Origin of the sequence: Klenkia sesuvii, from assembly GCF_037083825.1 — a bacterium.
GTDB classification, from domain to species: Bacteria; Actinomycetota; Actinomycetes; order Mycobacteriales; family Geodermatophilaceae; genus Klenkia; species Klenkia sesuvii.
The window spans coordinates 1-53974 of the sequence record NZ_JBAPLU010000024.1; the positions used below are offsets into that span (position 1 = coordinate 1).

At 74.1% G+C, this 53974-nt stretch carries 57 protein-coding genes, 1 pseudogene and 1 riboswitch; of the genes and pseudogenes, 21 read left to right on the forward strand and 37 right to left on the reverse strand.

Annotated elements, in window-relative coordinates; all coding sequences use genetic code 11:
• Positions 1-148: 148 nt before the first annotated feature.
• From TEK04_RS18200 to TEK04_RS18225, 6 genes are all read right to left on the reverse strand, one after another.
• Positions 149-640: a DUF4411 family protein gene (locus TEK04_RS18200; protein ID WP_336405772.1), complete on the reverse strand. Its 492-nt coding sequence runs from the start codon at positions 638-640 to the stop codon at positions 149-151.
• Positions 637-1725 carry an ImmA/IrrE family metallo-endopeptidase gene (locus TEK04_RS18205; protein WP_336405773.1) on the reverse strand — a complete coding sequence of 363 codons (1089 nt, stop codon included), beginning with the start codon at positions 1723-1725 and terminating at the stop codon, positions 637-639. Before TEK04_RS18205 ends, TEK04_RS18200 begins: the two co-directional genes overlap by 4 nt.
• A 269-nt stretch (positions 1726-1994) precedes the next feature.
• Complete coding sequence (locus TEK04_RS18210) at positions 1995-2537, reverse strand: gamma carbonic anhydrase family protein (protein ID WP_336405774.1); 543 nt, start codon at positions 2535-2537, stop codon at positions 1995-1997.
• Between the two features lie 24 nt (positions 2538-2561).
• Positions 2562-2951, reverse strand: a complete 390-nt coding sequence (locus tag TEK04_RS18215) for an RNA polymerase-binding protein RbpA (RefSeq protein WP_336405775.1) — start codon at positions 2949-2951, stop codon at positions 2562-2564.
• Positions 2952-3033: 82 nt separating this feature from the next.
• Positions 3034-3312: a hypothetical protein gene (locus TEK04_RS18220; protein ID WP_336405776.1), complete on the reverse strand. Its 279-nt coding sequence runs from the start codon at positions 3310-3312 to the stop codon at positions 3034-3036.
• Between the two features lie 66 nt (positions 3313-3378).
• Positions 3379-4344, reverse strand: a complete 966-nt coding sequence (locus TEK04_RS18225; protein WP_336405777.1) for an EamA family transporter — start codon at positions 4342-4344, stop codon at positions 3379-3381.
• A gap of 80 nt (positions 4345-4424) precedes the next feature.
• Here TEK04_RS18225 and TEK04_RS18230 point away from each other — a divergent pair, with 80 nt between their 5' ends.
• Complete coding sequence (locus tag TEK04_RS18230) at positions 4425-4979, forward strand: CGNR zinc finger domain-containing protein (protein WP_336405778.1); 555 nt, start codon at positions 4425-4427, stop codon at positions 4977-4979.
• On the opposite strand, the gene TEK04_RS18235 is transcribed toward TEK04_RS18230, so the two are convergent.
• From TEK04_RS18235 to TEK04_RS18250, 4 genes are read right to left on the reverse strand one after another with little or no spacing between them, the layout of a single operon-like run.
• Entirely contained in the window at positions 4946-5314 is a 369-nt protein-coding gene (locus tag TEK04_RS18235) for an ArsR/SmtB family transcription factor (protein WP_336405779.1), read from the reverse strand. The two genes, TEK04_RS18230 and TEK04_RS18235, sit on opposite strands and share 34 nt — an antisense overlap.
• Positions 5315-5953 (reverse strand): SRPBCC family protein, encoded by a 639-nt coding sequence (locus TEK04_RS18240; protein WP_336405780.1) that lies wholly within the window; start codon positions 5951-5953, stop codon positions 5315-5317. It lies immediately after the preceding gene.
• A gap of 39 nt (positions 5954-5992) precedes the next feature.
• Entirely contained in the window at positions 5993-6865 is an 873-nt protein-coding gene (locus tag TEK04_RS18245) for an NAD(P)H-hydrate dehydratase (RefSeq protein WP_336405781.1), read from the reverse strand.
• The gene (locus TEK04_RS18250) at positions 6849-7577 is read right to left on the reverse strand and encodes a histidine phosphatase family protein (protein ID WP_336405782.1); all 729 of its coding nucleotides are present in this window, start codon (positions 7575-7577) and stop codon (positions 6849-6851) included. The genes TEK04_RS18245 and TEK04_RS18250 overlap by 17 nt, the downstream gene beginning before the upstream one ends.
• 46 nt (positions 7578-7623) lie before the next feature.
• On the opposite strand from TEK04_RS18250, the gene TEK04_RS18255 reads away from it, so the two are divergent.
• Together TEK04_RS18255 and TEK04_RS18260 are read left to right on the forward strand one after the other, a co-directional pair.
• Complete coding sequence (locus TEK04_RS18255; protein ID WP_336405783.1) at positions 7624-8193, forward strand: YdeI/OmpD-associated family protein; 570 nt, start codon at positions 7624-7626, stop codon at positions 8191-8193.
• A 96-nt stretch (positions 8194-8289) separates the two neighbouring features.
• Complete coding sequence (locus tag TEK04_RS18260) at positions 8290-9678, forward strand: aspartate aminotransferase family protein (RefSeq protein ID WP_336405784.1); 1389 nt, start codon at positions 8290-8292, stop codon at positions 9676-9678.
• A 104-nt stretch (positions 9679-9782) separates the two neighbouring features.
• On the opposite strand, the gene TEK04_RS18265 is transcribed toward TEK04_RS18260, so the two are convergent.
• Both TEK04_RS18265 and TEK04_RS18270 read right to left on the reverse strand, forming a co-directional pair.
• Positions 9783-10202, reverse strand: a complete 420-nt coding sequence (locus TEK04_RS18265; RefSeq protein WP_336405785.1) for a universal stress protein — start codon at positions 10200-10202, stop codon at positions 9783-9785.
• 28 nt (positions 10203-10230) lie between these two features.
• Entirely contained in the window at positions 10231-11748 is a 1518-nt protein-coding gene (locus TEK04_RS18270; protein WP_336405786.1) for an APC family permease, read from the reverse strand.
• A 156-nt stretch (positions 11749-11904) separates the two neighbouring features.
• Here TEK04_RS18270 and TEK04_RS18275 point away from each other — a divergent pair, with 156 nt between their 5' ends.
• Positions 11905-13116 (forward strand): saccharopine dehydrogenase family protein, encoded by a 1212-nt coding sequence (locus TEK04_RS18275; protein ID WP_336405787.1) that lies wholly within the window; start codon positions 11905-11907, stop codon positions 13114-13116.
• Between the two features lie 26 nt (positions 13117-13142).
• Here TEK04_RS18275 and TEK04_RS18280 read toward each other — a convergent pair whose 3' ends face one another.
• From TEK04_RS18280 to TEK04_RS18290, 3 genes are all read right to left on the reverse strand, one after another.
• Positions 13143-14189 (reverse strand): C40 family peptidase, encoded by a 1047-nt coding sequence (locus tag TEK04_RS18280; protein WP_336405788.1) that lies wholly within the window; start codon positions 14187-14189, stop codon positions 13143-13145.
• A 215-nt stretch (positions 14190-14404) separates the two neighbouring features.
• Positions 14405-14767, reverse strand: a complete 363-nt coding sequence (locus TEK04_RS18285) for a type II toxin-antitoxin system death-on-curing family toxin (protein WP_336405789.1) — start codon at positions 14765-14767, stop codon at positions 14405-14407.
• The gene (locus TEK04_RS18290) at positions 14755-14967 is read right to left on the reverse strand and encodes a hypothetical protein (protein ID WP_336405790.1); all 213 of its coding nucleotides are present in this window, start codon (positions 14965-14967) and stop codon (positions 14755-14757) included. The genes TEK04_RS18285 and TEK04_RS18290 overlap by 13 nt, the downstream gene beginning before the upstream one ends.
• A 202-nt stretch (positions 14968-15169) precedes the next feature.
• On the opposite strand from TEK04_RS18290, the gene TEK04_RS18295 reads away from it, so the two are divergent.
• The gene (locus tag TEK04_RS18295) at positions 15170-16330 is read left to right on the forward strand and encodes a hypothetical protein (protein ID WP_336405791.1); all 1161 of its coding nucleotides are present in this window, start codon (positions 15170-15172) and stop codon (positions 16328-16330) included.
• A gap of 261 nt (positions 16331-16591) precedes the next feature.
• Positions 16592-18136 (forward strand): hypothetical protein, encoded by a 1545-nt coding sequence (locus TEK04_RS18300; protein ID WP_336405792.1) that lies wholly within the window; start codon positions 16592-16594, stop codon positions 18134-18136.
• Between the two features lie 153 nt (positions 18137-18289).
• On the opposite strand, the gene TEK04_RS18305 is transcribed toward TEK04_RS18300, so the two are convergent.
• The 3 genes from TEK04_RS18305 to TEK04_RS18315 form a co-directional block, all read right to left on the reverse strand.
• Complete coding sequence (locus tag TEK04_RS18305; protein ID WP_336405793.1) at positions 18290-19714, reverse strand: glycine hydroxymethyltransferase; 1425 nt, start codon at positions 19712-19714, stop codon at positions 18290-18292.
• Between the two features lie 19 nt (positions 19715-19733).
• Positions 19734-19815, reverse strand: a riboswitch (ZMP/ZTP riboswitch).
• 68 nt (positions 19816-19883) lie between these two features.
• Entirely contained in the window at positions 19884-21296 is a 1413-nt protein-coding gene (locus TEK04_RS18310; RefSeq protein ID WP_336405794.1) for a metallopeptidase TldD-related protein, read from the reverse strand.
• Complete coding sequence (locus TEK04_RS18315) at positions 21293-22807, reverse strand: TldD/PmbA family protein (protein WP_336405795.1); 1515 nt, start codon at positions 22805-22807, stop codon at positions 21293-21295. Before TEK04_RS18315 ends, TEK04_RS18310 begins: the two co-directional genes overlap by 4 nt.
• 76 nt (positions 22808-22883) lie before the next feature.
• On the opposite strand from TEK04_RS18315, the gene TEK04_RS18320 reads away from it, so the two are divergent.
• Complete coding sequence (locus TEK04_RS18320; protein WP_336405796.1) at positions 22884-23021, forward strand: arsenate reductase/protein-tyrosine-phosphatase family protein; 138 nt, start codon at positions 22884-22886, stop codon at positions 23019-23021.
• A 327-nt stretch (positions 23022-23348) separates the two neighbouring features.
• Positions 23349-24146, forward strand: coding sequence for an MBL fold metallo-hydrolase (locus tag TEK04_RS18325; RefSeq protein ID WP_336405797.1), 798 nt, complete (start codon positions 23349-23351; stop codon positions 24144-24146).
• A 24-nt stretch (positions 24147-24170) separates the two neighbouring features.
• On the opposite strand, the gene rnhA is transcribed toward TEK04_RS18325, so the two are convergent.
• Entirely contained in the window at positions 24171-24635 is a 465-nt protein-coding gene (gene rnhA / locus TEK04_RS18330) for a ribonuclease HI (RefSeq protein WP_336405798.1), read from the reverse strand.
• Positions 24636-24662: 27 nt separating this feature from the next.
• Positions 24663-25958 (reverse strand): amidohydrolase family protein, encoded by a 1296-nt coding sequence (locus TEK04_RS18335; protein ID WP_336405799.1) that lies wholly within the window; start codon positions 25956-25958, stop codon positions 24663-24665.
• A 33-nt stretch (positions 25959-25991) separates the two neighbouring features.
• Between TEK04_RS18335 and TEK04_RS18340 the strand changes: the two genes are divergently transcribed.
• The 4 genes from TEK04_RS18340 (at position 25992) to TEK04_RS18355 (ending at position 30028) form a co-directional block, all read left to right on the forward strand.
• On the forward strand, positions 25992-26693 hold the full coding sequence (locus TEK04_RS18340) for a DedA family protein (RefSeq protein WP_336405800.1): 702 nt from the start codon (positions 25992-25994) through the stop codon (positions 26691-26693).
• Positions 26690-27364: an HAD family hydrolase gene (locus TEK04_RS18345; RefSeq protein ID WP_336405801.1), complete on the forward strand. Its 675-nt coding sequence runs from the start codon at positions 26690-26692 to the stop codon at positions 27362-27364. Before TEK04_RS18340 ends, TEK04_RS18345 begins: the two co-directional genes overlap by 4 nt.
• Positions 27365-27521: 157 nt before the next feature.
• A complete protein-coding gene (locus tag TEK04_RS18350; RefSeq protein ID WP_336405802.1) occupies positions 27522-29267 on the forward strand; it encodes a nucleotide-binding protein in 1746 nt (581 codons plus the stop codon).
• Positions 29264-30028, forward strand: a complete 765-nt coding sequence (locus tag TEK04_RS18355) for an alpha/beta hydrolase family protein (RefSeq protein ID WP_336405803.1) — start codon at positions 29264-29266, stop codon at positions 30026-30028. The genes TEK04_RS18350 and TEK04_RS18355 overlap by 4 nt, the downstream gene beginning before the upstream one ends.
• Here the strand turns inward: TEK04_RS18355 and TEK04_RS18360 are convergent.
• From TEK04_RS18360 to TEK04_RS18415, 12 genes are all read right to left on the reverse strand, one after another.
• Positions 29997-30887, reverse strand: coding sequence for an SRPBCC family protein (locus TEK04_RS18360; protein WP_336405804.1), 891 nt, complete (start codon positions 30885-30887; stop codon positions 29997-29999). The genes TEK04_RS18355 and TEK04_RS18360 overlap by 32 nt on opposite strands.
• A 99-nt stretch (positions 30888-30986) precedes the next feature.
• Entirely contained in the window at positions 30987-31847 is an 861-nt protein-coding gene (locus TEK04_RS18365; protein ID WP_336405805.1) for an FAD binding domain-containing protein, read from the reverse strand.
• A gap of 28 nt (positions 31848-31875) precedes the next feature.
• Positions 31876-34350: a xanthine dehydrogenase family protein molybdopterin-binding subunit gene (locus TEK04_RS18370; protein WP_336405806.1), complete on the reverse strand. Its 2475-nt coding sequence runs from the start codon at positions 34348-34350 to the stop codon at positions 31876-31878.
• Positions 34347-34832 carry a (2Fe-2S)-binding protein gene (locus TEK04_RS18375; RefSeq protein WP_336405807.1) on the reverse strand — a complete coding sequence of 162 codons (486 nt, stop codon included), beginning with the start codon at positions 34830-34832 and terminating at the stop codon, positions 34347-34349. Before TEK04_RS18375 ends, TEK04_RS18370 begins: the two co-directional genes overlap by 4 nt.
• Before the next feature lie 237 nt (positions 34833-35069).
• A complete protein-coding gene (locus TEK04_RS18380; RefSeq protein ID WP_336405808.1) occupies positions 35070-36275 on the reverse strand; it encodes an MFS transporter in 1206 nt (401 codons plus the stop codon).
• Positions 36276-36336: 61 nt separating this feature from the next.
• Positions 36337-37671 carry a phytochrome sensor protein gene (locus tag TEK04_RS18385; RefSeq protein WP_336405809.1) on the reverse strand — a complete coding sequence of 445 codons (1335 nt, stop codon included), beginning with the start codon at positions 37669-37671 and terminating at the stop codon, positions 36337-36339.
• 62 nt (positions 37672-37733) lie between these two features.
• A complete protein-coding gene (locus TEK04_RS18390; RefSeq protein WP_336405810.1) occupies positions 37734-38990 on the reverse strand; it encodes a multidrug effflux MFS transporter in 1257 nt (418 codons plus the stop codon).
• 125 nt (positions 38991-39115) lie between these two features.
• Positions 39116-40522, reverse strand: coding sequence for a mycofactocin biosynthesis glycosyltransferase MftF (gene mftF, locus TEK04_RS18395; protein WP_336405811.1), 1407 nt, complete (start codon positions 40520-40522; stop codon positions 39116-39118).
• On the reverse strand, positions 40519-40902 hold the full coding sequence (locus tag TEK04_RS18400; protein WP_336405812.1) for a type II toxin-antitoxin system VapC family toxin: 384 nt from the start codon (positions 40900-40902) through the stop codon (positions 40519-40521). Before TEK04_RS18400 ends, mftF begins: the two co-directional genes overlap by 4 nt.
• Complete coding sequence (locus tag TEK04_RS18405) at positions 40899-41147, reverse strand: type II toxin-antitoxin system Phd/YefM family antitoxin (protein WP_336405813.1); 249 nt, start codon at positions 41145-41147, stop codon at positions 40899-40901. Before TEK04_RS18405 ends, TEK04_RS18400 begins: the two co-directional genes overlap by 4 nt.
• Before the next feature lie 46 nt (positions 41148-41193).
• A complete protein-coding gene (mftE, locus tag TEK04_RS18410) occupies positions 41194-41889 on the reverse strand; it encodes a mycofactocin biosynthesis peptidyl-dipeptidase MftE (RefSeq protein WP_336405814.1) in 696 nt (231 codons plus the stop codon).
• On the reverse strand, positions 41883-43751 hold the full coding sequence (locus tag TEK04_RS18415) for an FAD-dependent oxidoreductase (protein ID WP_336405815.1): 1869 nt from the start codon (positions 43749-43751) through the stop codon (positions 41883-41885). Before TEK04_RS18415 ends, mftE begins: the two co-directional genes overlap by 7 nt.
• Positions 43752-43873: 122 nt before the next feature.
• Here TEK04_RS18415 and TEK04_RS18420 point away from each other — a divergent pair, with 122 nt between their 5' ends.
• Entirely contained in the window at positions 43874-44098 is a 225-nt protein-coding gene (locus TEK04_RS18420; protein ID WP_336405828.1) for an AbrB/MazE/SpoVT family DNA-binding domain-containing protein, read from the forward strand.
• A complete protein-coding gene (locus tag TEK04_RS18425) occupies positions 44095-44466 on the forward strand; it encodes a PIN domain-containing protein (RefSeq protein WP_336405816.1) in 372 nt (123 codons plus the stop codon). The genes TEK04_RS18420 and TEK04_RS18425 overlap by 4 nt, the downstream gene beginning before the upstream one ends.
• On the opposite strand, the gene TEK04_RS18430 is transcribed toward TEK04_RS18425, so the two are convergent.
• Positions 44467-45771: an alpha/beta fold hydrolase gene (locus TEK04_RS18430; RefSeq protein WP_336405817.1), complete on the reverse strand. Its 1305-nt coding sequence runs from the start codon at positions 45769-45771 to the stop codon at positions 44467-44469.
• A 168-nt stretch (positions 45772-45939) separates the two neighbouring features.
• Positions 45940-46227, reverse strand: a complete 288-nt coding sequence (locus TEK04_RS18435) for a hypothetical protein (protein ID WP_336405818.1) — start codon at positions 46225-46227, stop codon at positions 45940-45942.
• A gap of 111 nt (positions 46228-46338) precedes the next feature.
• Here TEK04_RS18435 and TEK04_RS18440 point away from each other — a divergent pair, with 111 nt between their 5' ends.
• Together TEK04_RS18440 and TEK04_RS18445 are read left to right on the forward strand one after the other, a co-directional pair.
• On the forward strand, positions 46339-46857 hold the full coding sequence (locus TEK04_RS18440; RefSeq protein WP_336405819.1) for a VanZ family protein: 519 nt from the start codon (positions 46339-46341) through the stop codon (positions 46855-46857).
• A gap of 68 nt (positions 46858-46925) precedes the next feature.
• Positions 46926-47636, forward strand: a complete 711-nt coding sequence (locus TEK04_RS18445) for a YoaK family protein (RefSeq protein ID WP_336405820.1) — start codon at positions 46926-46928, stop codon at positions 47634-47636.
• Here TEK04_RS18445 and TEK04_RS18450 read toward each other — a convergent pair.
• Positions 47615-47812 carry a hypothetical protein gene (locus TEK04_RS18450; RefSeq protein ID WP_336405821.1) on the reverse strand — a complete coding sequence of 66 codons (198 nt, stop codon included), beginning with the start codon at positions 47810-47812 and terminating at the stop codon, positions 47615-47617. The genes TEK04_RS18445 and TEK04_RS18450 overlap by 22 nt on opposite strands.
• A gap of 134 nt (positions 47813-47946) precedes the next feature.
• Here TEK04_RS18450 and TEK04_RS18455 point away from each other — a divergent pair, with 134 nt between their 5' ends.
• The 5 genes and pseudogenes from TEK04_RS18455 (at position 47947) to TEK04_RS18475 (ending at position 51986) form a co-directional block, all read left to right on the forward strand.
• On the forward strand, positions 47947-48261 hold the full coding sequence (locus tag TEK04_RS18455; protein ID WP_336405822.1) for a hypothetical protein: 315 nt from the start codon (positions 47947-47949) through the stop codon (positions 48259-48261).
• Between the two features lie 1167 nt (positions 48262-49428).
• Positions 49429-49776, forward strand: a pseudogene (locus tag TEK04_RS18460) (transposase); the annotation flags it as partial.
• Positions 49777-50560: 784 nt separating this feature from the next.
• On the forward strand, positions 50561-51103 hold the full coding sequence (locus TEK04_RS18465; protein WP_336405823.1) for an ArsR family transcriptional regulator: 543 nt from the start codon (positions 50561-50563) through the stop codon (positions 51101-51103).
• Positions 51100-51561 (forward strand): HEPN domain-containing protein, encoded by a 462-nt coding sequence (locus tag TEK04_RS18470; RefSeq protein ID WP_336405824.1) that lies wholly within the window; start codon positions 51100-51102, stop codon positions 51559-51561. The genes TEK04_RS18465 and TEK04_RS18470 overlap by 4 nt, the downstream gene beginning before the upstream one ends.
• A 227-nt stretch (positions 51562-51788) precedes the next feature.
• Positions 51789-51986: a hypothetical protein gene (locus TEK04_RS18475; RefSeq protein ID WP_336405825.1), complete on the forward strand. Its 198-nt coding sequence runs from the start codon at positions 51789-51791 to the stop codon at positions 51984-51986.
• A 4-nt stretch (positions 51987-51990) separates the two neighbouring features.
• Here TEK04_RS18475 and TEK04_RS18480 read toward each other — a convergent pair whose 3' ends face one another.
• Both TEK04_RS18480 and TEK04_RS18485 read right to left on the reverse strand, forming a co-directional pair.
• Positions 51991-52920: a VWA domain-containing protein gene (locus tag TEK04_RS18480; RefSeq protein ID WP_336405826.1), complete on the reverse strand. Its 930-nt coding sequence runs from the start codon at positions 52918-52920 to the stop codon at positions 51991-51993.
• 60 nt (positions 52921-52980) lie between these two features.
• The coding region (locus TEK04_RS18485) for an AAA family ATPase (RefSeq protein WP_336405827.1) at positions 52981-53974 on the reverse strand (994 nt) is incomplete at its 5' end.

The window sequence follows — 53974 nt, forward strand, 5'->3', positions numbered from 1 at the left end:
GTGGACCCGGCGCCCACCCGAACGACATCGGGCGAACCGTCACACCCCGATGCGATCCTCACGCCCACGCGGGGCCAGAACCCCGACGACAAACACACGGGACAAGATCACGAAAGTTCGAGGCTAGCCCATTGGGTCAAGGCTTCGCCTACGGCAGGACAAATCGAGCGTTGAGGACGCGGAGGAGCTGCCAGGGGGTCGTGTAACTCACCCCAAGGCCATTGCAAACGTCAGGGATCTTGATGCGCTTCTTGACGAAGGGGTCTGGGGTTTCCCGGGTGACGACGGTAAACCCATGAGCGTGCGCCTGCGCAACGAGGTACAGATCGCCGGAAGCCAGGAACTCCGCCTGAGCAGCAGAGGTGAAGCGCGGCTGCGCTTTCGCCCACTGGGCCGCCTGCTGCAAGCTCGGGAATGTGCTCGCGTCCACGTCCAAGAAGAAGCTTTCAGGCAAGGTCGCGGCCCACGCCGACAGCTCATCTTGGTGCACAGCGAGTTCGTCAGCGATCTTCGCAACCGAGTACACGACGCCTGCTTCATGCGATCGCTCAATCCATTGCCAGAAGCCTGGCGCAAAGTCCATGCCGTAGTGGGCGTTCTTCGCCTCGATGAAGATGTTGGCGTCGAGCAGGTAGGTCACGTGACGCCCAAGTGCTCGCCGAACTTCACGAACGTCTCATGCCTACGGATACCCAGCAGGCGGTAAGCGTCTCGGTAGAGAGTCCCACCCTCGAGCGTCTGCGAGATAACAGCCTGCGCAAAACGGCGGCTTACTCGATATGGCTGGGTGTAGTAGAAGTTGCCTCCACCCTCGTCCTCACGACGCTCAGCCCTCGCCAGGACACGCGCCAACTCCTCCCTGTAGTGCGCGCGATAAGTGCCCCAGTCTCCAGCAATGAGTCCACGATCGAATAGACGGCGTAGCACCACCAAGGTGCTGACCTTGTACCTACGAGCCAACCGGTCCAGATCGCCAGCCATAGTGGGCCCACTCAGATGGTCCGGGAGGGACTCGAGGGGAACGAGAAACTCGGCTGCGACCTCATTGCACCAGCGCTCGGATGGGTTGACAGCAGGCGCATCGAGTTCTGGGGTGGATACGGCGGACTGGCCAGCCCAGAGATGAGCTAGTTCGTGGGCGAGGGTGAAGATCTGAGCAGCCTTGGTGTCCGCCCCGTTCACGAAGACAAGCGGCGCCAAGGTGTCAGCCAGCGCAAAACCGCGAAACTCCTGAGGATCCAACTTTCTGTGAGTGTTGGAACCCACGATGCCCGTCACGACGACGAGCACTCCAACTCGCTCCGCAGCTTCGATAAGCCCTCGCAGGGCGTCGGTCCAGGTCGGAAAAGTTGCGCGTTGCTCGAGATCGAAGCCCAAGTGCTCTCGCATCTGCGAAGCAACCTTGCCTGGCGACGCTTGAAGACTTGCCGACCCGAGGAACGCCGGCGGGTTGACCTCGTTGACTGCCAAATAGTTCCGATACCAGTCTTGACGCTGCTCGGACTGGTAAATGGACTCAAGCAGGTCGGGACTCGGCCGACCTACGGCCTCATCGCGGATCGTGCGGAAGTCAGGTACCGGAAGCGGCTCGTCCGGCGGCTCCTGCAGGAAGAAGTATCCAATGGGCGTGTGGGTGCGAGAGGCAAAGCTCTCGAGCTGCTTGAACGTTGGCAGCTTGTCCCCGGCCTCCCAGTCCCCCAGTTTTGGGAACGCCTTCTCGAGCACGTCGGCATCCAGTCGAGACCGCTCTCGGGCCCAGGTGAGCATGGATGGGGCAACGTTGACGCGAGTACTCAACGGTCCCCCTCCCGAGCTGTCCAAGGCCAGGACGAGCAATCGCAGTCAGGCCGCATGTAGCTCCAGGCTAGTCAGTTCTCGGCAACAGGACTCTCACTGTTGAGCCGGCTCCAGCATCGAACGTGAGATGCTTACGAACATATGTTCGATTGACGTGGTTGGCAAGTCATCTCCGCATCGAGCGTGGTGACTGCTCGTCAGACACGCTCAGAATCGACCGAGCTGAGGGCGCGGTGCTGGTCGAGGCGGTCGGTGTAGCTGACGGCGTTGGCCCGGATGCGCTCGACCGCGGCGTCCCCGAGGTCCTTCACGACCTTCGCGGGCACCCCGGCGACCAGCGAGCCCGGTGGCACCACGGCGTTCTCGGTGACCACCGCGCCGGCGGCGACGATCGATCCCGACCCGATGTGCGCACCGTTCATCACCACCGCGCCCATGCCCACCAGGACGTCGTCGTCCACCCGGGCGCCGTGCAGCACCACGCGGTGGCCCACCGTGACCCGGTCACCGAGCACGAGTGGGAACCCGGGGTCGCTGTGCAGCGTCGAGCCGTCCTGCACGTTGGAGTCGGCGCCGATGGTGATGGACTCGGCGTCGGCACGCACCACCGCGCCGTACCAGACCGACGCCCGGGGCCCCAGGGTCACGTCGCCCACCACGACGGCGGACGGGGCCACGAAGGCGGCGGGGTCGACGGCGGGAACCCGGTCCCCGAGGGCGGCGATCAGCGGTGCAGTCATGCGCACCTGCCTACCGCACCACCGTCAGGCCCGGGTGCGGCGGGCCTTGAGCACCTCGAGCCGCTCGGCCAGCAGCTCGTCGAGGTCGGCGATCTCGCGCCGCTCCAGCAGCATCTCCCACGGGGTCTTGCTGACCCGGGGCGGGCCGGTCTTGCGGGTCCGGCCGCGCGGCGCGTCGCCCTCGTCGGCGGGCGGGGCGACCGGGGTGTCGGGGGTGACCACCAGGGCGGCCGGGCTGCCGTGCCGCGGGCAGGTCCAGGTGGCCGGCGGCACGGCGTCGGCGGCGAAGGTCACCGGGACGTCGTGGCCCTGCTCGCACACGTACACGTGCACGGCGGACTCGGCGAAGACCGCACCACGGACGGTCTCCAGGCTCGTGGCCCCCATCCGGGAACCACGCAGGTTGTCGGGCACGGTGGCCTCCTCGTCGGCGGTGACGTCGTCTGGTCTAGCCCTGCCCGACCAATGTTAAACGCCGCTTACGCACCCGGGGATGTCAGTGGAAGGGACTGGGCACGATGCGCGGGGTGCGCGGCGCGCGGTCGGCCTGGGCGGCCGCCCGGCGGGCGGACACCAGCTGAGACACCCGGTTGCGGGTCACGCCGGCCTCGCGCGCGACGGCGGAGGGGGCGTGCCCGGCCTCGACGGCGTCGACCAGGGCCGCCTCCCAGCGCCGCTGGGCCTCGCGGGCGGCGGACTGGGCGGCCTGACGCTCCGCGTCGGCCACCCGGATCGCCCGGACGGCTGCGTCGACGGTCTCGCGTTCAGCGGTCATCGCTCCACGATAGGCCCCCGACCAGCCCGAACGCGCCGCGAACCACCGAGCGGACCGGTCGGCCCCTCATCCGCGGGTCGGCGCCGGCGACGTGGGCACCGGCTCGACCGCGGCCGCCGGGACGGCGGCCTCCCCCAGTCGCACCAGCACGATGCCGGCCAGCACGACGGCACCGCCGACCAGCTGCACGGCGCCGGGCTGCTGGCCGAGCAGCAACCAGGCGAAGAGCACCGCGAAGAGCACCTCGGTGAGCCCGACGAACGAGCTGGTGCGCGACCCCAGTCGGCGGATCGCGGCGACCCCGCTGGCGTAGGCGAACGCGGCGGCCACGAGTGCGAGGCCCAGCACCGGCACCAGCCAGCCCACGCGCACGCCGGCGAGGTCGACGTCCGCGGCTGTGGTGCGCCACGGCACCACGCCCACCGCCGCGGCCACCCCGAGGGCCAGAGCGCCGGCGCCCAGGCCGCCCCAGGCGCTGACCAACGGCGGCAGGGCGCCGTCGGTGCGCCCGGAGACCACGAAGTACACGGCGAGCCCGACCGCGGCCAGCAGGCCCCAGCACACGCCCACCAGGTCGAGCTCGGCTCCGCTGAGCACGTCGAGCACCAGCACGAGGCCGACCACGGCCACCCCGACCCCGATCGTGGTCGTGCGGCCGGGGCGCTGGGCGTGCCGGACCCACATCCACAGCACCACCAGGACGACGCCGGAGTACTCCAGCAGCAGCGCGACGCCGACCGACAGCCGCCCGATGGCCAGGAAGTAGGCGAGCTGGCAGCCGGCGACGGCGAGCAGGCCGAAGGCCAGCACCGAGCCCACGTTGGCCCGCAGCAGCGACCACCGGCCGCGCAGCTGCAGCAGGGCCGGCACGGTGAGGACGACGGCGGCGAGCCCGACCCGCACCGTGACGGCGGCCGCGGCGCTCCAGCCGGCGTCCAGCAGGCTCGAGGCGAAGACGCCCGAGGTGCCGAAGGCGGCGGCGGAGGCCAGGGCGAGCAGCAGTCCGGTGAGCCCGGTCCGACGATCCAGCACGACGTCCTCCACGCATGAGGTCAGGACCGTTGAGTCGTATACTCCTGACGTGGTGGACCGTAGCAGGCGTCAGGAGCAACATGCACTTCGCCCATGACACCGAGGTCGGGCTGCAGGCCGCCGCCGCACTGGTCAACACCGCCAGCGGGTCGGGGACCGGCACCGAGCTGTTGCCCGACCCCGCCGCGCTCGCCGGGTTCCTCGACCGGTGGGGCTTCACGGGCGACCGCGCCGGCGACGCGGCCGAGCTCGCCGCCGTGCACCGGTTGCGCGCCCGGTTGGGCGAGATGTGGGACGACGACACCGACGCCGTGGTCGCGGTCGTGAACCGGTTGCTGCGCGACGGCGACGCCCAGCCCCAGCTGGTGCGGCACGACGACTGGGGGTGGCACGTGCACGCCACCGAGCCGCACGCGCCGCTGGCCCACCGCATGGCGGTCGAGGCCGCGATGGCGGTCGCCGACCTCGTGCGCGCTGAGGAGCTGGACCGGCTGGGGCGCTGCGAGGCCGAGGGGTGCGGCGCCGCACTGGTGGACCTCACCAAGAACCGCTCACGCCGGTTCTGCGACACCAGCTGCGCCAACCGCACCCACGCCGCCGCCTACCGCGCCCGCCGCGCCGCGTCGGGGGACTGAACCGAGGTACCCCGTGCCCGCGCCCGCCGGCCGCGCGCGACCTCCGTGGCGAGCGCGTCCAGCGGCTGGTCGAAGGGGTCGGTCAGCCGGGCGAGCCAGGCGCGGGCGGCCGCCACCGCCGCGTCGTCCACCGCGTGGAACCGCCGGGTGCCCTCGGCGCGCACCCGCACCAACCCGGCGTCCCGCAGCACGGCCAGGTGCTGGGAGACCGCGGGCTGGGAGATGCGCCCCAGCGCGGCGACCAGCTCCCCGACGGTGCGCTCGGTGCCGGCCAGCAGCTCCAGGATCCGCCGGCGGGTGGGGTCACCGAGGGCGTCGAAGGGGTCGGTCGTCACTCAGCCGGTGGTCGTGCCGGTGTAGAACGCCGTGGTCTGCGCGGCGGCGGCCCCGGCCGCGGCGGGGTCGTCGCCGTCCGCGGCCGCGGCGTCGGCCCACCCCTGCGCGCTGGCGCCGACGAAGGCGCGCCCCTCGGGGGTGGTGGCGAAGGCCAGGCCCTCCTCGGGGTCCACGGGTGAGCCGGTGTCGACGTGCAGCCCGAGCCCCATGAGCCCGAGGTCCCAGCCGACCCCGACCGCACCCGGGCCGTAGGTGTCCCACATCTGCGGGTCCAGCGGCGCCTCGTGCACCAGCTCGAGGTCAGTGCCGCCGTCGGCCTCGGCGAGGGAGACGGTCAGCCAGGAGACCATCGGGCCCATCTCCCAGGTGACGGCGAAGGACTCGGGGGCGCTGCAGCGCTCGACGACGCCGCCGGCGTTGCCCTGCAGCTGGTAGCGGCCACCCTCGCGCAGGTCGCCGGTGACCGGCAGGAACCACCGCGGGATGCGCTCCGGGTCGGTCACGGCCTGCCAGAGGTCGGCGCGGTCGGTGCGGTAGCGGCGCCGGGCGACGACCAGCCGGGTGGTGGCGCCGTCCCGGGAGCCGGTGCGCACCTCCCGGACCACGAGACCAGCGGTGGCGACGGGGTCAGCAATCATAAGCAGCAGCTTATGGAGTGACCACGACGGGCACAAGACCTACAGGTCCACCTCGCTGAGCACCCGGGGGAGCTCGGGCGGGAGCTCGCGGGCCAGGAAACCGAGTCGCCCGACCTGCGCGGCCAGCCGCTCCCCCGCGCGGCCGTGCAGGTGGGCAGCCCACACCGCGGCCTGGGCCGGCTCCGCCCCGCGGGCGAGCAGCCCGGCGACGACGCCGGCGCGCACGTCACCGGAGCCGGAGACCCCCAGGCCGGCACCGCCGCTCTCGTCGCGCCAGAGGCGGCCGTCGGGGGCGGCCACCCAGCTGGTCGCCCCGCCGAGGGCCACCACCGCCTGCGACCGGTCGGCCATCTCGAGCGCTCCGGCCGCGGCGTCCTCGACGTCGTCGACGTGCAGGCCGAACGCCAGCTCCGTCGGGTTGGGCGTCAGCACCACGCGCCCGTCCAGGTGGTGCAGGCAGGCGGGGTCGGCCGTGACGGCGGCCAGGCCGAGCGCGTCGAGGGCGAGCGGGCCGTGCAGCTCGGGCAGCAGGCGCTCCACCAGCTCGCGGGTCTGCGCCTCGTCGACCATGCCCGGGCCGACGAGCACGGCGGCCGCGCTCTGCGCCAGGTCGAGCACCCGGTCGGCCGCGTCGGCCCGCACCGCGCCCGCCTCGGTCTCGGCCAGGCCGCGGACCAGGGCCTCGGGCAGGGCGGACGAGGTCACCGGCGCCAGGCTCCGCGGGACGGCGACCTGCAGCTTGCCCGCCCCCGACCGCAGCGCGGCCTCCGCGGCGAGCAGCACCGCCCCCAGGGTCTCGGTGCTCCCGCCGACCACGAGCACCGACCCGCGGGCGTCCTTGCCGCCGGCGGGTTCGGGCAGGCGCCAGCCGCGGAGCAGCTGCGGGGTGACGAGGTCAGGGGTGCGCGACATCGGGCTCCTCGGTGACGGCGACGTCCGCCAGGTGCTCGACGGCGTTGAACTCCTGCAGCTCCCACCCCGCGCCGGCGGCGCGGTAGCGGGTGAGGGAGGCGTTGGCGACCTGCTCGCGGCGGTCGACCTCGAGCAGCTCCTGCTCGCCCAGCTCCTCGAGCACGTAGCGGAGGACCATGACCACGGCCTGGTGGCTGACCACGAGCAGCCGCTCGCCGTCGTGCCGCAGCGCCTCGGTGGCCAGCACGCTGCGCACCCGCAGGGCGACGTCGGCCCAGCTCTCCCCACCCGGCGGCCGGTACCAGAACTTGCCCAGCAGCTGACGCCGCTCGGCCTCCTCGGGGTAGCGCTCCCGGATGCCGTGTGCGGTCATGCCGTCGAACGCGCCGAAGTCGCGCTCGCGCAGCCGCTCGTCGAACCGCACCGGGAGGTCCAGGGGTGCCGCCGCGCGGCGGGCGGTGTCGGCGGCCCGGGTGTACGGCGAGGCCAGCACGGCGGTCGGCCGCTCCGGCAGGCCCGCCAGGTGGCGGCCCAGGGCGTCGGCCTGCCGCTCACCGGTGGTCGACAAGGGCACGTCGGGGTCGCGGACGTCGAGGTCGAGCCGTTCGACGCCGAGCTCGTGCGCGCGGGCGTCAGCCACGTTGCCCTGGCTCTCCCCGTGCCGCACCAGCCACAGTTGCTCCGGGCCAGGGGGTCGTCGCGTCACCCACACCCCCTGACCGCCCGAGGTGGTTCCGAAACGCTGGGAGGGTGTCGTGGTGGAACGGGAGTTCGAGGTGCGGTCCTTCGCCGACGGCGCGGAGCTCGACGCCTGGTTGGCCGAGCACGGCGCGACGGCACCGGGTCTCTACGTGCGGCTGGCCAAGAAGGGGGCCGGGTTCCCGTCGGTCACCTGGGAGCAGCTGGTCGAGGGGCTGCTCTGCCACGGCTGGATCGACGGCCGGGCCAACCGGCTCGACGACGAGAGCTACACCGTGCGGGTCACCCCCCGCCGGCCACGCAGCATCTGGTCGGCCAAGAACGTGGCCACCGTCGCCCGACTGGTCGCCGACGGCCGGATGCGCCCGGCCGGCCTGGCCCAGGTCGAGGCCGCGCAGGCCGACGGCCGGTGGGCGGCCGCCTACCCCGGGTCGGCGAGCATGCCGGTGCCCGAGGACCTGCTGGCGGCGTTGTCGGCCACCCCCACCGCCCGGGCGGCCTTCGACGCACTCGACGCGTCGGGCCGGTACGCCGTGCTGCACTGGGTGCACACCAAGCGCACGGCGACCGGGCGAGCGGCCGCCATCGCCGACCTGGTGCGGCGGCTCGCCGCCGGTGACCGTCGCTGACGCGACGGTCTCGCTTTCTGCTACGCCCTCTGGCTACGCTCCCCGATGTCGAACCGTCGCCGGACGACGGAATCCGCAGTCGCAGGGGGTACCGCCATGACCACCACCGAGCAGCCGGTCACCGAGCCCGGGCACTACGGCCCGGCCGACGTCGACAACCTCTGGCTGCACTTCTCCCGGATGGGCGGGTACGCCCAGCAGGCGCCGCCGGTCATCGTGAAGGGCGAAGGCTGCTACATCTGGGACGACCGCGGCCGCAGGTACCTCGACGGGCTGGCCGGGCTGTTCGTCGTCCAGGCCGGGCACGGCCGGCGCGAGCTCGCCCAGGCCGCGGCGAAGCAGGCCGAGCAGCTGGCGTTCTTCCCGATCTGGTCCTACGCCCACCCCTCGGCCATCGAGCTGTCGCAGCGGCTGGCCGCCGCGGCACCGGGCGACCTCAACCGGGTCTTCTTCACCACCGGCGGCGGCGAGGCCGTCGAGACCGCGTGGAAGGCGGCCAAGCAGTACTTCAAGCTGATCGGCAAGCCGGCCAAGCACAAGGTGATCAGCCGGGCCATCGCCTACCACGGCACCACCCAGGGGGCGCTGTCGATCACCGGGCTGCCGGCGCTCAAGCAGGACTTCGAGCCGCTGGTGCCCGGTGCGTTCCGCGCGCCCAACACCAACATCTACCGGGCGCCGTACTTCGGCGACGACCCGAAGGCCTTCGGCCAGTGGGCCGCCGACCAGATCGAGCAGGCCATCCTGTTCGAGGGCCCGGACACGGTGGCCGCGGTCTTCCTGGAGCCGGTGCAGAACGCCGGCGGCTGCTTCCCGCCCCCGCCCGGCTACTTCGACCGGGTGCGCGAGATCTGCGACCGGCACGACGTGCTGCTGGTGTCCGACGAGGTCATCTGCGCCTTCGGCCGGCTGGGCACCACGTTCGCCTGCGAGAAGTTCGGCTACGTGCCCGACATGATCACCTGCGCCAAGGGCATGACGTCGGGCTACTCACCCATCGGCGCGATGATCGCCAGCGACAAGGTGATGGAGCCCTTCCTGCGTCCCGGCGTCACCTTCCCGCACGGCTACACCTTCGGCGGGCACCCCGTGTCGGCCGCCGTCGGCCTGGCCAACCTGGACGTCTTCGAGCGCGAGGGCCTCAACCAGCACGTGCTGGATACCGAGCACGACTTCCGCCGCACCCTGGAGAAGCTGCACGACCTGCCCATCGTGGGTGACGTCCGTGGCGACGGGTTCTTCTACGGCATCGAGCTGGTCAAGGACAAGGCCACCAAGGAGACCTTCGACGACGTCGAGAGCGAGCGGCTGCTGCGCGGCTTCCTGTCCGGGGCCCTGTTCGACGCGGGGCTGTACTGCCGCGCCGACGACCGCGGCGACCCCGTCGTCCAGCTCGCCCCGCCGCTGACCGCCGGCCAGGCCGAGTTCGACCTCATCGAGCAGACCCTGCGCAGCGTCCTGACCGAGGCCTGGGCCCGCCTGTAGGGCCTCCTCCTCCACCGGGGTCCGTCCTCGGCCACCAGATCTCGTGGCGGAGGACGGATCTCGACCAGGGGCCCTGATCGATGCTGCGCGGGGGCGGCAGCGCGCTACTCCCGCTCCGCGGGGACGCAGAGCACCGGTCGGTCGGACAGGTGCAGCAGCTTGTGCGACACCGACCCGAGCACCGCGCCGCGCAGCGGGGTCTCCCCCCAGGTGCCCACCACGATGACCCGGGCGTCGTGCCGGGCGGCGGCGTCCAGCAGGGCGTCGACCGGCTTGGCGGGCAGCACCTCGACCACGGTGCGCACCCCGGCCGCGTCGGCCGCCTCCACGGCGTGGGCGACCGCCGTCCCGCCGATCTCGGCGAGGGCGCGGGCGTGGGCGCCGGACTCCTCGCCCACGGTCCCGGGCGGCGCGGCGCCGAACACGAGGACCAGCGGCTCGTCCAGCCGCCCGGCGAGGTCCACGGCCAGCGCGAGCGCCCGGCGGGCGCCGGGGGACTCGTCGTAGCCCAGCACGATGCTCATCGGTCGGTCCCTCCTGCGCGGGTCGGGGTCACGGGGCGGGGTCCTCGACGGCGCCGGCGGTGCGCCCGGCGTCGATGTCGGCCTGCAACCGGTCGGCCGTGGTGGCCTTCTCGGCCCAGAACCGGGCGTCGGTGAACCGCCACACCACCATGAAGACCACGCCGACCAGGAAGATGCCGATGCCGATGACCAGCGGCGGCCCGACCCCGAACCACGAGACGCCGCTGTAGGAGTTGGCCGGGTCGGCCAGGTCGCCGATGGACTCCACCAGCAGCCAGAGCAGCAGCAGCGACCCGATGACCGGCCCGACACCGATGAGCAGGAAGTCCTTGGCGCTGCGGGTGAGCTGGCGCCGGTGGAACACCGCGCAGGCGATGCCGGTGAGGGAGTAGTAGAAGGCGATCAGCAGCGACAGCGCCGTGAGGGAGTCGAACAGCGCGTTCTCGCTGATCGCGTTGACCACCAGGTACCAGGCGATGGCGATCACCGCGACCGTCCAGGTGGAGACGTCCGGCGTGCGGAACCGCGGGTGCACGCGGCCCAGCCCGGCCGGCATCGCGTGCCGCCGGGCCATGGACAGCCCGGTGCGGGAGGCCGGCAGGATGGTGGTCTGGGTGGAGGCGATCGCCGAGGTCGACACGGCGAGCAGGAGCACCCAGTCCCAGGGACCCATGACCTCGGTGGCGAGGGTGTAGAAGATCGTCTCCTCCTCGCCCGAGCGGTCGGCGAGGAAGGCCGGGCCGAAGAAGCTCAGGATGGCGAAGGTGCAGCCCAGGTAGGTGATGAGCAGCACCACCGTCGAGACGATCGCCGCCTTGCCGGGGGTGGACTCGGCGTCCTGGGTCTCCTCGGTGAGGTTGACCGCGGACTCCCAGCCCCAGTAGATGAAGACCCCCAGCAGCAGGCCGCCGGTGAGCGCCGCGCCACCGGCCCCGAAGGGGTTGAGCCAGGACAGCTCGGGGGTGAGGTTGCCGCCGTCGGCGCCGTTGCCCCGCAGCCCGGCCACCAGCGCGATGCCGGCGAACACCAGCAGCGCCCCGACCTGCGCGATGATCAGCGCGTTCTGCAGCTTGGCGCTGATCTCGGTGCCCAGCACGCAGATCGCCGTCATCGCGAGGATGAGCAGCACCGTCAGCGTGCGCACCGCGAACGTGTTCTCGGCGACCGCGTCCAGCTGCAGCGCGTACAGCCCGAACCGGACGCCGACGTCGGCCAGCGAGCCGATGACCAGGACGCCGGTCATGGCGATCGCCCAGCCACCGATCCACCCCATCCAGGGGCCCATGGCGCGGGTGACCCAGGAGAACGTCGTCCCGCAGTCCTGGTCGGCCTTGTTCAGGTAGTAGAAGGCCGAGGCGATGAGCAGCATGGGCACGAAGGAGGCCAGGAAGACCCCGGGGGCGTAGACGCCCACCAGGGCCACCACGGCGCCGACGACGGCGGCCAGCGAGTACGCCGGCGAGGTGGAGGCCAGCCCGATCACCAGGGCGTCGACGAAGCCGATCGCCCCCTGCTTGAGCTGTGGCTGCGCGGTCGACTCGCTCACGTCGCCTCTTCCAGGGCTGTCATGCCACGGTTATCGCAGGTCGGCGGGCCATCCACAAGGGTTTCGACGGTTAAGAGTTCGTACCGCGACGGATGCCGTCGCGGATCGGGCAGTCGTCCCCTAGGCTCCGGCCACCCTCACCGAGAGAAGGACAGCATGCGCATCCTCCTGGTCGGCGCCGGCGGCGTCGGCAGCGCGTTCGCCGCGATCGCCGCCCGCCGGTCGTTCCCCGAGGCCGTGGTCGTCGCCGACTACGACGCCGACCGGGCCGCGGCCACCGCCGCCGCGGTCGACGACGAGCGGGTGGTGTCGGCCGGCGCCGTCGACGCCGGGGACCCCGACGCGGTGCAGGCGCTGCTGGCCGACCACCGCTGCGACGTGCTGATGAACGCCGTCGACCCGCGGTTCGTCATGCCGCTGTTCCGGGCCGCCCTGGCCGCCGGGGTCACCTACGTGGACATGGCGATGTCGTTGTCGCGCCCGCACCCGGAGCACCCGTACGAGCAGACCGGCGTGAAGCTCGGTGACGAGCAGTTCGAGCTGGCCGGCGAGTGGGAGGCCGCCGGCCAGCTGGCGCTGGTGGGCATGGGCGTGGAGCCCGGCCTCTCCGACGTGTTCGCCCGCTACGCCGCCGACCACCTCTTCTCCTCCATCGATGAGCTGGGCGTGCGCGACGGGGCGAACCTGGAGGTCAGCGGGTACGACTTCGCGCCGTCGTTCAGCATCTGGACGACCATCGAGGAGTGCCTGAACCCGCCGGTGGTCTACGAGCGTGAGCGCGGGTTCTTCACCACCCCGCCGTTCAGCGAGCCCGAGGTGTTCGAGTTCCCCGACGGCATCGGTCCGGTGGAGTGCGTCAACGTCGAGCACGAGGAGGTGCTCCTCATGCCGCGCTGGGTGGACGCCGGGCGGGTCACCTTCAAGTACGGCCTGGGCACCGAGTTCATCGACGTCCTCAAGGCCCTGCACAAGGTCGGCCTGGACCGCACCGACCCGGTGACCGTGAAGGGCGTCGAGGTGTCCCCGCGCGACGTCGTCGCCGCCTGCCTGCCCGACCCGGCCCGGCTGGGCGACCGGATGACCGGCAAGACCTGCGCCGGCCTGTGGGTGAGCGGCACCGGCACGGACGGCCAGCCCCGCCAGGTGTACCTCTACCACGTGGTCGACAACGAGTGGTCGATGCGTGAGTACGGCCACCAGGCGGTGGTGTGGCAGACCGCCGTGCACCCGGTGGTCGCCCTGGAGCTGGTGGCCGCAGGCACCTGGAGCGGCGCCGGCGTCCTGGGCCCGGAGGCCTTCGACAGCCAGCCCTTCCTCGACCTGCTCACCGAGTACGGCTCGCCCTGGGGCATGCGCGAGGGCGGCTGAGCCTCCCGCCGGGCGCTCCGACCGGGTCAGGCGACGCGACGGGCGCCCGCGTACCCGCGCTGGTCGACGCTGGTGACCGCGACCGGGCGCCCGCTGACGCTGGCGTGCACCATCTGGCCGTTGCCGATGTACAGGCCGACGTGGCTGACCGGTGAGTAGTAGAAGACCAGGTCCCCGGGCTGCAGGTCGGCCCGGGAGACGGGGGCGCCCAGGCCGCTCTGTGCCCGGCTGGAGTGCGGCAGCGAGATGCCCGCCGCGGCGTAGGCGAACTGGGTGAGGCCCGAGCAGTCGAAGCCGTCGGGTCCGTCGGCGCCCACGACGTAGGGCTTGCCGACCTGGGCGAGCGCGGTCTGGATGGCGGTGGCCGCCGCCTCGGACGGTGCGGCGGCCGGGGCGGCGGACGCGGCGTCTGCCATCGAGGCGGCGGACAGCTCGGGGCCCCCCACGGCGGTGGTCACCGCCTCGCGCTGCGGGGCGGCCAGCCGGGCGTAGTCGGCCTGGTAGGCCGCCAGCTGGGTCTGCAGCTCGGCCTGCTGGGTCTGCAGGGCCGACAGGGACGCCGTCGCGTCGGCCTGGGCCTGGTCGGCGGTGGCGCGGGCGGCGGCCGCGGCCTGCTGGGCGGCCGTGAGCTGGCCGAGCACCGCGTCGGTGTGGCTCGTGAGCTGGTTGATCGTCGACCAGCGCGCGAGCATCTCGTCGGCCGAGCCGCTGGTCAGCACGGTCTCCAGCCCCGAGGGCACGCCGTCGACGAACCCGCTGACCACGATCGCGTGCACCTGCGGCTGGAGCGCAGCGACCTGGGCGTCGGCCGCGTCGGCCGCACGGCCGGCGTCGTCCGCCGTGGCCTGCAGACCGGCCAGCGCGAGCTCGGCGTCGTTGACCTGCTCGCCGAGCGCCTCGATCTGGCGGGCGGTGTCCGCGACCGCCTGCGCGGCCTCGGCGGCGGTGGCCGGCTCGGCCGGGGTGTCCGGCTCGGCCGAGGCCGGGACGACGGCGAGGGTGAGCAGCACCCCGGTGACGGCGGCCGGGACGGCGACCCTGGCCCAGTGACGGGCGGTCGAGCGCGGTGTCATGGGAACCCTCCGGTGCCGCTCGTGCGCCTGGGAAGGGGCGCCACCACCGAGCGGGTCGACACGCAACGTAACGACGCGCTTGCTTGTCGCCAGGGACATGCCCCATGCGTGTCCGTCCCACCCGCACCACCTGTCACATCCGGTGGTCGACCGCGGTGGGCTCCGTCCAGCACCCGGTCCCGTGGCCAGCCAGGACCGCCGGTCCGCGTCCACCGTCAGCCCCGCAGCGCCGCCGCGATCTCCTCCACCGACTCGACGCGGCCGGTCACGATGTCGGTGACCAGGTCCACGGCGGCGTCCGGCGCGATGCCGGCCGGCTCGCCCAGCAGGCCCAGCAGCGCCAGCGCGGCAGCCAGGGCGAAGGGCCGGTTGCCGCTGTCCAGCGGGCCGGTCAGGGCCAGCGACTGCAGCAGCGCCGCAGCCTTCTCGACGGGTGCCGGGTAGACGTCGACGCCGTCGCTCACCGCCGACACCCGGGCGACGGCGGCGACCAGCAGCCCGGGGTCGCGGACCACGACGTCGGGGCCCACCACGCGGACGGCGACCTGCAGGAGGTCCTCCAGGGTCAGTCCGTCCACCGCGACAACCCGTCGATCGCCGCCGCGTAGCGCACCAGCTCGACGTCGAGCACGAGGTCCAGCGGGGTGGACCGGGCATGCCGCACCACGTACTCCTCGACCGCCCGTTTGGCGACGTCCTGCATCGACGCGCCCTCCACCCGGGCCTGCGCGCGCAGCGCCTCCGTCTGCGCCGCCGACAACCGCAGCGTCATGGCCATGCGGTCCACCTCCCGGTCGCCCGGACCACCCCGTCGGTGATACCACGCGTGGTGTCGTGGGTCACACGCCCGCGGTTGTCTCGCACGCTGGGTGATCGGGACGGTACGGTCCGTCCATCCCCGGACGGCGACACGCCGATCCGGGACGCATTCGGCACGAAAGGCTGGTCACCGGGCCGCGGCCCTCCCTAGCTTTCGCCGCATGCCCCGGGCCGTCCTCCTCCACCACGGCCGCCCGCCGTCCGGCGGGCGGTCGTGGACGCGGCGCGTGCTGACCGGCGCCGCACTCGGGCTGGGCTCCGCCGCGGCCTGGCTGGCCCTCGCCGGCCCGGCCGCGGCCGACGACGGCGGGACCTCCGAGCCGGTCGAGGCCACCACCGTCACCGCGCAGGAGACGTCCCCACCGGATGACGCGCCCGTCGCCACCCTCGCCGACGGGGGCACGTCCACCGAACCCGCCCCCACCACCGCGGACCCGGGGACGGCGACCTCGACGTCGGACACGCACTCGAGCACGACCGTGGCGTCGACTGCGGGGGGCGACCCGGAGCCCGCCGACCCCGGCCGCGACACCGACGACCCCGGGGCCCCCGCCCCGGAGCCCGACGAGCCCGGGTCCACGACCGCGCCGGGCCCGACCGCGGGGTCGAGCTCCGCCGCCGGAGCCGCGGTGGGGTCCACCACGGCTGCCCCCGCGCGCACCACCGGTTCCGGGACCGCCGGCCCGGACTCCGAGGACGGGACGGCGACCGACCCCGCGCCGGCGGACCGCAGCGCGCCCCGGACGGCCTCCGCCACGACCACGGGGACGGCTGTCACGTCGGCGACGGAGCCCGCGGGCGGGCCGGACGCAGACCCCACCGCGGCCCCGAACAGCACCTCCGGGACCGCCGCCGGCACCGCGCCGACGCCGTCGCCGACGTCGGCGACGGGCGCCGAGGCCGACGCGGCCCGGGCCGCCGGGACCCTCTGCTCGGCCCCGGCCGCCGCACCCGGTGGGCACCCCGGCACCGCCACCACGCCGCGCCCGACCCACGGCACCGCCGCCCTGGTCCAGCGGGAGGTCATCGCACCCGCTACCCCGGGCACCGCCCCCCTCGACAGCCCGGCCCCGCCCGCCCCGGGTGACCCCGCGCCGGCGCCCGCCCCGGGCCCCGAGGACGCACCCGTCGCCGTCCCCGCGCCATGCGGCAGTTCGAGCACCACCGGCACCGGGCAGCCGGCCGCCGGACCCGGCGGCGGTGCCGCCGTCCTCCCCGCCGACCTCCCCGCCCTCCGGGCCGGGACCGCCACCGCGCGCGACCTCGCCGCCGTGGCCCTCGTCGTCGACGCCGACGACGACCCGGGCTCGCGCCCCGACTGATCCCCGTCGCCGCGCGCGGACCTCGGCGTCCCGGCGTGCCCGCGGGGGGCACACCACGACGCACGGCCGTCCTGGCCTGGCCAGCCCGGACCACACCACTGCGCCGCGGCAGCACCGCCCCGGCAGGACCCGAGCAGCGCTCGGCACCCGCACGACGGGTCGGGCAGCCCCCACCGGGGGCTCCCGGCCGCACCTCCCGCACCACCCCTCCGCACGACCAGCTCGTGCGCAACGACGCACACCAGCGAAGGAGCACCAGACATGAACCGAACCGTGCGCAACGGCCTCGCCGTTGCCACCATGGCCGGCGGGATCTTCCTGCTCGGCTCGGCGGTCGCCTCGGCCGACGACGGCACCACAGCCAGCGCCGAGTCCGTCGGCGGGCCCGCGATCACCGAGGTCGACACCTCCACCGGCGCCTACGGCTACGCCGAGGGCCACGAGGTGGACAACGACGGGGAGGCCACCGGCGGCAACGGCGGGGCCGGCGGCACCGTCGACGCCGCCCCGGTGACCAGCGGCGTCCTGGCCGGCTCGGTGCACGGGGACACGACCGCGTCGTCCTCGGCCACCAGCACGGTCACCAACACCGCCCCCGGCGGCGACGGCGGCGACGCCTCGGTCAGCCCCGTCACCTCCGGTGACGTGACCGGCGGGAACGCCAGCGCACACGGCGGCGGGGACACCACCGCGACGTCGGAGTCCCTCGGCGGTGGTGGTGGGGAGCCCGACTACGCCGCGCTCGGCTCTGAGGGCCCCACCAGTGGGGGGGCCGTCACCGCCGTGGACTCCTCGACCTACGCGGAGGGCTATGCCACCGGGCACGACGTCGAGAACAGCGGGACAGCCACGGGCGGCAAGGGCGGGAACGGTGGATCGGTGCACGGCGCCCCGGTCACCTCCTACACCATCTGCCTGGCCTGGAAGGGCGACAACCACTGCACCTCGACCGCGACCAGCACCATCACCAACAACGCCCCGGGCGGGGACGGCGGTGACGCGACCGTCTCGCCCATCACCTCGGGCAACGTCTCGGGGGGCAACGCCTCGGCCAACGGCGGGGGCAGCACCACCGCCAGCTCGGAGTCCGTCGACGTTGCGGACTTCCTGCAGTGGCTCGTCGGGTCGGGGCTGGTCAGCTCCTCCGGTGACGGGTCCTACACCTGGGTCGACGCCTCCACGTGGGCCGTGGGCGGCGTGCGCGGCCACGCGGTGGACAACGACGGCACCGCGACCGGCGGCAAGGGCGGCGACGGCGGATCGGTGCACGGCGCCCCGGTCACCTCGTACGTGATCTGCCTGGCGTGGAAGGGCGACAACCACTGCAGCTCGACCGCGACCAGCACCATCACCAACAACTCGCCCGGGGGCAAGGGCGGGGACGCCTCGGTCAGCCCCGTCACCAGCGGCGACGTGACCGGCGGCAACGCGTGCGCGTCGTCCTCGGGCACCGCGTGCCCGCCGGCCGGTGGCCCGGAGCACCCGGCCCAGCCGGCCGAGCCCACGCACCCCGCCACCCCGGTCCACCCCACCACCCCTGAGCACCCCGCCACCCCGGTGCACCCCGCCGCCCCTGAGCACCCGGCGGCCGCCGAGCACCCGGTCGCCGCGGTGCAGCACGTGGCCCCGGTCGTCACGGGTTCGGGCTCGGGCGGGCACGGCACGACGGTGAACGCCTCGTCGTCGTCCCCGTCGACGCTGGCCTACACCGGCGCCGACGTCTCCGACGCCCTGGGGCTGGGCCTGCTGGCCCTCACCGGTGGCCTCGGGCTGGCGCTGGCCGGCCGCCGGCGGTCGGCCGCCTGACCGCAGCCGACCCGCGGTCCCCCTGACCCCGGGACCGCACCCCACCCCCCCGCTCACTCCCCCGCTCAGCGTTGATCAGCGGGGTGCACGGAACTCCGGCCCCCTCCACCAGATCTGGTGGAGGGGGCCGGACTCCTGCGCAGGAGGAGCGGGTCAGACCAGCTCGACGCCGGGGTACAGCGGGTGGGCGTCGACGATCTCGGCGGCGCGCGCCCGCACCCGCTCGGCGACACCGTCGGCGATGGTGAACTTCACCTTCGAGTCACCGACGGCCGACGTGGCCTGCAGGACGTCGGCCATCAGGTCGCCGACCTCGGCCAGCTCGGCGGTGCCCAGGCCGCGGGTGGTCAGCGCCGGGGTGCCCAGCCGCACGCCCGAGGTGTACCAGGGCCCGTTCGGGTCGCCGGGGACGGCGTTGCGGTTGGTCACCAGGCCCGACTCCAGCAGCGCGGCCTCGGCCTGGCGGCCGGTCAGCCCGGCCCCGGAGACGTCGGCCAGCACCAGGTGGTTGTCGGTGCCCCCGGTGACCAGGGTGACGCCGCGGCGCAGCAGCGCCTCGGCCAGCGCGCGGGAGTTGTCCACGATGCGCTGGGCGTAGTCGGCGAACTCGGGACGACGCGCCTCGGCGAACGCCACCGCCTTGGCCGCCATCACGTTGCCCAGCGGGCCGCCGAGCACCAGCGGGCAGCCGCGGTCGATCGAGGGGGCGTACTCCTCGGTGGCCAGCACCATGCCGCCGCGCGGCCCGCGCAGCGACTTGTGGGTGGTGGTGGTGACGACGTGGGCGTGGGGCACCGGGTCCTCGTCGCCGGTGAACACCTTGCCGGCGACCAGACCGGCGAAGTGGGCCATGTCGACCATCAGCGTGGCGCCGACCTCGTCGGCGATGTCGCGCATGGCGGCGAAGTCGACCCGGCGCGGGTAGGCGGAGTACCCGGCCACCAGGATGAGCGGCTTGAACTCGTTGGCCTGCTTGCGCAGCGCGGCGTAGTCGATGAGACCGGTCTCGGGGTCGGTGCCGTAGCTTGCCTGGTGGAACATCTTGCCGCTGATGTTGGGCCGGAACCCGTGCGTGAGGTGACCACCGGCGTCGAGGCTCATGCCGAGCATGCGCTGGTCACCCAGAGCGCGGCGCAGGGCGGCCCAGTCGGCCTCGCCGAGGGCGTCGACGTTCTTGACGCCGGCCTCGGCCAGCGCGGGGGTCTCGACCCGGTGGGCCAGGATGGCCCAGAAGGCGACCAGGTTGGCGTCGATGCCCGAGTGCGGCTGGGGGTAGGCGTACTCGGCGCCGAACAGGGCCCGGGCGTGGTCGGCGGCCAGCCGCTCGACGGTGTCGACGTTCTGGCAGGCGGCGTAGAAGCGGCGGCCGGGGGTGCCCTCGGCGTACTTGTCGCTGAACCAGTTGCCCATGGCCAGCAGGGTCGCCGGGGAGGCGTAGTTCTCGCTGGCGATCAGCTTGAGGCTCTCGCGCTGGTCGTGCAGCTCCTGGCCGATGGCGGCGGCGACGGCCGGCTCGACGTCGGCGATCACCTGCAGCGCCGCCTGGAAGGCGGTGCTCTCGGGGGACGGGGTGGTCATCGGGGCTCCTCCGTGGATCGCTGGGTGCCCAGGCGCGCGGCGGTCACGACGGAGCCGCTCCCCGGTGGTGTCCCACCTGTGCGCCAGTCACGGCCCGGCCACGAGGGTACCGGCCCGACCGGCGCACCTCCCGCGCCCGACGGCGACCGGCCGGGCCCGGGGAGGCGTGTCAGCTGGCCGGCGACACCGAGCTCATGTTGAAGTCGGGTACCCGCAGCATCGGCATGGCCGCCCGGGTGAACCAGTCGTTCCACTCGCGCGGCAGGGTGCGCTCGGTGCGCGAGGCCTGGTTGGCCCGCCCCAGCAGCGAGACCGGCGACTCGTTGAACCGGAAGTTGTTCACCGCGCCGGTCACCTCGCCGTTCTCCACCAGGAAGACGCCGTCGCGGGTCAGCCCGGTGAGCAGCAGGCTCTGCGGGTCGACCTCGCGGATGTACCAGAGCGTGGTGAGCAGCAGCCCGCGCTCGGTGCTGGCGATCATCTCCTCGGTGGTGGCCGTGGCGCCGGGCAGCTCGAGCACCAGGTTGTCCAGCGCTGCCGTGGCCGGTGCGGTCTGCTGCAGCGCCCAGGCGCGCGGGCGGATGAGGTTGCCCAGCACGCCGCCGGAGATCCAGTCGACCGCGGGGGTGGCCATGCCGTTGTCGAACACCGACGCCGCCCCCGACGACCCGCCCACGGTCTGGAACGGCGCGCACTCCAGGCCCGGCTCGGCCGGGTCACTGCGCAGGGTCAGCGGCAGGCCGCAGATGCGCTCGCCGGTGCGGTTGCCACCCCCGGCCCTGGCGTAGACGTTGCGGCCCTCGTCGGCGTCGCGGGCCTCCATCGTCCAGTAGGCGTAGATCATGAGGTCGCTGACCGCCGAGGGCGGCAGCAACGTCTCGTACCGACCGGCGGGGAGCTCGACCCGGCGCTGCGACCAGGCCATCTTGCGCTGCACGTCGGCGGCCAGCGCCTCGATCGAGACGTCGGAGAAGTCGCGGGTACCCACCCCGGCCCACACCGAGCGCCCGAAGTCGCGGCTCTTGCCGTTGAGCTCGACCCGGCCGGTGGGCTGGTCGTGCCGCAGCCGCAGCCCGGTGGAGGTGCCCAGGTAGGTGGTGGCCATCTGGTGCTCGGCGAAGCCGAACAGCAGCTCGTCGCGGCCCCCGGCCTCGCCGAAGGCCTGACCGAGCGCCGGGGCCACGTCGCCGAAGACCTCGATCGAGGTGGTCGCGGGCTCGGCGTCCCAGTCACCGGTGGCGGTGGGCGCGAGCGGGTCGCCCGGGCTGATGAGCGGCATCGCGTCCTCGGCGGGGCCGGCGTCCCGGGCGGCCTGCTCGCTGGCCTCGACCAGCTCGGCGACGTCCGGCGTCCCGGTGCGGGCGACGGTGCCGGCGGCCATGCCGGCGCCGCCGTCGATGAAGCTGATCACCACGACCTGGCGGGAACGCATCGCGCCGTTGGTGGTCAGACTGTTGCTGGCCCACCGCAGGTTGGCCTCGGAGCTGTCGACGACGTAGGCCACCGCGCCGTCGGCGGTGGAGGCGGCGAGCGCGGCCTCGACGATCTGCTGACCGGTCTGGGCCTTCGACTGAGCGCTCACTGGCCGCCCTCCTGCACCGTGTTGAGGATGGTCGTGCCCTCGAAGAGGGCGCTGGGGCAGCCGTGGCTGACCGGTGCGACCTGGCCCGGCTGGGCCTTGCCGCAGTTGAAGGCACCGCCCAGGACGTAGGTCTGCGGGCCGCCGACCCGGCTCATCGAACCCCAGAAGTCGGTGGTCGTGGCCTGGTAGGCGACGTCCTTGACCTGGCCGGCCAGCTTCCCGCCCTCGATCTTGTAGAACCGCTGGCCGGTGAACTGGAAGTTGTACCGCTGCATGTCGATCGACCAGCTCTTGTCGCCGACCACGTAGATGCCGCGGTCGACCCCGGCGATGATCTCCTCCGTCGACGGCCCGTCGGGGGCCGGCTGGAGCGAGACGTTGGCCATGCGCTGCACCGGCACGTGCCCGGCGGAGTCGGCGAACGCGCAGCCGTTGGACCGGCCCATGCCACGCAACCGGGCCATGTTGCGGTCGACCTGGTACCCGACCAGCACGCCGTCCTTCACGATGTCCCACTGCTGGCCGGCGACGCCCTCGTCGTCGAAGCCGACGGTGGACAGACCGTGCTCGGCGGTGCGGTCGCCGGTGACGTTCATCAGCGACGAGCCGTACTGCAGGCTGCCCAGCTGGTCGGGCGTCGCGAACGACGTGCCGGCGTAGGCGGCCTCGTAGCCCAGCGCCCGGTCGAGCTCGGTGGCGTGGCCGATCGACTCGTGGATGGTGAGGAACAGGTTCGAGGGATCGACCACCAGGTCGTAGCGGCCGGGCTCCACCGACGGCGCCTTGGTCTTCTCGCGCAGGTGCTCGGGGATCTCGGCGAGCTCGCCGCGCCAGTCCCAGCCGGTGCCGGTGAGGTACTCCCAGCCGCGGCCGGCCGGCGGGGCCAGGGTGCGCATCGACTCGAACCCGCCGGTGACCCGGTCGACGGTCAGGGCCGTGAACGTCGGGTGGATGCGCACCCGCTGCTGGCGGGTGCGGGTGCCGGCGGTGTCGGCGTAGTACTTCTGCTCCTTGACGTGCATGACGTCGGACTGCACGTGCTCGACGCCGTCGGCGGCCAGCAGCTGCTCGGAGAGCTCGACCATGAGGCCGGTCTTCTCAGCCTCGGGCACCTCGAACGGGTCGACGTCGTACGCCGAGACCCACTCCGCGTCGGGGTAGGCAGGCTCGGGCGCCAGCTCGACCCGGTCGGTGTTGAGCGCGGCCGACACCTGGGCGACGGCGACGGCCTCCTCGGCGAGCCGCACCGCCTCGGCCGCGGTGAGGACGACGCCGGCGGCGAAGCCCCAGGTGCCCTCGTGCACGACGCGCACGGCCAGGCCGAGGTCCTCGCCGTCGGCGGCGGCCTCGACCCGGGCGTCGCGCAGCCGGATGGTCTGGGTGCGGATGCGTTCGACCCGGATGTCGGCGTGCTCGCAGCCCAGGTCGACGGCGCGGGTGAGCGCGGCGTCGGTGAGCGCGGACAGCGGGAGGGCCAGGAACGACGCGTCCACGGAACGGGGTTCTGCCACGGGTCCTTCCTACCAGCCGGCACCGACAGGACCGACCCGATGCTTCGCAGTGCTCACGACCGGTGACCGCGGGTGCATGCCGTACCGCGTCTCCATGGTCTGCCTGGGCAACATCTGTCGCTCCCCCGTCGCCGAGGTGGTGCTGCGGGAGATGGTCGGGGCCGCCTGCGCTGGCCTGGTCGCCCGACTGCCGGAGATGATGGCCGCCCGCTGACCGCCGCCGGGGCCCACTCCGGCGCAGGCCCCGGCGCAGGACACGTGGCCCGTCACATGGCCCGTCACGTGGCCCGCGCAGGAGCGCACCCGCTCGGCGGTGCGTGCGCACGCTCCCCGCTCCCCGCCACGACCCGCATCGGCGCGCACCGGGGACCTCGGTGTGCTGAGGAGCGCGCGTCGCCGACCGGTGACCCGCCACCGCGCGCACCCACCCGCCGGGCGCGGTCGGGCCAGGGACGCCGGGCGCGGTCGGGCCAGGGACGCCGGCGGTCGGCCCCTGCCGGTCGCGCCGGTAGAGCCCCCGGCCGGCGGGGTAGGCGGGACCATGCCCCACGACGACGTCACCCTGACCTTCGGCGGGACGGCGACCACCCTGCTCCGGCTGGGCCCGGCCACCCTCCTCACCGACCCGAACTTCCTGCACCGCGGCGAGCTCGCCCACCTCGGGTACGGCCTGCGCAGCCGCCGCTTGACCGACCCGGCGATCACGCCGGCCGAGCTGCCCGAGCTCGACGCCGTCCTGCTGTCGCACATGCACGGCGACCACTGGGACCGCCGGGCGACCCGCGAGCTGCCCAAGCCGCTGCGGGTGGTGACCACCCCGGAGGCAGCCCGCTGCCTGGCCGACCGCGGCTTCACCGCCACCGAGGACCTGCGGCCGTGGCAGACCACCTCGGTGGTGCGCGACGGCGTCGAGGTGCGGGTGACGTCGGTACCCGGCGTGCACGGCCCCGGCCCGCTGGCCCGCCTGCTGCCGCAGGTGATGGGCAGCGTGCTGGAGCTGGTGCGCGACGGCGAGGTGCGCTGGCGGGGCTACGTCACCGGCGACACCCTGTTCCGCCCGGCGCTGGCCGAGGTGCTCACCCGGTGCGGACCGCTGGACGCCCTCGTACCGCACCTGGGCGGCACGAAGCTGGGACCCTTCCTGGTGACGATGGACGCGCAGCAGGGCGCCGACCTCGTCGAGCTGCTGCAGCCCGGGGTGACGGTGCCCGTCCACTACGACGACTACGGCTTGTTCAAGGACCCGCTCGGGAACGTCGTCCGCGAGGTCGCCCGGCGCCGGCTGCCCGGCACCCTGCGCCCCGTGGTGCGCGGCCAGACGGTCGCGCTGCGCGCCTGACCCGCTGCGCGCGTGACCCGCGCCTCAGACCCGACCGGCAGCTCGCACCTGGTCGACCCCGAGGTTGGCCAGCGCGTCGGCCCGCTCGTTGCCGGGGTCGCCCGCGTGCCCCTTGACCCAGGTCCACCGCACCTCGTGCCCGGCCACCGCCGCGTCCAGGGCACGCCACAGGTCCTCGTTCTTGACCGGTGCCTTCGCCGCAGTGCGCCAGCCGTTGCGCTTCCACCCGGCCACCCAGCTCTGGATGCCCTGCATGACGTAGGTGGAGTCGATGTGCAGGTGCACGGACGAGCGCCGGGTGAGGGCGCCGAGGCCCTGGATGACCGCGGTGAGCTCCATGCGGTTGTTCGTCGTCACCGGTTCACCGCCGAACAGCTCCTTCTCGTGCGCGCCCGAGCGCAGCAGCACGCCCCAGCCACCCACTCCCGGGTTGCCCTTGCACGCCCCGTCGGTCCACATGCTGACCACGGGCAGTGCTGGTTCGGCCACGCCCGGGACCCTACGTCGAGCCGGCGGTCAGCCCGCCTCGCGGGCGAGGCGGAGGCCGCGCTCCTGCACCTGGGCGCGCAGCTCCGCCTCGTCGACGGTCGTCGAGACGCCGTCGCGCACGACCTGGCGGCCGGCCACCCAGGTGTCGCGCACGTGCCGCGAGCCCACCGACCAGACCAGGTGGGTGACCAGGTCGGTGAGGTCGCCGACCGGGGTGAAGGCGATGTCGTCGGTGTCGACGTGCACCAGGTCGGCCCGCCGTCCGACCTCGAGCTGACCGAGGTCGGGTCGGTCGACGGCCGCGGCCGCCGCGCCCGTGGCCAGCCAGAACGCCTCGGGGGCGGTGAGGGCCAGGGCGTCGCGCTCGCGCAGCCGGGCCAGCTGGGCGGCCAGCCGGAGGTCCTCGAAGAGGTCGAGGTTGTCGTTGGAGGCCGGGCCGTCGGTGCCCATGCCCACCCGGATGCCGAGGTCGAGCATGTCGCGCAGCCGCGCGGTGCCGCTGGCCAGCTTGGTGTTCGAGCCGGGGCAGTGCGCCACGGCGACGTCGTGCTCGCGCCAGATCTCGAGGTCGGCGTCGTCCATGTGCACGCAGTGGTTGCCCAGCACCCGGCCACCCAGGACGTCGTGGCTGCTGAGCAGCTGCGGCACCGAGACCCCGTGCTCGGCGAGCAGCTCGTCCCCCTCGGTCGCGGTCTCGGCGACGTGGATGGTCAGCAGCAGCCCGTGCTCGCGGGCGGCAGCCCCGGCGTCGCGCAGCACCGGCAGCGGCACGGTGTAGGCCGAGTGCGGGCCGATGCCGTACTCGACCTGCGGGTCCGAGGAGGCCGCCAGGTCCACGGCCGTGGCCAGCTGGTCGTCGAAGGAGCCGAACCCGGGCAGGCCGATCAGGGGGTTGGCGACGATGCTGCGCGCCCCCGTCGTCCGGACGGCCGCGGCGATGCGCTCGGGCTGGAAGTACATCTCGACGCTGGTGGTCACCCCGTGCCGCAGCATCTCCGCCGACGCCGCGGTCATCGCGACCTCGACGTCCTCGGGGGTCAGCTTCGCCTCCCGCGGCCACATCACCTCGCGCAGCCAGCGGTCCAGCGGCAGCCCCTCGCCCTGCCCGCGGAACAGCACCATCGGGGCGTGCGAGTGCGTGTTGACCATGCCGGGCACCAGGACGCCGGGCAGCGCCACGACCTCGGCCTCCGACGACGGCGCCTCGGCGGCCGGGCCCACCCACGTGATCAGGCCGTCCTCGACGTCGAGCACGGCATCGGGGACGACGGTGCCGGCGCGGTCGCCCACGACCACGGCCCGGGCGGTGAAACGCTGCGTCATGCCCCGGACGCTAGCCGCCGATACCGTGGGCCCGTGTCCGTCCTCGCCGCGACGTCGTCCGGCCAGGGCGGCATCACCGGCTTCCTGCTCGACCTCATCGACGCGCTGGGCCCGGTCGGGGTGGGCCTGACCGTCTTCATCGAGACCGTCGTCCCGCCGATCCCCAGCGAGGTCGTGCTCAGCGCGGCCGGCGTGCTCATCAACGACGGCCGCATGGCGCTGGTCCCGGTCATCCTGTTCGCGACCCTGGGGTCGGTGCTGGGTGCGGCCGTGCTCTACCAGGTGGGCCGCTCGTTGGGCCCGCGGCGCTCGCACGCCTTCCTCGACCGGCTGCCGCTGGTCAAGACCGAGGACGTCGACCGCACGTTCGCCTGGTTCGAGCGGCACGGGCGCCCGGCGGTGTTCTTCGGCCGGATGGTGCCGATCGTGCGCAGCTTCGTCTCGGTGCCCGCCGGGGTGGTGCGGATGCCCTGGGCGCAGTTCCTGGCCTACACGATCGCCGGGTCGCTGATCTGGAACTCGCTGCTGATCGGGCTCGGCGTGGCCCTGGGCGACGTGGTCAACCAGTACCTGGGGTACCTCGACTACGTCATCTACGCGGCCGTCGTCGCGGTGGTCGTCTGGTTCGTGCGCCGGGCGGTCAAGGAGCGGACCACCCGGGGCGGCACCGAGCCCGACCGCAGCGCGGCCGACCGGGTCCTGGACGTCGAGCCCCGGGAGGGGGACGACCGGTGACCCGCACCCGACCGGTGGTCGTCGCCTTCGACGTGAACGAGACGCTGCTCGACGTGGGCCCCGTCGCCACGACGCTGGCCGACCGCGGCGTCCCGGCGCACCTGTTCGGCACCGTCTTCGGCCGCACCCTGGGCACCGGCTCGGCGGCCATGCTGACCGGCACCTGGTGCTCCTTCCGCGACGCCTTCGACGGCGCCCTGGCCCAGCTCACCGACCTCGACGACGCCGCCCGGTCCGAGGTCGCCGACGTCTTCGGGCAGCTGTCGCCGCACCCCGACGTCGCGCCGGCCCTCGAGCTGCTGGCCGAGTCCGGCGTGCGGGCGGTCACGCTCACGCACGGCTCGGCCGGGGTCGCCGAGGCCGGCCTCGCCCGCGGCGGGGTCGACCACCTGGTCGAGCGCGCGCTGTCCGCGGAGTCGATCCGGGCGTGGAAGCCAGCCCGCGAGGTGTACCTGTGGGCCGCCGGGGTGTGCGACGTCGTCCCGGCCGACCTCGCCCTCGTCGCGGTGCACGGCTGGGACGTGCACGGCGCGCAGCGGGCCGGGCTCACCGGCGGGTGGGCAGCGCGCGCCGAGCACCGGTACTCCCCCGTCCTCGACACTCCGCACGTGCGCGGCGCCGGCCTCGTCGAGGTCGTCCGCGGCCTGCTGGAGCTGCCCCCGCACGGGTGATCGGACGCGCCGGACCCGCAACCCTGAACTACCTTGATCGCGACCCATCCCGCTCGTCCAGACTCCCGATGGGGGCCCACCCGTGTCCGACCGCCCAGCCGAACCGACCGCCGACGACCCGACCACCGGGGCGGGATCGTCCGGGGAGTCGTCCGCGGTGTCGTCGGAGCAGTCCTCGGGCGAGTCCTCGGACGGGTCCTCGCCGGTGGAGACCCCGTCGGAGGAGGCACGTCGGCGTACGGACGGCGACCGCTGGCAGGCTTCGCTCGACAGCTGGTCGACCTCGTCGGACGCCGCGACCCCGCAGCGCCCCGACTCCGGTACCCAGGAGATCCGCCTCGACCAGCCCGTGGGCACCCCCGCCGGCGGCGGGACCCCGCCCTGGTCGGCCGGCGCGACGTCGTGGGAGGGCACCGCGCAGCAGCCCAGCACCACCGACGACCGGTCGTGGGAGCAGCAGTCGCGCGACCAGATCGCCGCCTGGCAGCAGCCGCCGTCCTGGCAGCAGGACGCCGACGCGCAGCGGTCCGAGGACGCCCCCGCACCGTCGGGGCGCCCCGCTGACCAGCCGGTGGGCCAGCCCGCGCCCTGGGACGCCGCCCCCGACCCCGCGCGCTCCACCCCCGCCACGCCGTCCACCTGGGACCAGCAGGCGCAGCAGGCGTGGCCGCAGGCCGAGCCGCAGCGCGCCTGGGAGCCGCCGCCGGGGGCCCGACCCTGGGAGCAGCAGTCGGAGCCCGGGCGGCACGGCCACCCCGGTGCCGAGCAGGGCGGACCCTCCGCGCCGCAGCAGTCCACCCCGCCGCAGTCCGCGCCGCAGCAGTCCGCGCCCGAGGCCCCGGGGCAGCAGTGGGGGCAGTCGCCGTCGGGCGGGTGGGGCTCGCAGGGCAGCTCCTCGTGGACGCCCGGGCCGCAGCACGCGTCCCAGCAGCCCACGCACCAGCAGCCCACGGCCCAGCAACCGCCGCCGTCGCTCACGTCGCAGTCCCTGCTGCGGCAGACCGCCGAGGCACCCACCCGGGGATGGCGGCGCTTCCTGCACAAGGCCAGCGGCGGCACGGTCAACCCCGGGCTCTCGCAGGCCGAGCTGGAGCACCGCGCCCTCGTGCAGCGCGTCACCACCCCGGTGCGCGGCAGCAACCGCATCGCGGTCGTCTCGCTCAAGGGCGGCATCGGCAAGACCACGACCACCTGCTGCCTGGGCCTCACGCTGGCCCACCACCGGGGTGACCGGGTCGTCGCTGTCGACGCCAACCCCGATGCCGGCACCCTGGCTGAGCGGCTGACCAACGTCACCGACGTCACCGTGCGCGACCTGCTGGCCGCCAAGGACCGCGTGCGGTCGTTCACCGACGTGTCGGCGTTCACCTCGCTGGCCGGCCGCCTGCAGGTGCTGGCCAGCGACCAGGACCCGGCCCTGTCGGAGGCGTTCAGCGAGGAGGAGTACACGACCGTCGCCGACATCCTGGCGCGGTACTTCAACCTCATCCTCACCGACTCGGGCACCGGCCTGCTGCACTCGGCGATGTCGGGCACCTTGGCCATCGCCGACTCGCTGGTCGTGGTCGGGGCCCCCTCGGTCGACGGCGCGAGCCGGGCCAGCAAGACCCTCGACTGGCTGATCGCGCACGGTCATGAAGAGCTGGTGGCCCGGTCGGTCGCGGTGATCTCGAGCGTGCGGCCCAACACCGGCGACGTCGACATGGGCATGGTCCGCGACCACTTCGCCGCCCGCTGCCGCGCCGTGGTCGAGATCCCCTACGACGCCCACCTCGTCACCGGTGGCCTCATCGACCTCGACCGGGTGGGCGCGCCGGCCCGCAAGGCCTACCTCGAGCTCGCCGCGCACGTCGCCGACGGCTTCGCCCTGCCCCCGCTGCAGCGGGCCTCCGCGCAGGCGTGAGGAGCCGGGACGTCGACACCCCGCTCGGCCCGGCCCGGGTCACCGTCGACGACCCGCTCGCCTCGCCGCTGGGCACGCTGCTGCTCGGCCACGGCGCCGGCGGCGGCATCGAGGCGCCCGACCTGCTGGCCGCCACCGCGGCGGCCACCGGTCAGGGCTGGCGGGTGCTGCGGGTCGAGCAGCCGTGGCGGGTGGCCGGCAAGCGCATCGCCGCGGCCCCGGCCAAGCTCGACGAGGGCTGGACGGCGATCCACGCGGGTGTGCCCGAGCTGCTCACCGGGCCGGTGGTGCTCGGCGGGCGCAGCGCCGGCGCGCGGGTGGCGTGCCGGACGGCGGGTCCGCTCGGCGCGGTGGGCGTGCTGTGCCTGGCGTTCCCGCTGCACCCGCCGGGCAAGCCGCAGAAGAGCCGCGCGGGCGAGCTGGCCGCGGTCAGCGTCCCCACGCTGGTGGTGCAGGGCGACAGCGACGCGTTCGGCGGGCCCACCGAGGTGCGCTCCGCCCTGGGTCAGCACCCGGCGACGGTGGTGGCGGTGCGCGGTGACCACGGGCTCAAGGCCGACCCGGACGCCGTCCGCACCGCCGTGGAGACCTGGCTGCCCGCCCTCGCCTGCGCCCCCGGGGCCGGGGGGTGGAACACCCCGGTTCCCGGGGGTCCGTCCTGGCTCACCGGCGTGGGTGAGCCTGGACGGACGTTGCTGAACCCAGCTGATCAATGCCGGGTGAGCGGGGCTACTTGCGGCGGCGGACCAGGAGGGCGATGACCACCAGGACGCCGACGCCGATCGCGGCGGGCTTGGCGAACCGGGTGAACGCGGCGGTGCCGGCGACGTCGAGCAGGTCGATCGGCTCGGGCTCGGCCTGCGCCGGGCGGGGACGCGCGGTGGCCGGACCGGAGGTGCCGGGCTTGTTCGGCGGCGCGGTGGTGCCCGACGGCGGCTTCGAGGGCGCCTTCTTCGCCTCGGTCTTCGCCGCGGCGGCCTTGTCGGCGGCGGCGTCGGCGGCCTGCACCGTCGTGGAGGCGGCCTTGCGGGCGGCCTCGGCGATCGGGGTGTCGCCGTCGGCGCTGCCCGCGACGGACTCGGCGACCTCACCCACGGCACCGGCGGCGGTCGCGGCGGCGTCGGCTGCCTGCTCCTTCGCCGTGCTCTCGACGGTGGGCTCCTGGGCCGGGGCGTCGGTCTCGCCGAGCTGGGCGGCCAGCTTGTCGGCGAACTGGCCGAGCAGCTTGTTGCCCACGTCGGTCATGACGCCGCGGCCGAACTGGGCCGGGCGACCGGTGATGTTGAGGTCGGTGAGGACGTCGACGCGGGTCGAGTCGCCCTCGGCCTTCAGCTGCGCGGTGACCACGGCGGCGGCGGTGCCGTTGCCGCGCTGGTCCTTGCCGCGGGCGTCGATGACGGCCTTGTGGGCGTCCTCGTCCTTCTCGATGAAGGAGGCCTTGCCGGCGTAGGTGAGGTTGATCGGTCCGAGCTTGACCTTGACCCGCCCGGTGAAGTCGTCACCCTCCACGCTGTCGAGCGCGGCCCCGGGCATGCAGGGCGCGATCCGCTCGATGTCGAGCAGCACCTTCCAGGCGTCGTCGACGGGGACGGGGACGAGGAACGAGTTCTCCAGCTGCACGGGTGGACCTCCGGTGGTGGGGGCGGACGACGGCCGGCCCACCCGTTGCAGGGTGGGCCGGCCGGGTCCGGGGGAACTGCCTGGTGCCTGTGGCCGACGCTACAGCCCGGCGGCCGCGCGCACCGCTCGCCCGGTGAGCACGCGGGCCAGGTGCTGGCGGTAGTCGGCCTGGGCGTTGAGGTCGCTGCTGGGCTCGGTGCCCTCGGCGGCCTGCGCGGCGGCGGCGGTGACGGTCTCCAGGCTGACGTCGGCGCCGACCAGGGCCTGCTCCACCGCGGTCGCCCGCAGCGGGGTGGCGCCCATGTTGGTCAGCCCGATGCGGGCCTCGGCGATGGTCGAGCCCTCGCGGCGGACGGCGGCTGCCACGGCCACGATCGACCAGGCCTGGGCGACGCGGTTGAACTTCTCGTACCGCACCCCCCAGCCCTCGCCCAGCTTGGGCACCCGCACCTCGACGAGCAGCTCGCCCTCCTCCAGCGCCGTCGTCAGGTAGTCGACGAAGAACGCCGAGGCCGGCACCGAGCGCCGCGCGCCGCCGGGTCCGGCGATGACGAACTCGGCGTCCAGCGCCAGGGCCACCGCCGGCAGGTCGCCGGCGGGGTCGGCGTGCGCCAGGGCGCCGCCGAAGGTGCCCCGGTGCCGGACGGCGGGGTCGGCCACCGTCTCGGTCGCCTCGGCGATCAGCTTCCCGTACTGGGCGATCAGCGGGTCGCGGAGGACGTCGGTGTGGGTGGTCATCGCCCCGATGACGAGGGAGTCGCCGTCCTCCCGGACGCCGCGCAGCTCGCTCACCTTCGTCAGGTCGACGACGGTCTCGGGCGCGGCCAGCCGCAGCCGCATGACCGGGATGAGCGACTGCCCACCGGCCATGATCTTCACGTCCTCCCCGCCGTCGGCGATGGCCTGCAGGGCCTCGTCGACCGTGGTGGGACGCGCGTACGCGAACGACGCGGGGATCATGGCTTCGCTCCTTCGTCGCTACGGCGGATCACTGTGCAGCCTCCTCGATGCCGGACTCCGTGGTGCGGGCGCCGCCGTAGGCGTTGCTGCCCTCGGCGGCGCGGTCGCCGCCGTCGCCGCCTTCGTGGATGGCCCGCCAGACCCGCTCGGGGGTCAGCGGCATCCGGATGTCGGTCACGCCCAGGTGCCGGACGGCGTCCAGCGCGGCGTTGACCACGGCCGGGGTGCTGGCGATGCACCCGGCCTCGCCCACGCCCTTGGCGCCCAGCGGGTTCGACGTCGCCGCGTGCACCGTGTTGCCGGTGTCGAAGTGCGGGAGGTCGGCCGCGGACGGGAGCAGGTAGTCCACGAACGTGCCGGTGGTGAGGTTGCCGTCGGCGTCGTAGATGGCCTCCTCGTACAGGGCCTGCGCGATGCCCTGGGCGAGGCCGCCGTGCATCTGCCCCTCGACGATGACCGGGTTGACGATGTTCCCGATGTCGTCGACCGAGGCGTACTTGCGGATCTTCACGAAGCCGGTCTCGGTGTCGACCTCCATCGCGCACAGGTGGGTGCCGTGCGGGAAGGAGAAGTTGACCGGGTCGAAGGCCGCCTCGGCGTCGATGGAGGGCTCGATGCCCTCCGGGTAGTCGTGCGCGGCGAAGATCGCCAGGGCGATCTCCTGGATCCCCAGCCCGGCGCCCGGCGTCCCCTTGACGGAGAACTTCCCGCCGGAGAACTCCAGGTCGTCCTCGCTGGCCTCCAGCAGGTGCGCGGCGATCTTCCGGGCCTTGGCCACGACCTTCTCGGCGGCCTTGACGACGGCGGTGCCGCCGACGACGAGGGAGCGGGAGCCGTAGGTGTCCAGGCCGCGGCTGCTGATGGCGGTGTCGCCGTGCAGCACCTCGACGTCCTCGAAGGGCACACCCAGCTCGTCGGCGACGATCTGGCTCCACGCCGTCTCGTGGCCCTGCCCGTGAGGGGTGGAGCCGGTGACGACCTCGACCTTGCCGGTGGGCAGCATCCGGATGGAGGCCTGCTCCCAGCCGCCCGCGCCGAACGAGAGCGAACCGAGCACGCGGGAGGGCGCCAGGCCGCACATCTCGGTGAACGTCGAGATGCCGATGCCCAGCTGCACCGGGTCGTTCGACTCCCGGCGCCGCTGCTGCTCGGCGCGCAGCTCGTCGTAGCCGAGCAGCTCGAGCGCGGCCTGGGTGGCCTGCTCGTAGTCACCGGAGTCGTACTCGAGGCCCGCCACCGTGGTGAACGGGAACTCCTCCGCCCCGATCCAGTTCTTGCGACGGACCTCCATCGGGTCCATGCCGAGCTCGACGGCCAGCTCGTCCATGATCCGCTCGATGGCGAACGTGGCCTCGGGCCGGCCGGCGCCGCGGTAGGCGTCGGTGGGCACCTTGTTGGTGAACACGCCGTCGCACTCGAAGCGGTAGGCCGGGAACTTGTAGATGCCCGGGAACATGAACGCACCCAGCGCCGGGACGCCGGGGGTGATCAGCCGCAGGTAGGCGCCCATGTCGGCCAGCAGCCGCACGCGCAGGCCGGTGACGGTGCCGTCCTTCTTCGCCGCGACGTCGATGTACTGGATCTGGTCGCGCCCGTGGTGGGCGGTCATCAGGGACTCCGAGCGGGTCTCGGTCCACTTGACCGGCTTGCCCAGCCGGCGGGCGACCAGCAGCGCCAGGATCTCCTCGGGGCAGACCTGCAGCTTGCCGCCGAAGCCACCGCCGACGTCGGGGGCGACGACGCGCAGCTTGTGCTCGGGGATGCCGGTGGTCAGCGCGCCCATGACCCGCAGGATGTGCGGGATCTGGGTGGCCGACCACAGCGTGAAGTTGTCCCCCTGGACGCCGACGACGGCCGAGCGCGGCTCCATGAACGCCGGGATGAGGCGCTGCTGCACGAACCGGCGGGAGACGGTGACCTCCGCGTCGCGGAAGGCGGCGTCGGTGTCGCTGCCGGTGCCGGCCTCGCCGGCGTCGAAGACGAAGTGGTAGCTGGTGTTGGAGCTGGTGGAGGCGTGCACGAGGTCCGCGCCGTCCTGGACCGCCTCCTCCATGTCCAGCACGACGGGGAGGTTCTCGTAGTCGACGTCGATGGCCTCGACGGCGTCCACCGCGGCGGTGCGGGTGCGGGCGACGACGATGGCCACGGCCTCGCCCACGTGGTTCACGGTGTCGACGGCGATCGAGGGGTGGCCGGGGTTGACCATGTCGGGGGTGACCGGCCAGGCGCAGGGGATGGTGCCCTGCTCGTCCTTGAAGTCCGCACCCGTGTAGACCGCGACGACGTTGGGCCGGTCCTTGGCGGCGCTGACGTCGAGGTGGCTGATGGTGGCGTGCGCGACGGGGCTGCGCAGGAAGGCCATGTGCAGCATCCCCGGCAGGACCATGTTGTCGGTCCAGGTGGTCTTCCCGGTGATCAGCCGGGCGTCCTCCTTGCGGAGGCGGGCGTTGCCGACCTCCTTGACCGGGGCCTGCGCGGTGGTGGGTTCGTCGGTGAGGGTCATGCCTGTGCTCCCGCCGTGCTGCTCATCTCGCCGGCGGCCTGCTGCACCGCGCGCACGATGTTCACGTAGCCCGTGCAGCGGCAGAGGTTGCCCTCGATGCCCTCACGGATCTCGGACTCGCTGGGGTTCGGGTTGTTCTTGAGCAGGTCGATCGAGGCCATGATCATCCCGGGGGTGCAGTAGCCGCACTGCAGCCCGTGCTTCTCGTGGAAGGCCCGCTGCATCGGGTGCAGCTCGCCGCCCTCGGCGATGCCCTCGATGGTGGTGACCTCGCTGCCGTCGGCCTGCACGGCCAGCACGGTGCAGCTCTTCACGCTCTCGCCGTCCAGGTGGACGGTGCAGGCACCGCAGTTGCTGGTGTCGCAGCCGACGACGGTGCCGACCTTGCCGAGCTGTTCCCGCAGGTAGTGGACCAGGAGTGTCCTGGGTTCGACGTCGTCCGAGTAGGACGCCCCGTCGACCCGCACGTTGATCTGCGTCATGTCCTCCGCCTCGTTGCAGGGTGCGTTGTTGCAGGCCGTGTGACGGCGGTCTCCCGCCACCCGGACCTGAGTGTGCCGACGGACACACCTGTTAGGCCACGCTTACCTGCAGACGCGGCAGCCTCGCGCCCCGCGCATGCGGCCGCGGAGCGCCGCATCACCCGCAGTTGCGCGTCCCAGCGCGCCGTCCGCCCGCACCTCGGGTCCGGTGCAACGTTGCACGCGGTTGCAGCTGGTTCAGCGGGCCCGCAGCTCAGCGCGGCGGAGCTGGGCCGACACGGCCAGCACCCCGAGGCCCAGCAGAGCCAGGACGACGCCGACCACCGCGGTCGAGCGGTACCCCCAGCCGGCGGCCACCACGGCGCCGCCGAGGATCGCGCCCACCCCGTTGGCGGCGTTGAGCGCCGAGTGGTTGAGCGCTGCACCCAGCAGCTCGGCGTCGCGGGCGACCTCCATCAGCCGCAGCTGCAGGGTGACCACGAGCACCGAGGTGACGACGGTGATGCAGAAGGCCAGGGCGACCAGCGACACCGGTGACCGCGAGCCCCAGTAGACCGCCCCCAGCAGCACGCCGGTCGCCGCCATCGCCCAGACCAGCGAGCCGAACAGCGCGACGTCGGCGAGCTTGCCGCCCAGCACCGTGCCGAGCACCCCGCCGACGCCGAAGGCCAGCAGCACCAGGGGCACGAACCCGGCGTCCAGACCGGCGACGTCCGTGGTCAGCGGGGCGATGTAGGTGTACAGGGCGAAGAACCCGCCGAACCCGACGACGGCGACGCCGAGGGTGAGCCACACCTGGGGCCGACGCAGTGCGCCCAGCTCCGACCGCACGGTGGCGGCGGGGTTGCCGGGGGTCCGGGGGACGGCGGCGAGGACCGCGACCACGGTGGCACCCGCCAGCCCGAGGACGGCGACGAACGCCGTCCGCCAGCCCAGGTGCTGACCCAGCCAGGTCGCCGCCGGGACCCCGGCGAGGGTGGCGACGGACAGTCCGAGCATCACCGAGCTGACCGCCCGGCCCTTGTGCTGCGGCGCGACGAGCGACGCGGCGACCAGCGAGGCCACCCCGAAGTAGGCGCCGTGCGGCAGGCCGGCGACGAACCGGGCGGCCAGCAGGGTGCCGTAGCCCGGGGCGGCGACGGTCAGGACGGTGCCGACCAGGAACGCCCCGAGCAGCGTGAGCAGCAGGCCCTTGCGCGGGAGGGTCGCCGCGGTGGCGGCGATGACCGGCGCGCCCACCACGACCCCGAACGCGTAGGCGGAGACCAGGTGGCCGGCGGTGGGGATGTCGACGCGCACCCCGTCGGCGATCTCGGGGAGCAGTCCCATGGTCACGAACTCGCTGACCCCGATGCCGACCGCGCCCAGCGACAGCGCCGCGATGGCCAGGACGGCCTGCCGCGTGCCCGGGACGGCGGTGGTGCGGGCAGCGGCGACGGTCACGTGGCACGAGCATTCCAGCCCGCGTCCCGGGCGGGTGCGGGGCGTCAGCGGGTGCGGGGCGTCAGCGGGTGCGGGGCGAGCGGCGCAGGCGGAGCAGGTGGTGGGCGGCGGCCGCGCGGCGCGGGGAGCTGACCGGCAGCACGTCGAGCAGGCCCTGCCAGACGGCGGCGTCGTCGGCCGCTTCGGGCAGCTGGCTGTAGCGGAGCAGCAGGTCCGGGCGGGGGGCGCGCAGCACCGCCGAGCGCAGCGACCCGGTGAGCCGGGCGCGGGCGGCCCGCACCCCGGGGGCCTCCGAACGGGGCAGGACCGGGCCGCGGTAGCGCTCGAGCGCGGTGGCCGCGGCTCCCCGGGCCAGCAGACCGCGCACCTGGTCCAGGTCGGTGCCCAGCGGCCCGGTCAACCGGTAGGGCCGCGAACCCAGCAGGTCGGGGTCGCAGCCGGCGTCGGCCAGCAGCTTGCGCAGCCGCGAGAGCTCGGCGCGCACGGTGACGGGGGCGGCGTCGCCGACGTGCACCTCGGCGGCCAGCTCGTCGGCGGTGCGGCCCTGCCCGGCCACCGCGGCCTCGGCCAGCAGGAGCAGCAGCTCCGAGTGCCGCAGGGAGAGCTCGGTGGCGCCGCCGGCGGTGCTCAACCGGGCCCGGTCCCGGCCGAGCACCTCGAGCAGCGGGGCCGCCGGCTGCCGGCGCGGCGGCAGGGCCGGGCCGCCGGCGAACTGCTCGCGGTGCAGCCACCGCAGCTCGGACTCGGCGGCCGCGACGGTGGCGCGCACCAGGGTGAGCACGTGCGGGCTGGCCACGTGGTCGCCGCCGGTCACGTCGATGGCGCCCAGCAGCGCGCCGGTGACGGGGTGGTGCACCGGCGCGGCCGAGCAGCTCCACGGCTGCACGGTGCGGGCGTAGTGCTCGCTGCCGTAGATCTGCACCGGGGTGTCCAGGGCCAGCGCGGTGCCCGGGGCGTTGGTGCCGACGACGTCCTCGCCCCAGCGCGACCCGGCCACGAAGTGCATGCCCTCGGCCCGGGTGCGCAGCTGGCGGTCGCCCTCCACCCACAGCATCCGCCCGGCGGCGTCGGTGACCGCCACGATCATCTTGTCGGCCTCGGCGTCGGCCACCAGCAACCGGCGGATCACCGGCATGACGGCCGCCAGCGGGTGCGCGTCGCGGTAGGCGACCAGGTCGTCGTCCAGCAGGTCCAGCGGCGCGGGCCCGCCGTCGGGGTCGACCCCGCTGCCCAGGCTGCGCCGCCAGGAGTCCCAGACCACCGGGCGCACCTGGTGGCCGGCCGCCGGGCGGCCACCACGGGTGACCAGGGCCTCGTGCGCGGCGCGCAGCCGCCGGGTGACCACCGGCGTGGGCGCACCGTCGGGCAGCGCGAGCCACGGGTTGACCGCGGTCACGCGCGCACCCGCAGTTCTGCCCGGTGGCCCATGTCACGGTCATGGTGACCCGCCGCACGCGTTTACGCCAGGACGTCGTCCTCCCGGGCGACCCCGGACCCGGCCGGGTCCTCGTCGACGTCGGGGAGCGACCGGGGCTGCACGACCACGAACAGGACGACGACGGCCAGCGCCGAGGCGGCGAGGATGACCGAGCCCAGGGCCAGGGCGTCGTTGCCGAGCAGCCCCACCACCGGCGAGACGGCCGCACCGACGCCGAACTGCACGGCCCCCAGCAGCGCCGCGGCGGTGCCGGCCGCCTCGCCGTGCCGGGACAGCGCCAGCGCGGGGGCGTTGGGCATGCCCAGGCCGGCGCTGGCGAGCACCAGCCACAGCGGGACGGCGACGCCGAACAGCCCACCGAACCCGGTGGCGGCCATGACCACGAGCAGCACCGCCGACCCCAGCCCCGCCAGCACCGCGGTGGTGAGCAGCACCTGCGGGGAGGTGCGGCGCAGCAGCACGGGGTTGAGCTGGGTGGTGCCGATCAGGAAGAAGGCGCCGGCGCCGAAGAGCAGGCCGAACTGCTGCTCGTCGAGGCCGAACTGCTGCTGGTAGACGAACGAGGCGCCCGAGACGTAGCTGAACAGGCCGGCGATGACGAGGCCGGCGACCAGCACCAGGCCGACGTAGGCGCGGTCGCGGAACAGCCGGCCGTAGTCGACCACGGTGCGCCGCAGCCGCAGGGGGTGCCGGTGCTCGGCCGGCAGCGTCTCGGGCAGCGTCAGGGCGACCGCGACCAGCGAGGCGGTGCCGATGACCGCCAGCACCACGAACAACCCCCGCCAGGAGGTGAAGCGCAGCAGCTCACCGCCCAGGGTGGGGGCCAGGACCGGGGCGACGCCGATCACCAGGAACAGCCGGGAGAGCAGGCTGGCCGCGGCCCGCCCGGAGTACAGGTCCCGGACGACGGCGAGCGCGACCACCGCCCCCGCCGCGGACCCCACGCCCTGCAGCACCCGCAGCACGCCGAGGACCTCGACGGTCGGAGCGACGAGGATCAGCAGGGACGCGAGCACGTGCAGCGCGGTGCCGGCGAGCAGGGGCTTGCGGCGGCCGAGGGCGTCCGACAGCGGGCCGAGCACGAGCTGGCCGAGCGCCAGACCGGCGAAGGTGCCGGTGAGGGTGAGCTGCACCGCGGCGTCGGTGGTCATGAGGTCGCTGGTGATGGTCGGCAGCGCGGGCAGGTACAGGTCGATGGTCAGCGGACCCAGCGCCACGAAGGCACCGAGCACCAGGGTGACCTTGAGCGGACTGAGCGTCGGCTGGGAGGTCGGCACCTCTGGCCCAAGCAGGGGGTCGGACCCGTTGTTCCCGCCCGGCGCGCGTCGAGTGGCGCCCCAGGGTTCGCCTGGCGCCTGGTCCGGACCCTCAGCCGCCACTCGGCGGGGACCGGCCCGGGGGTTCAGCGGGGCCGGGCTGGCAGCAGGGCACGCGGGCTGCGGGCGCGCAGGGCGCCGCGCCAGAGGCCGGCGCCGTAGGCGAGGTCCTCCAACCGCCGTCCGGCGGCGAAGCGCAGCAACCCCACCTCGCGGCGGTGCGGCCACCAGGCCCCCACCGCGTCGGCCACCGCGGCCGCGACCACCACCCGCCGCACCCGGCGCACGCCCAGCAGCGGGACGACGAGCGGCCAGTGGTGCCGGGTGGCCGAGCGGGCCAGCGTGCGCCCGGCCGACCACGTGCCGCGGACGACGAGCGTGGCCGCCAGCCCGGTCGGCGGCGGGTCGCCGGGTCGGGGAGCGAGGCGCGGGGCCAGCCGCGCCGTCGCGCCGGCGAGCACGACCCCGGCCCCCACAGCACCCGGGGCACCACCGGCCAGCGCGAGCCCCCAGGCGGCCGCCGACCACGGCGACATCACCACCGGCGCCACGGCCGACCCGTGCCGCTGCGCCAGGAGTGCCGCGCCGGTGCCGTAGAAGGCGCGGCGCCGCAGCCAGTCCGCCGTCCGGGCGGGGTGCTCGTGGGCGACCTCGGCGGCCGGCTCGTAGCGAACCCGCCAGCCGGCGGCGGCCAGCCGCCAGACCAGGTCCACGTCCTCGGCGACCTGCATGTCCTCGTCGAACCCGGCGCCCAGCGCGGCCCGACGCACCAACAGGGCGGCGCTGGGCACGTAGGAGACGCCGGTCAGCGGCGCGACCGGCGCGGGCCGGGGCCCCATGTCGAGGGCGCTGACGGCGTCCTCGTAGGACCCCACCCAGCCGGGTCGCGCGGCGGGCAGGGCGACGATGCGCGGGGCGACCACGGCCAGCCGGGGGTCGGCCAGGTGCGCGGCGAGCACGCCGAGCCAGCCGGGGCGCGGCACGCAGTCGGAGTCCACGAACGCGACGGCTGTGGTGGTCGCGGCGGCCAGGCCGGCGTTGCGCGCCGCGGACGGCCCGCGGCTGGTGGCGTGCCGGAGGACCCGGGCGCCGAAGGCGGCGCAGACACGGGCGGTGGCCGCCGGGTCGGCCGAGCCGTCGTCCACCACGAGCAGCGGGACGTCGGGCAGGTCGGCGCGCAGGGCCCGCAGCAGCCGGTCGAGCTCGCCCGCGCGGTCCTTTACCGGGACGACGACGGTGACGTCGGCGGGGTCGACCGGGGGCAGGTCGGGGTGGGCCAGGCCGGTGTCCAGCAGGCGCGCGGCCAGCGCTGCCGTCGTAACGTCGGTGACGGTGAGCGCGTCGCCGGTCAGCAGTGCCCGGGCGCGGGGGGCCAACCGCAGCAGCCGCAGCGGGGAGCCGCCGAGCAGGGCGGCGCCGCCGTCCCGTCGCCGGGTGCGGGGGTCGAGCACGACCCGGAACCCGTCCGGCAGTCGCTCGTCGGGCGGGCTCATGCCCCGCGGGGAGGGAAGACCGGGACGTCGTACTGCCGCACCTTCTCGTCCAGCGTCACCAGGACCAGCCCCTCGGCGAGTGCCTGCGCGACGAGCATGCGGTCGAACGGGTCGCGATGGTGGAGAGGGAGGGACTCGAGCACCTCGGCGTGCGCGGTGAGGAAGGGCAGCTCCTCGAGCCCGGGCTCGGCGACGGCCTCCTCCACCGTCGGTCTCCCCAGCTTGCCGACCGACCGCTTGATGGCCACCTCGGCCGCGCTGATGGCGGAGATGTGGACCGTGGAGTCCTCGGACGCGACGACATCGGCGACGGTCGACGGCAACCGTGGGTCGCCGATGACCCACCAGAGCAGGACGTGCGTGTCGAGCAGCAGCCTCACTCGCCGTACCAGTCGCGCTCGTCCTGCTCGGTGAAGTCGTCGAAGTCGTCGGGGATGACGATGCCCTGCCCCTTCAGCCTGCCCGGCTGCCGGCGGGGCTTCTCCGCGCGTTCCGGGCTCAGCCGGGCGATGGGCTTGCCGTGGCGCGAGATGACGATCTCCTCGCCCGCCTCCACCCGGGTGAGCAGGGCGGACAGCTGCGCCTTCGCCTCGTAGACGCTGACGCGCGTGACGACCGTGATCATACGTCGAGATTAGCTGGTCAGACCTGGTCAGACCAGCTCGGTGAGCTCATCCGGCCAGCCGCCCGTCGGCGCCGACGTCCCAGGTCCGCACCGCTGCGGCGAGCCGGGCCACCAGGTCGGCGAGCATCCGGGCGCCCTCCTCGGCCGAGGCGCCCGCCGGGTCGCCGAGCACGCCGTTCGGGCTGACCGCGGCCACCCCGCCGGCCTGCAGTCGGGGCAGCAGCTCGGCGATCGGCGCGGTCTCCCCGGCCTCGGCCAGCTCCGTCCGAACGGCGGCCGGTTCCACGTGCAACATCAGCGACGTCTCGGTGCGGCCGGCGTGCGCGTCGCCGCCGCGGACACCGCAGGGGAACCAGGCGGCGTCCCGCCCCTCGTGCCGGAGCAGGGGAATCGCCGACCGCAGCGCGTCCAGGTTGCCGCCGTGGCCGTTGACCACCAGCAGCCGCCCGGCCCAGCGCCCGGCGGAGCGGCCCAGCTCGACCAGCAGCGTCCACAGCGCCTCGGTGCCGATGGACACCGTGCCGGGGAAGCCCTCGTGCTCCCCGCTCGCGCCGTAGGGGACTGCGGGGGCGAGCAGCATTTCCGGGTGTCGCGCAACGAGCCCCGCGGCCGCGGCCGCCGCGACGGCGGTGTCGGTGGCCAGCGGCAGGTGCGGGCCGTGCTGCTCGACCGACCCCAGCGGGACGACGAGGGTCGGCCGATCCCCCACCTCCGGCGACCGCAGCGACCCGAACGTCACCACTGCGCCACCACCCGCTCCGCCGTCGCGACCGCCACGGCCAGGCCCGCGGGGGCCAGGCAGTCCCCCACCCGGTGCACCGCGACGCCGGCGGGCACGGCGGGGCCGGGGACGGGCTCGGGCGGGGTGGCGGTCACGACCCAGTCCACCACCCGCTCCTCGACGTCCCCGGTCAGGTGGTGCAGCAGGGTGACCACCCCGTCCCGGACTCCGAGCGGCACCCGCTCCACCGTCTGCACCATCCCGGCCGCCGCGGCCCGCCGGTGCCAGAGGCCGCGGTCGAGGGTGGGGCCCAGGCGCTGCGCGGCGACCAGCGCCCCGGTGACCACCTCGACGGCGCACCCCCTCCCGGCGAGCAGCTCCGCGGTGGAGGTGGCGTGCGGGCCGCCGAGCTCGTCGACCACCAGCACCCGGCCGGTCGGGGCCGCCGTCCCGGTCAGCACGTCGGCGACGTCGGCGACCCGGTCGACGTCCCCGGCCCACGCCGGCCGGGCCGGCACCGCACCGGTGGCAAGGACGACGACGTCGGGGTCCAGCGCGGCGAGGGAGGCCTCGTCGGCCCGCACCCCGGTGCGGACGTCGACACCGCGATCGGCGCAGGCCCGGACGTCGGCGTCGACAAACCCGGCCAGCTCACCGCGCCCGGGGGCGGTGGCGGCGAGCGCGAGCGCGCCGCCGAGCCGGTCGGACGCCTCCAGCAGGGTGACCCGGTGGCCGCGCGCGGCGGCGTGCGCGGCGGCCCGCAACCCGGCCGGACCGCCACCGACCACCACCACGTGCCGCGGGCGGGCCGGCACGGCGGGGACGGGCAGCACGCCCTGCACGCAGCGCATCGGCAGCCCGGCCCCGACGCCGGCGGCGCACTCGTTGCAGCCGGTGCAGGCCCGCACCGGCTGCCCGCGGAGCGCCTTGGCGGCGAAGTCGGGGTCGGCGAGCTGGCCGCGCACCACACCGACCAGGTCGCAGTGCGCCAGCGCGGCCTGCGCCTGCGCCGCGGTGGTGACCCGGCCGACGCCGATCACCGGGAGCCCTGCGGTGCGCAGCCGGGCGGCCAGCGGCAGGGCGTAGCCGTGCGCGGCGGCCATCGAGGGCTCCACCAGGTGCAGCGAGGCGGTGGCCACCCCGGTGGTGGTGGACAACCAGTCGACGTCACCGGTGGCGGCCAGCCGGTGCGCGGTGGCCACGGCGTCGTCGGTCGTCGTCCCCACCGGTTCGTGGGTGGCCAGCCGGACGCCCAGCAGCAGGTCCGGGCCCAGTGCCTCGCGGACGGCGGCGACGACCTCGAGCAGCAGCCGGACGCGGTCGGTGCCGTAGCCGTCGGTGCGCCGGTTGGCGGACGGGTCGAGGAAGGCGCGCAGCAGGGAGGACTGGGAGGCCTGCAGCTCGACGCCGTCCAGCCCGCCGTCGCGCACGTGGCCGGCGACCCGGGCGAACCCGGCGGCGACGGCGGCCAGGTCGGCCGGCGTCGCCTCGCGGGGCACCTCGCCGAACAGCGGGTCGGCCAGCGGCGAGGGCGCCAGCAGGGGGACGCGGGAGTGCAGCGACGTGCCCTGGCCGCCGTTGTGGTTGAGCTGGGCGACGACGAGCACGCCGTGACGGTGCACCGCGGTGGCGAGCTCGCGGTAGCGGTCGACCACCGCCGGGTCGGTGCCGTCGACGACCTTCTCGTAGGGCTGGTCGGCGGGGTCGACCGCCTGCTCCTCGGTGATGACCAACGCGGCACCACCGGCCACCCGGGCGGCGTAGTAGGCGGTGTGCGCGGCCGAGGGCAGCCGCTGGTCGGCCTGGTTGGTCAGGTGCGCGCAGAACACCAGCCGGTTGCGCAGCACGCGGCCGCGCAGCACGAGGGGGTCGGCCAGCCGCACGACCGCAGTGGATCACACTCTGGACGGGGCCCGGGTCGTGCTGGACCCGTTCGCGCAGGCAGTTCCCACCCCGCGCACCACCGTGGGAACATGGCGTCATGAGTGACACGACCGCGATCGTGATGGGTGATCGGGGCAGACTGGTCGTCCCCTCCGCTATACGCGACCGACTCGATTGGCGCGTCGGGAGCAGACTGGTGGTCCTGGAGCACGAGGACGGCATCGAGCTGATCAGCCGGGACGCCCTGCTGGCCCGGGTGCAGGCGGACTTCGGTCGAGGGCCCAGCCTGGTCGACGAACTCGTCGCCGACAGGCGCGCCGAAGCAGAGCGGGACCTCGCCGGGTGAAGGTGTTCGACAGCTCCGCCCTGCTGTGCATGCTGCAGGGGGAGCCCGGTGCCGAGATGGTCCGCTCGGCACTCGACGACGGCGTCCATGCCTGTTCGGCGGCGAACTGGAGCGAGGTCGCCCAGAAGTCCCTGCGCGCCGGCCGCGACTGGACGGCCGCTCGGCAGCTCCTGCTCATGGGGTTCGACCTGCAGATCGAGCCCGTCACGGCAGCGGACGCCGAGCGTGCCGCCGCCCTCTGGCCCAGCTCGCCGACCCTGTCGCTCGGTGACCGCCTGTGCTTGGCAACGGCCGACCGGCTCGACGCGGAGGTCTGGACCTGCGACACCGCATGGGGCACCTCGGGCCGGGTGCACCAGGTCCGCTGATCAGCCCGGCAGGTGGGCGCGCAGCCAGTCGACGACGTCGGCGGTCACGGCGTCCCGGTTGGTCTCGTTGACCAGCTCGTGCCGGGCCTCGGGGTAGAGCGTGGTCGTGACGTCGGTGAGCCCGGCGGCGCGGTAGCGGTCGCCCAGCGAGGTGACGTTGGCCCCGCCGCGGCCGCCGACCGGGTCGCGGTCGCCGGAGACCAGCAGCAGCGGCAGGTCGGCCCGCACGGTCGAGGGGTCGGCGGCCCGCCCGGCCTGGCCGAGGACACCGCCGATGATGGCCTCCTCGGTGGGGAAGCCGCAGAGCGGGTCGGCCATGTAGGAGTCGACCTCGGCGGCGTCGCGGCTGAGCCACTCGAACCCGGTGCGCGGCTCGAAGCCGGCGTTGAACGCGGCCAGGCCGGGCTGGTCGGCGGGCAGCCCGGCCAGCACCTCGCCCAGGCCGTCGAGGGTGGTGGAGCCGCTGAGCACGACGCCGGCGTAGCGGACCGGTTCGTCCAGCAGCACCAGCTGCATGCCCATCGAGCCCAGGGAGTGCCCGAAGGCGAACAGCGGCAGGTCGGGGTGCTGGTCGGCGAGGCTGCGGGCGTGCGCACCGATGTCGGCGACGAACTCGTCGACCCCGGCGGCGCCGAAGCTGCCCAGCGGGACGTCGTCGGACACCGACGCGCCGTGGCCCCGGTTGTCGGCGGCGGAGACCAGGAACCCGGCCGCGTTCAGCGCCCGGGCGAAGCGGTCGTAGCGCGGGCCGTGCTCGGCCAGGCCGTGCACGACCTGGACGACGCCGACGGGATCACCGGGGACGTCGTCCCAGGTGTAGGTGGCGATGGCCAGTCCGTCGGCCGGGGAGGCGAAGGTCGTGGGCATGCCCGCATCCTGCCCGCTGCCGTCGGGGTCCCGCCGGGTGCGTGCCAGTCGGCGGTGGATCTCGGCGGCGGCCTCGACGTCGTGCGCAAGCCCGGCGAGCTCGGCCGCCTCGACGGGCACACCCTGCGCGCGGGCGGTGGCGGCCAGGGACGCCCAGTGCAGCGCGGCCTCGTCCTCCCGGGAGCGGCCCTCCGGCGGCTCGTCGGGCCCGACGACGGTGCGCGCGGTGCCCGCGAGGGACTCCCAGGTCTCGTAGGACCAGATCGGGCTCGGGCCGCTGCTCGACCAGCCGCGGTCGTCGAGCAGGACCACCCGCCGTCCGCCGGCGAGCTCGACCTCGAGCAACGCGGCGATCGACACCTCGCGATCGGTGTCCCTCCCGGCCTCGGCGCCCTCGTCGATGCGGAGGGAGGTGACCAACCGCCGCGGTGCGTCCACGCACCCCAGCCTGGCGCACGGGGCCGGGTCGCCGCACCCGTGAACCCGATCGGCCACATCGGTCATGAACGGGGTGTGACCACGACACCGCCGAGCACGCGGGGCGCCCCCGCCGCCCCCCCCGCTGCTCATGCTGACCGGGGACGGTGCTCCCCCGGACCCCACTCGTCAACCTCCGCCGTCGGGTCCCACCGACGGTGCGGTCGTGCGGGCCTCGGTGGCCGACCCGGGGCAGTTCGCGCTGCTGTTCGACTGACCCGTGCCGGCTCCCAGCTCGACGACGACCGATCCCTGCCCCATGCCCCACCGCCGGAGCAGGGCGACCTCGCGCTCGGGGGATGCGTCCTCGATGGCGTCGTAGCGCGCGACGTGCTGGGCGTCGAGGTTCTCCCGACCAGCGCTGGCGACCTGGTCGAGCCGCCAGCCAGGTCGGGCGCCGTCCTCCTCGCGGGTCACGACGCAACGCCATCGCCGGGAGCAGCGGCGGGGTGGGTGAACGGGTGCCGCGGCGGCAGGTAGCGTGCGCCGCCGGTGCCGGGGACGGCCTGGACGAGGGGGCGTCGACCGGTGATCAGCACGTGGCTCGTGGAGAACCCGTGGTTTGCGCCCACCGCGTTGCTCGTGCTGGTCGTCCTGGGCCCGGTGCTGGCCGGCGTCCTGGCCGACCGGCGGCGTGTTGCCCTCTTCCTGGCCGGGTTGTCCCTGCTGCCCGTCGTGGCCCTCACCCTGGTGCCGAGCGGCCGGGAAGCGTTCCAGGTGTGCGCCGTGCAGTGGGCCGCCCCGAGCTGGGGGAGGTCGGGTGACCTGTCCAACCTCGCCCTCTTCGTCGCGCCGGCGCTGCTGGCCACCGTGGTGTGGCGGCGTCCGCTGCTGGTCCTGCTGGCGGGCACGGTCCTGTCGGCGCTCGTCGAGCTGACGCAGGCCCTGCTGCCCGGGCTCGGGCGCGTCTGCGACACCAACGACTGGCTCTACAACACGGCCGGTTCCGCGCTCGGGGTCGGCCTGGCCGTCCTCGGCCTGACCGTTTCCGGGCGACTGCGGGGCCGATCCGGCACTGCATCCCGGTCGTCGACACCGGCGTCCTGACCGCCGCCGGCGGCGACGACGATGACCGGGTGACCGAGGCAGGGACGACGAACCAGGTGGGAGCACGCGTGCGAGGCGACCTGCGCGTGCGGCAGGCACTGGTGGTGGTGCTGGCCGCGGTCAGCGGGGCGACCGACGCCATCGGCCTGCTCGCCCTGGGCGGGGCCTTCACCAGCGTCATGACGGGCAACCTGGTGCTGCTGGGTGCCGCGTCCGCCACCGCCGACGGCACCCTGGCCGTGGCCTCGGGGACCGCGATCGTGGCCTTCTGCCTGGGCGTCGCTGCTGGCACCGTCCTCGCCGGCACCCCGAGCGCGGGGGACGCGGTCTGGCCCGTCCGCGTGACGGTGGCGCTCGCGGTCGAGGGCGGACTGTTGGCCGGCTACGCGGCCGGGTGGTGGATGACGGGCGCGGACCGGGGGACGACGGCGACGCTGCTGCTGCTGACCACGACCGCGGTGGCCCTCGGGGTGCAGAGCAGCACCGTGCAGCGCTTCGGGGTGTCCGGGCTGTCGACGACGTTCCTCACCGGGACGCTCACCTCGATCGTGGTCCGGTTGAGCACCCGCCGCCCGCTGCGCGAGGTGCTGCCGAGCGTCCACGTCATCGCCGGCCTGGTGGCCGGGGCCGCCGCCGGTGCCGGCGTGATGTCCGCGCTGCCCAACGCGGCCCCCGCCCTGCAGCTGGTCATGGTCGGTGGAGTGCTGCTGGTCGCCCTCGCCCGCTTCCACCGGCGGCGCCCGCGGGCAGCTGCTCGTCAGTCGTCGGTCGACGTCTGAGCCCTCGCCGCCGAAGCACGGAGCAACGACCGTCCGGTGTAGCCGACCACGAGGGCGACGACGAGGACCCAGAAGCGGTCCCAATCCGACACCTGGACGACGACCTCCCCGATCAGGACCAGCACCAGGGGGAAGACGAGGTCCTGCATGCCGCGCACGAAGGCTGTGGTGGACATGCCTCACACTCCGCCAGCAACGTGCACCTCGTCCACCCGATCCGGCCGCCGTGGCTCGCCGTCCCCATCCCGGTAGCGGCAGTCCGGGTGGCTGATGACGCTGGTGCGGACCGCCCGCCCGTAGCCTCGACCCGGTGACCGTCCGCCGACCAGCGTTGTGGACAGCCCTAGCGGCCGTGACGTGGGCGGTGGCCGGGTGCTCCGCGGGGCCGAGCGGTGCCGAGGCCGGCGACTGCACGACCAGGCCCATCCCCCCGACCGACGCCGTCGAGAGCCAGCAAGAACTCGACGAGCTGCTGTCCGGCGGCCTGACCGGGGCTGACACCTTCGAGCTCATCAGCTGCGCCGATGACGAGGCAGCGACCCAGGTCGTCAGGGTCGTCCCCGGTGTCACCTTGGGCGAGGCCGTAGGGAACATCCTCGAGAACTGCGATCTGCTGGACGACTAGCAGGGTGCGGACGACTACGTCTGGCTGGGGCCGTACGCCGATCCGGACACCCCGGACACGCTCCTCTGCCTGCGGACGGTCTGAGGCCGGGAGCGCCCAGCAGCTTCGCAACGTCGACGGCAGTCCGGGCGGCGGGGACTGTCGCACCGAGGGTTCCGGTCGCCTGACCGATGACGACCGACTACCGGGACGCCACGTCCTCACCATCTGTCAGACGAACACCCAGACCAGAACCAAGCCCAGCACAACCACGAGAAGCAGGCCCTCCAACATTCGGACCGCTCGCTTACGGCCTGTCCGGTTCGTCTTCCAACCGAGCGCAGCATCGCCCAGAGCGTTGATCGCTCCCGACGGGGTGGATGGGTTCCTGTCCTGCGGGTCCATCTCCCGACGTTCTCATGGGGATGAGCAGCTCCGCCATCGCCGGTGAGGGATGCGGCTCGGCGTCCGCCGGCACCGTCTCCTGGGACCTTCTCGCCAGCTCACGCCTGCGCCACTGGAGGTGCCTGACGAAGGCAACCGCGAGCAGGATGCCCCACAGGAGAGCAATCCCGCCGTTGCTCCGGAAGCCGTGCAGGACCACCAGGCCGATCCCCACGATCGCAGTCAGTACGACGAACCAGCGCGAAGACAGTGACGGGGCACCAGCTACCGGCCCGCTGACGACCGCCCGCCGGGACGCCGGTCCGTCCACGTCTTGGTTCGCTCGACCGCCGCTGCGGCTTCCCCGGTGACCGGCCTCAACCCAAAGTGGTCCTCAACGTGCTGCTCGAGCTTCACAACCTGGCTGGACGGTTCCGAGCTGCACGCCGCCTCCCAGAGCAGGGGGATCAAGCAGTCGTACTCATCAGCGGGGGTGGCGGGGTCGTCAGCGAGTCCAATGAGATCCCAAAGCCAAAGCTCACGACGAAGCTGGTCAATCTCGACCCTCGTCGGCGGCCTCACGCCCTACATCATGACCTGCCAACACGTTGGATCCCCTTGCGTCACAGACAGCTGCGGCCCGAGATCGTCAGCCCACCGTCTACCGGGACGTCCCACCAGTCATCAGGTCATCCTTGCTAGCTCCTTCCGTGTCGCGGCCAGCTCCGCCGAGATGCTTCCCAACCCATGGCGGGAGAAGGCCCGCACCTGCAGGCCAAGAACTGCCCGCGCTTCGTCGTCGCCATCGACTACGTCCAGGCCAAGCTGCCCGCCGTCGCCGACCACCTCGCCGCCGCCCGCGAGGACATCCTGGCCTTCACCACCTTCCCCAAGGACGTCTGGACCCAGGTCTGGTCCAACAACCCCACCGAGCGGCTGAACAAGGAGATCCGCCGCCGCACCGACGCCGTGGACATCTTCCCCAACCGCGACGCCATCACCCGCCTCGTCGGCGCCGTCCTGGCCGAGCAGACCGACGAATGGGCCGAAGGACGCCGCTACCTCGGACTCGAGCTGCTCACCAGATGCCGCACCACACCCGACCCCACCACCCCGATCGGAGCCGACCACATGCCCGCACTCGCAGCCTGACCCCACCCACCCAGATCACGCACCGCTACACCACCTCCAGGGGCTTGACCTGGCGAACGGCGGCGAAGTGTGACCGTGCATGCATGAGACCCACCTGATGTCGAGCTGAGAAAGGCCCGTGACGATTTCGAACCCGCGGGAGCCTCACATGGGTCGAGTCAAAACCGGATAGTTACTTTCAGGCGCCACCCCGTGGGCCCCACACGCCTCTCGGGTCACACAATCTGGTTGCCAGCAACCAAAATCCTGGCAGTTGCCTGGGAGTCCTACGAGCAGCTCACTGCGGTCACGCCCTCAAAGCCGATGGCGGATTGCACACCCGACGCAGCGCTCCGGTCGGGTACCAAGCGCTTCATTAGCCATCGTTTCTGGCGCACCGCCGGCCGTGGTCGACCCGGTCGACATCGCCGCAGGTCGCCATGCGTCGAAACCCTGCGTCGGAACCCGATTCCCTGCGATAAGGGCGGACGCCTAGGACCCTGGTGGCATGCGTGAGGCAATCAGGGTGCGGAGTGGTGTCCACCGGGCAGTCCGGTCATCGCCGAACCGTACGGACCTCGCCGGTTGGGCGCTGGGTCGTGCGCGGGCGATCTGGTTGCCTCGCGGGCCGGCAGCTCGCGCCCGGGTGGCTGTCACGCCAGCAACAGCGTCGCCGGACAGTTCCCTAAAACTGCATTATATGGACTACTTTTAGGTAAGTCTGATATTGGAGGTCTGCATGCGCGTCGAAGCGCCCACCCTGTTGCCCATCCTGAGGTCCCGAGTCCAGGGCGACATCTTGGCCTTGACCTACACCTCGCAGGACACCGAGTTCACCCTCAGCCAGCTCGCTCAGCGGGTCGGGGCCTCCCCGCGTGCGGTGCATGCCGAGGTCGACCGGCTCGTCAGCGCCGGCCTGCTGGTGGACCGCAGGCTCGGACGCAACAGGCTGCTCAGCGCGCCCGCCGATGGCCTGCTCGTTCGGCCGCTGCGTGACCTGCTGGCGGTGACCCTTGGACCGCTCCCGGTCCTCACCGCGGCGCTGAGCGACGTGCCCGGCGTCCAGCGGGCGTTCATCTACGGCTCCTGGGCCGCCCGCTACTCCGGCGAGCCCGGCCCCCCGCCCGCCGACGTCGACGTCCTCGTGGTCGGCGACGCCGACCCCGACGACCTCTACGACATCGCCCGGGCGGTCGAAGGCCGGCTGGGTCGCCCGGTCGACATCCGACGGGTCCGCAGCTCGACCTGGAACGACGGGGGCACCCAGGACCCGTTCCTCGCCTCGCTGCGGAGCCGGCCGCTCGTCGAGCTCGACCTGGTCCACTCGACCACCGAGGCGGCGTCATGAGGTGGACGCAGGGGCGGCAGGAGATCGATCGGCTCCTTGCCGATGACCACCTCGAGCGCGTGCCGCCCAACCGCAAGCACGCCGACCTGCTGATGGCCCAGGCACGGAGGCACCTGGCGAGCGCGAGCAAGCTCACTGACGACCCCGAAGCCGGCTACGCCGTGCTCTACGACGCCGCCAGGAAGGCCCTGTGGGCCATCCTGGCCAATCAGGGTCTGCGACCCACCACGCGCGGGAGCCACCTCACCGCCTACCAGGCCGTCCTGGCTCAGCTGCACCCGCCGCTGGGCGAGGTGCTCCGCCCCTTCGACCGGATCCGCCGTGAGCGGCGCAGCGCCGAGTACCCGAACCTCGACGACCCCTCCCTCACCGCCGAGGACGTCGTCGACGACCTGCCCAAGGTCGCGGCCATCGTCGACGTGGCGGACAGAGTCCTGGATCGGATGTCGCCGTACTGAATCTCGTCGCCGCCCGCGCGGGCGGCGACGGTTCGGGGACGACGCCGTCTGGCCCAGCTGCCACACCCCGGAGCCGAACCGCTGGAACACCGGCCGCTGTGCTCGCGCAGTGCCTCGCCCAGCAGCCGAGGGCTGGTGGCTACCGGCAGCGCCGGCAGGACGCCGGCGAGTTCGTCGAGGGGCGTTTGGCCGCCGAGTCGGTGAGCCATCGTGTGCATCAGCGCCGGATGACCACCTTTCTGGTCCGGGCCACGGAGCAGTACGGCGAGGCCGCCGACGAGCCCGACCTGAGCCCCGAGGTCGTCGCCCTGCTCGACGAGCTGTTCCTGGAGACCGTCCCCGCCGCGCCCCGGCTGCTCCAGCTGCTCCGACAGCGGGGATGGGACGGATGGACCCATATCCGGCCGGCCGTGCGGCACGCCTGACGACCTACTCGGCGAACACCGCCGTCAGCGCCCGGGCGACGTCGGTGTGGTCGCGCACCAGCCGCACCCGACCCCACCCCACCAGCGCCAGGTCGCGGCCCAGGTCGACGTCCTGCTCCCCGGACACGTCCAGGAGCACGTCCAGCCGCGGCAGCCGCCCGGCCACCAGCCGGGGGTCGGGGCCGGCGTTGTGCACGCAGTCGCTGAGCAGCAGCACCCGGGCGTCGCGCGGGGGCACCCCGGCCAGCAGCCGGCCGGCGGTCTCCAGCGCGAAGGACACGTTGGTCAGGCCCTGGGTAGGCACCCGCAGCAGCAGATCCAGCACGCCCAGCGGCTCCACCGGCGCACCGAGGGGCACCAGCACCGCGGCGTCGGACCAGAACGCCACCACCGCCAACGCGTCGCGGCCCAGCTCCCCGGCCAGCGCGCCGACCGTCGCGGCCGCCGTCCGCAGGCGTTCGCCCTTCATCGACCCCGACACGTCGACCACCAGCACCACCGACCGCCGGCGGCGCAACCGCTCCCGCACCACGACGTCGTCGTCCTCGGGCCAGGGCTTGCCGGCCAGCGCGTCCAGCGTGCGGTCCAGGTCCAGCTCGTCCGACCCACCGGTCCACCGCACGCTCGACAGCTCCCCCACGCCGCGGCGGGCCCGCCGGTCCCGGGGTGGCCGTGGCACGGCCAACCGGCGGGCGATCTGCCGCGCCCGGTCGCGGGTCACCGCGTCGACCTCGGTGAGCGTGGCCAGGTCGGCCAGCGGGATCAGGTCCGCCGGCTCCTCGGTCGTCCCCGGCGCCGAGCCGCCGCCGGCCGCCTTGGCGCGCTGCCGCCGGCGGTCACCCGAGGACAGCGCCAGGCCCGCGCCGCCCCGCCCCGGTTCGTAGGTCGAGGGCTGCTCGGTCAGCTGCTTGGGACGGCGGCGCAGCGGCCGCATCCCGCGCGGGGCCCCCGGCCGGTCCCGACGGGTGACCGGCGAGTCGGCCTCGACCGTCCTTCAACCCGGCTCGGCCGGCGCCGGCTGGAGCAGGAAGTGGTCCTCCCAGATCTCCCGCAGCACGCCCTCCGCCGTCCGCTCGGCGATCTCGTCCAGGTGCACGCGGCCGCTCAGCGCGACCAGCATCGCGTCCCACACCACCGACGTGTAGTCCTCGGGCAGGCCGCGCAGCTCGTCGGTGTCGGGGACGGCGATCCCCCGCATCGCGGCCAGCTGGGAGGCCACCAGCGCGACGTCGATGGCGCCGCGCACGCTGCTGCCCTGCCGGACGTCGTCCCGCTCCCGGGTCGCCCGGGTGACCGCCACGGCGTCGACCACCAACCGGTGCGCCTCGATGCCGGTCCGGCGGCCGACGATGCCCCGCTCGGCCTCGGCGTCCTGGTAGCCGACCGCCAGCCGGCACATCCGGTCGGCCACCGACGTCGGCATCCGGGTGGTGCCCACCGCGTCGTAGGGGTTCATGCTCGCCACCACCCGGAAGGTGTCCGCGGCCCGCACCGTCCCCATCGTGGGCACCGTGACCGACCGCTCGGCCATCGCGGTGAGCAACGTGTTCAGGGTGTCCTCGGGCGCCCGGTTGAACTCCTCGATGTAGAGGAACCCCCCGGTGCGCATCGCCTCGACCAGCGGGCCGGGCACGAAGTTGTCGGCGGTGTAGTCCTCGCGCAGCACCCGGGCCGGGTTGTGGTGGCCGACCAGCCGGGTGGGGGTGAGGTCGGCGTTGCCCTCGACGAACAGCAGGGGGATGCCCCACTCGCCGGTGATGGCCCGCAGGAGGGTCGACTTCGACGTCCCCGGTGGCCCCTCGATGAGCACGTCGCGGCCGGCGGCGACGGCGGCCAGCAGCAGGTCGGTCTCGCGCTCGCGGCCGACCAGCTGGGTGGCCACCCGCTCGCGGACGGCGCGCACGTCGGCCGCGGCCGACGCCGTCGTCCGGTTGATCTCGTCCATGGGTTCCCGTCGTGAGGGGGCGGCGCGGGGGTGGTCCCCCGCG

What these genes read in the sequence shown, in the direction of transcription:
- TEK04_RS18420 (WP_336405828.1), top strand. Translation starts at nt 43,874, where the DNA reads ATGGGTGATCGGGGCAGACTGGTCGTCCCCTCCGCTATACGCGACCGA.
- TEK04_RS18280 (WP_336405788.1), bottom strand. Translation starts at nt 14,189, where the DNA reads ATGACACCGCGCTCGACCGCCCGTCACTGGGCCAGGGTCGCCGTCCCG.
- TEK04_RS18265 (WP_336405785.1), bottom strand. Translation starts at nt 10,202, where the DNA reads ATGAGCATCGTGCTGGGCTACGACGAGTCCCCCGGCGCCCGCCGGGCG.
- mftF (WP_336405811.1), bottom strand. Translation starts at nt 40,522, where the DNA reads ATGAGCCCGCCCGACGAGCGACTGCCGGACGGGTTCCGGGTCGTGCTC.
- TEK04_RS18335 (WP_336405799.1), bottom strand. Translation starts at nt 25,958, where the DNA reads ATGACGCAGCGTTTCACCGCCCGGGCCGTGGTCGTGGGCGACCGCGCC.
- TEK04_RS18220 (WP_336405776.1), bottom strand. Translation starts at nt 3,312, where the DNA reads ATGACCGCTGAACGCGAGACCGTCGACGCAGCCGTCCGGGCGATCCGG.
- TEK04_RS18295 (WP_336405791.1), top strand. Translation starts at nt 15,170, where the DNA reads ATGCCCCGGGCCGTCCTCCTCCACCACGGCCGCCCGCCGTCCGGCGGG.
- TEK04_RS18305 (WP_336405793.1), bottom strand. Translation starts at nt 19,714, where the DNA reads ATGACCACCCCGTCCCCCGAGAGCACCGCCTTCCAGGCGGCGCTGCAG.
- TEK04_RS18275 (WP_336405787.1), top strand. Translation starts at nt 11,905, where the DNA reads ATGCGCATCCTCCTGGTCGGCGCCGGCGGCGTCGGCAGCGCGTTCGCC.
- TEK04_RS18375 (WP_336405807.1), bottom strand. Translation starts at nt 34,832, where the DNA reads ATGACGCAGATCAACGTGCGGGTCGACGGGGCGTCCTACTCGGACGAC.
- TEK04_RS18470 (WP_336405824.1), top strand. Translation starts at nt 51,100, where the DNA reads ATGAGGTGGACGCAGGGGCGGCAGGAGATCGATCGGCTCCTTGCCGAT.
- TEK04_RS18210 (WP_336405774.1), bottom strand. Translation starts at nt 2,537, where the DNA reads ATGACTGCACCGCTGATCGCCGCCCTCGGGGACCGGGTTCCCGCCGTC.
- TEK04_RS18475 (WP_336405825.1), top strand. Translation starts at nt 51,789, where the DNA reads ATGACCACCTTTCTGGTCCGGGCCACGGAGCAGTACGGCGAGGCCGCC.
- TEK04_RS18320 (WP_336405796.1), top strand. Translation starts at nt 22,884, where the DNA reads ATGCCGTACCGCGTCTCCATGGTCTGCCTGGGCAACATCTGTCGCTCC.
- TEK04_RS18480 (WP_336405826.1), bottom strand. Translation starts at nt 52,920, where the DNA reads ATGCGGCCGCTGCGCCGCCGTCCCAAGCAGCTGACCGAGCAGCCCTCG.
- TEK04_RS18240 (WP_336405780.1), bottom strand. Translation starts at nt 5,953, where the DNA reads ATGATTGCTGACCCCGTCGCCACCGCTGGTCTCGTGGTCCGGGAGGTG.
- TEK04_RS18325 (WP_336405797.1), top strand. Translation starts at nt 23,349, where the DNA reads ATGCCCCACGACGACGTCACCCTGACCTTCGGCGGGACGGCGACCACC.
- TEK04_RS18300 (WP_336405792.1), top strand. Translation starts at nt 16,592, where the DNA reads ATGAACCGAACCGTGCGCAACGGCCTCGCCGTTGCCACCATGGCCGGC.
- TEK04_RS18260 (WP_336405784.1), top strand. Translation starts at nt 8,290, where the DNA reads ATGACCACCACCGAGCAGCCGGTCACCGAGCCCGGGCACTACGGCCCG.
- TEK04_RS18365 (WP_336405805.1), bottom strand. Translation starts at nt 31,847, where the DNA reads ATGATCCCCGCGTCGTTCGCGTACGCGCGTCCCACCACGGTCGACGAG.
- TEK04_RS18405 (WP_336405813.1), bottom strand. Translation starts at nt 41,147, where the DNA reads ATGATCACGGTCGTCACGCGCGTCAGCGTCTACGAGGCGAAGGCGCAG.
- TEK04_RS18450 (WP_336405821.1), bottom strand. Translation starts at nt 47,812, where the DNA reads ATGTCCACCACAGCCTTCGTGCGCGGCATGCAGGACCTCGTCTTCCCC.
- TEK04_RS18245 (WP_336405781.1), bottom strand. Translation starts at nt 6,865, where the DNA reads ATGTCGCGCACCCCTGACCTCGTCACCCCGCAGCTGCTCCGCGGCTGG.
- TEK04_RS18230 (WP_336405778.1), top strand. Translation starts at nt 4,425, where the DNA reads ATGCACTTCGCCCATGACACCGAGGTCGGGCTGCAGGCCGCCGCCGCA.
- TEK04_RS18370 (WP_336405806.1), bottom strand. Translation starts at nt 34,350, where the DNA reads ATGACCCTCACCGACGAACCCACCACCGCGCAGGCCCCGGTCAAGGAG.
- TEK04_RS18290 (WP_336405790.1), bottom strand. Translation starts at nt 14,967, where the DNA reads ATGGCCATGACGCTGCGGTTGTCGGCGGCGCAGACGGAGGCGCTGCGC.